This is a genomic window from Phenylobacterium sp., from assembly GCF_041913825.1.
Classification (GTDB): domain Bacteria; phylum Pseudomonadota; class Alphaproteobacteria; order Caulobacterales; family Caulobacteraceae; genus Phenylobacterium.
On sequence record NZ_JAYSEO010000016.1, the window covers coordinates 1 to 55680 of the forward strand.

Annotated in this window: 47 protein-coding genes and 1 tRNA gene (1 of these 48 only partly in view); 24 read left to right on the forward strand and 24 right to left on the reverse strand. The window is 71.3% G+C overall.

Annotated elements, in window-relative coordinates:
• The first annotated feature begins 160 nt into the window (after positions 1 to 160).
• Entirely contained in the window at positions 161 to 1105 is a 945-nt protein-coding gene (locus ACE3Q8_RS14405) for an NAD(P)H-dependent flavin oxidoreductase (RefSeq protein ID WP_374470977.1), read from the forward strand.
• A gap of 8 nt (positions 1106 to 1113) precedes the next feature.
• On the opposite strand, the gene ACE3Q8_RS14410 is transcribed toward ACE3Q8_RS14405, so the two are convergent.
• The 3 genes from ACE3Q8_RS14410 to ACE3Q8_RS14420 are packed head-to-tail and all read right to left on the reverse strand — an operon-like array spanning position 1114 to position 5083.
• Positions 1114 to 2367 carry a PQQ-dependent sugar dehydrogenase gene (locus tag ACE3Q8_RS14410; protein ID WP_374470978.1) on the reverse strand — a complete coding sequence of 418 codons (1254 nt, stop codon included), beginning with the start codon at positions 2365 to 2367 and terminating at the stop codon, positions 1114 to 1116.
• Positions 2367 to 4055, reverse strand: coding sequence for an asparagine synthase (glutamine-hydrolyzing) (gene asnB, locus ACE3Q8_RS14415; RefSeq protein WP_374470979.1), 1689 nt, complete (start codon positions 4053 to 4055; stop codon positions 2367 to 2369). The genes ACE3Q8_RS14410 and asnB overlap by 1 nt, the downstream gene beginning before the upstream one ends.
• On the reverse strand, positions 4055 to 5083 hold the full coding sequence (locus tag ACE3Q8_RS14420) for a glycosyltransferase (protein ID WP_374470980.1): 1029 nt from the start codon (positions 5081 to 5083) through the stop codon (positions 4055 to 4057). Before ACE3Q8_RS14420 ends, asnB begins: the two co-directional genes overlap by 1 nt.
• 94 nt (positions 5084 to 5177) lie before the next feature.
• On the opposite strand from ACE3Q8_RS14420, the gene ACE3Q8_RS14425 reads away from it, so the two are divergent.
• From ACE3Q8_RS14425 to ACE3Q8_RS14460, 8 genes are all read left to right on the forward strand, one after another.
• Positions 5178 to 5254 (forward strand) — tRNA-Met (locus ACE3Q8_RS14425).
• Between the two features lie 197 nt (positions 5255 to 5451).
• On the forward strand, positions 5452 to 7728 hold the full coding sequence (locus ACE3Q8_RS14430) for a TonB-dependent receptor (RefSeq protein ID WP_374470981.1): 2277 nt from the start codon (positions 5452 to 5454) through the stop codon (positions 7726 to 7728).
• Between the two features lie 3 nt (positions 7729 to 7731).
• The gene (locus ACE3Q8_RS14435) at positions 7732 to 9057 is read left to right on the forward strand and encodes a spinster family MFS transporter (protein ID WP_374470982.1); all 1326 of its coding nucleotides are present in this window, start codon (positions 7732 to 7734) and stop codon (positions 9055 to 9057) included.
• Positions 9054 to 10691 carry a carboxylesterase/lipase family protein gene (locus ACE3Q8_RS14440; protein WP_374470983.1) on the forward strand — a complete coding sequence of 546 codons (1638 nt, stop codon included), beginning with the start codon at positions 9054 to 9056 and terminating at the stop codon, positions 10689 to 10691. Before ACE3Q8_RS14435 ends, ACE3Q8_RS14440 begins: the two co-directional genes overlap by 4 nt.
• Positions 10688 to 12271: an AMP-binding protein gene (locus tag ACE3Q8_RS14445; protein WP_374470984.1), complete on the forward strand. Its 1584-nt coding sequence runs from the start codon at positions 10688 to 10690 to the stop codon at positions 12269 to 12271. The genes ACE3Q8_RS14440 and ACE3Q8_RS14445 overlap by 4 nt, the downstream gene beginning before the upstream one ends.
• A 92-nt stretch (positions 12272 to 12363) precedes the next feature.
• A complete protein-coding gene (locus ACE3Q8_RS14450; RefSeq protein ID WP_374470985.1) occupies positions 12364 to 12996 on the forward strand; it encodes a TetR/AcrR family transcriptional regulator in 633 nt (210 codons plus the stop codon).
• Positions 12997 to 13099: 103 nt separating this feature from the next.
• Positions 13100 to 13993 carry an SDR family NAD(P)-dependent oxidoreductase gene (locus tag ACE3Q8_RS14455; RefSeq protein ID WP_374470986.1) on the forward strand — a complete coding sequence of 298 codons (894 nt, stop codon included), beginning with the start codon at positions 13100 to 13102 and terminating at the stop codon, positions 13991 to 13993.
• 97 nt (positions 13994 to 14090) lie between these two features.
• Positions 14091 to 16889, forward strand: coding sequence for a PAS domain S-box protein (locus ACE3Q8_RS14460; protein ID WP_374470987.1), 2799 nt, complete (start codon positions 14091 to 14093; stop codon positions 16887 to 16889).
• 121 nt (positions 16890 to 17010) lie between these two features.
• Here ACE3Q8_RS14460 and ACE3Q8_RS14465 read toward each other — a convergent pair whose 3' ends face one another.
• Together ACE3Q8_RS14465 and ACE3Q8_RS14470 are read right to left on the reverse strand one after the other, a co-directional pair.
• Complete coding sequence (locus tag ACE3Q8_RS14465) at positions 17011 to 17634, reverse strand: class I SAM-dependent methyltransferase (RefSeq protein ID WP_374470988.1); 624 nt, start codon at positions 17632 to 17634, stop codon at positions 17011 to 17013.
• A 63-nt stretch (positions 17635 to 17697) separates the two neighbouring features.
• Positions 17698 to 18741: a DUF2125 domain-containing protein gene (locus ACE3Q8_RS14470; protein WP_374470989.1), complete on the reverse strand. Its 1044-nt coding sequence runs from the start codon at positions 18739 to 18741 to the stop codon at positions 17698 to 17700.
• 26 nt (positions 18742 to 18767) lie between these two features.
• On the opposite strand from ACE3Q8_RS14470, the gene ACE3Q8_RS14475 reads away from it, so the two are divergent.
• A complete protein-coding gene (locus tag ACE3Q8_RS14475; RefSeq protein WP_374470990.1) occupies positions 18768 to 19307 on the forward strand; it encodes a gamma-glutamylcyclotransferase in 540 nt (179 codons plus the stop codon).
• Here the strand turns inward: ACE3Q8_RS14475 and ACE3Q8_RS14480 are convergent.
• From ACE3Q8_RS14480 to ACE3Q8_RS14500, 5 genes are all read right to left on the reverse strand, one after another.
• Positions 19304 to 19531 (reverse strand): DUF3072 domain-containing protein, encoded by a 228-nt coding sequence (locus tag ACE3Q8_RS14480; protein ID WP_374470991.1) that lies wholly within the window; start codon positions 19529 to 19531, stop codon positions 19304 to 19306. The genes ACE3Q8_RS14475 and ACE3Q8_RS14480 overlap by 4 nt on opposite strands.
• A gap of 61 nt (positions 19532 to 19592) precedes the next feature.
• Positions 19593 to 20297: a lysophospholipid acyltransferase family protein gene (locus ACE3Q8_RS14485; RefSeq protein ID WP_374470992.1), complete on the reverse strand. Its 705-nt coding sequence runs from the start codon at positions 20295 to 20297 to the stop codon at positions 19593 to 19595.
• The gene (locus tag ACE3Q8_RS14490) at positions 20294 to 20923 is read right to left on the reverse strand and encodes a YdcF family protein (protein ID WP_374470993.1); all 630 of its coding nucleotides are present in this window, start codon (positions 20921 to 20923) and stop codon (positions 20294 to 20296) included. The genes ACE3Q8_RS14485 and ACE3Q8_RS14490 overlap by 4 nt, the downstream gene beginning before the upstream one ends.
• On the reverse strand, positions 20920 to 21816 hold the full coding sequence (locus ACE3Q8_RS14495; RefSeq protein WP_374470994.1) for a cell division protein FtsX: 897 nt from the start codon (positions 21814 to 21816) through the stop codon (positions 20920 to 20922). The genes ACE3Q8_RS14490 and ACE3Q8_RS14495 overlap by 4 nt, the downstream gene beginning before the upstream one ends.
• Complete coding sequence (locus ACE3Q8_RS14500) at positions 21813 to 22541, reverse strand: cell division ATP-binding protein FtsE (protein WP_374470995.1); 729 nt, start codon at positions 22539 to 22541, stop codon at positions 21813 to 21815. The genes ACE3Q8_RS14495 and ACE3Q8_RS14500 overlap by 4 nt, the downstream gene beginning before the upstream one ends.
• Before the next feature lie 57 nt (positions 22542 to 22598).
• On the opposite strand from ACE3Q8_RS14500, the gene ACE3Q8_RS14505 reads away from it, so the two are divergent.
• Positions 22599 to 23450 carry a DUF3426 domain-containing protein gene (locus ACE3Q8_RS14505; RefSeq protein ID WP_374470996.1) on the forward strand — a complete coding sequence of 284 codons (852 nt, stop codon included), beginning with the start codon at positions 22599 to 22601 and terminating at the stop codon, positions 23448 to 23450.
• Positions 23443 to 23970: a phosphoribosyltransferase gene (locus ACE3Q8_RS14510; RefSeq protein ID WP_374470997.1), complete on the forward strand. Its 528-nt coding sequence runs from the start codon at positions 23443 to 23445 to the stop codon at positions 23968 to 23970. Before ACE3Q8_RS14505 ends, ACE3Q8_RS14510 begins: the two co-directional genes overlap by 8 nt.
• A 1-nt stretch (position 23971) precedes the next feature.
• Here ACE3Q8_RS14510 and lysA read toward each other — a convergent pair whose 3' ends face one another.
• Genes lysA through argH form a run of 3 tightly spaced genes read right to left on the reverse strand, consistent with a single transcriptional unit; the run spans position 23972 to position 26972 of the window.
• On the reverse strand, positions 23972 to 25240 hold the full coding sequence (lysA, locus tag ACE3Q8_RS14515; protein WP_374470998.1) for a diaminopimelate decarboxylase: 1269 nt from the start codon (positions 25238 to 25240) through the stop codon (positions 23972 to 23974).
• A complete protein-coding gene (locus tag ACE3Q8_RS14520) occupies positions 25237 to 25545 on the reverse strand; it encodes a hypothetical protein (RefSeq protein ID WP_374470999.1) in 309 nt (102 codons plus the stop codon). The genes lysA and ACE3Q8_RS14520 overlap by 4 nt, the downstream gene beginning before the upstream one ends.
• Positions 25542 to 26972: an argininosuccinate lyase gene (gene argH / locus ACE3Q8_RS14525; protein ID WP_374471000.1), complete on the reverse strand. Its 1431-nt coding sequence runs from the start codon at positions 26970 to 26972 to the stop codon at positions 25542 to 25544. The genes ACE3Q8_RS14520 and argH overlap by 4 nt, the downstream gene beginning before the upstream one ends.
• Between argH and ACE3Q8_RS14530 the strand changes: the two genes are divergently transcribed.
• Positions 26973 to 27590 carry a TlpA family protein disulfide reductase gene (locus tag ACE3Q8_RS14530; protein ID WP_374471001.1) on the forward strand — a complete coding sequence of 206 codons (618 nt, stop codon included), beginning with the start codon at positions 26973 to 26975 and terminating at the stop codon, positions 27588 to 27590. It abuts the gene before it with no gap.
• Positions 27591 to 27596: 6 nt separating this feature from the next.
• Here the strand turns inward: ACE3Q8_RS14530 and ACE3Q8_RS14535 are convergent, their stop codons facing one another.
• A complete protein-coding gene (locus tag ACE3Q8_RS14535; protein ID WP_374471002.1) occupies positions 27597 to 27968 on the reverse strand; it encodes a helix-turn-helix domain-containing protein in 372 nt (123 codons plus the stop codon).
• 204 nt (positions 27969 to 28172) lie between these two features.
• On the opposite strand from ACE3Q8_RS14535, the gene ACE3Q8_RS14540 reads away from it, so the two are divergent.
• From ACE3Q8_RS14540 to ACE3Q8_RS14555, 4 genes are all read left to right on the forward strand, one after another.
• Complete coding sequence (locus ACE3Q8_RS14540; protein ID WP_374471003.1) at positions 28173 to 29180, forward strand: hypothetical protein; 1008 nt, start codon at positions 28173 to 28175, stop codon at positions 29178 to 29180.
• Between the two features lie 72 nt (positions 29181 to 29252).
• On the forward strand, positions 29253 to 29504 hold the full coding sequence (locus ACE3Q8_RS14545) for a hypothetical protein (protein WP_374471004.1): 252 nt from the start codon (positions 29253 to 29255) through the stop codon (positions 29502 to 29504).
• A gap of 43 nt (positions 29505 to 29547) precedes the next feature.
• Positions 29548 to 30090: a DOMON-like domain-containing protein gene (locus tag ACE3Q8_RS14550; RefSeq protein WP_374471005.1), complete on the forward strand. Its 543-nt coding sequence runs from the start codon at positions 29548 to 29550 to the stop codon at positions 30088 to 30090.
• A 117-nt stretch (positions 30091 to 30207) separates the two neighbouring features.
• Entirely contained in the window at positions 30208 to 31272 is a 1065-nt protein-coding gene (locus tag ACE3Q8_RS14555; protein ID WP_374471006.1) for an alkene reductase, read from the forward strand.
• Between the two features lie 34 nt (positions 31273 to 31306).
• Here ACE3Q8_RS14555 and ACE3Q8_RS14560 read toward each other — a convergent pair whose 3' ends face one another.
• Both ACE3Q8_RS14560 and ACE3Q8_RS14565 read right to left on the reverse strand, forming a co-directional pair.
• A complete protein-coding gene (locus ACE3Q8_RS14560) occupies positions 31307 to 32404 on the reverse strand; it encodes a branched-chain amino acid aminotransferase (protein WP_374471007.1) in 1098 nt (365 codons plus the stop codon).
• A 208-nt stretch (positions 32405 to 32612) separates the two neighbouring features.
• Positions 32613 to 34205 carry a glycosyltransferase gene (locus tag ACE3Q8_RS14565; protein WP_374471008.1) on the reverse strand — a complete coding sequence of 531 codons (1593 nt, stop codon included), beginning with the start codon at positions 34203 to 34205 and terminating at the stop codon, positions 32613 to 32615.
• 249 nt (positions 34206 to 34454) lie between these two features.
• On the opposite strand from ACE3Q8_RS14565, the gene ACE3Q8_RS14570 reads away from it, so the two are divergent.
• Positions 34455 to 34640, forward strand: a complete 186-nt coding sequence (locus tag ACE3Q8_RS14570; protein ID WP_374471071.1) for a hypothetical protein — start codon at positions 34455 to 34457, stop codon at positions 34638 to 34640.
• 201 nt (positions 34641 to 34841) lie between these two features.
• A complete protein-coding gene (locus tag ACE3Q8_RS14575) occupies positions 34842 to 37829 on the forward strand; it encodes a TonB-dependent receptor domain-containing protein (protein WP_374471009.1) in 2988 nt (995 codons plus the stop codon).
• Positions 37830 to 38002: 173 nt separating this feature from the next.
• Here the strand turns inward: ACE3Q8_RS14575 and ACE3Q8_RS14580 are convergent, their stop codons facing one another.
• From ACE3Q8_RS14580 to ACE3Q8_RS14595, 4 genes are all read right to left on the reverse strand, one after another.
• Entirely contained in the window at positions 38003 to 40768 is a 2766-nt protein-coding gene (locus ACE3Q8_RS14580; protein WP_374471010.1) for a M14 metallopeptidase family protein, read from the reverse strand.
• Between the two features lie 107 nt (positions 40769 to 40875).
• On the reverse strand, positions 40876 to 42366 hold the full coding sequence (locus tag ACE3Q8_RS14585; RefSeq protein WP_374471011.1) for an amidohydrolase: 1491 nt from the start codon (positions 42364 to 42366) through the stop codon (positions 40876 to 40878).
• Between the two features lie 69 nt (positions 42367 to 42435).
• Entirely contained in the window at positions 42436 to 43443 is a 1008-nt protein-coding gene (locus ACE3Q8_RS14590) for a FecR domain-containing protein (RefSeq protein ID WP_374471012.1), read from the reverse strand.
• On the reverse strand, positions 43436 to 43921 hold the full coding sequence (locus ACE3Q8_RS14595) for an RNA polymerase sigma factor (RefSeq protein WP_374471013.1): 486 nt from the start codon (positions 43919 to 43921) through the stop codon (positions 43436 to 43438). Before ACE3Q8_RS14595 ends, ACE3Q8_RS14590 begins: the two co-directional genes overlap by 8 nt.
• A gap of 288 nt (positions 43922 to 44209) precedes the next feature.
• Here ACE3Q8_RS14595 and ACE3Q8_RS14600 point away from each other — a divergent pair, with 288 nt between their 5' ends.
• Positions 44210 to 46669 (forward strand): TonB-dependent receptor domain-containing protein, encoded by a 2460-nt coding sequence (locus tag ACE3Q8_RS14600; RefSeq protein WP_374471014.1) that lies wholly within the window; start codon positions 44210 to 44212, stop codon positions 46667 to 46669.
• An 88-nt stretch (positions 46670 to 46757) separates the two neighbouring features.
• Here ACE3Q8_RS14600 and ACE3Q8_RS14605 read toward each other — a convergent pair whose 3' ends face one another.
• The 3 genes from ACE3Q8_RS14605 to ACE3Q8_RS14615 are packed head-to-tail and all read right to left on the reverse strand — an operon-like array spanning position 46758 to position 50564.
• Complete coding sequence (locus tag ACE3Q8_RS14605; protein WP_374471015.1) at positions 46758 to 49022, reverse strand: xanthine dehydrogenase family protein molybdopterin-binding subunit; 2265 nt, start codon at positions 49020 to 49022, stop codon at positions 46758 to 46760.
• Complete coding sequence (locus ACE3Q8_RS14610) at positions 49012 to 50070, reverse strand: xanthine dehydrogenase family protein subunit M (RefSeq protein WP_374471016.1); 1059 nt, start codon at positions 50068 to 50070, stop codon at positions 49012 to 49014. Before ACE3Q8_RS14610 ends, ACE3Q8_RS14605 begins: the two co-directional genes overlap by 11 nt.
• On the reverse strand, positions 50067 to 50564 hold the full coding sequence (locus ACE3Q8_RS14615; RefSeq protein WP_374471017.1) for a (2Fe-2S)-binding protein: 498 nt from the start codon (positions 50562 to 50564) through the stop codon (positions 50067 to 50069). Before ACE3Q8_RS14615 ends, ACE3Q8_RS14610 begins: the two co-directional genes overlap by 4 nt.
• A gap of 171 nt (positions 50565 to 50735) precedes the next feature.
• On the opposite strand from ACE3Q8_RS14615, the gene ACE3Q8_RS14620 reads away from it, so the two are divergent.
• On the forward strand, positions 50736 to 51311 hold the full coding sequence (locus ACE3Q8_RS14620) for a TetR/AcrR family transcriptional regulator (protein WP_374471018.1): 576 nt from the start codon (positions 50736 to 50738) through the stop codon (positions 51309 to 51311).
• A 90-nt stretch (positions 51312 to 51401) separates the two neighbouring features.
• On the opposite strand, the gene ACE3Q8_RS14625 is transcribed toward ACE3Q8_RS14620, so the two are convergent.
• Positions 51402 to 52496, reverse strand: coding sequence for an AraC family transcriptional regulator (locus tag ACE3Q8_RS14625; RefSeq protein WP_374471019.1), 1095 nt, complete (start codon positions 52494 to 52496; stop codon positions 51402 to 51404).
• Between the two features lie 125 nt (positions 52497 to 52621).
• On the opposite strand from ACE3Q8_RS14625, the gene ACE3Q8_RS14630 reads away from it, so the two are divergent.
• The 3 genes from ACE3Q8_RS14630 to ACE3Q8_RS14640 form a co-directional block, all read left to right on the forward strand.
• Complete coding sequence (locus ACE3Q8_RS14630) at positions 52622 to 53953, forward strand: MFS transporter (protein ID WP_374471020.1); 1332 nt, start codon at positions 52622 to 52624, stop codon at positions 53951 to 53953.
• Positions 53954 to 53981: 28 nt separating this feature from the next.
• Positions 53982 to 55073 carry an AraC family transcriptional regulator ligand-binding domain-containing protein gene (locus ACE3Q8_RS14635; RefSeq protein ID WP_374471021.1) on the forward strand — a complete coding sequence of 364 codons (1092 nt, stop codon included), beginning with the start codon at positions 53982 to 53984 and terminating at the stop codon, positions 55071 to 55073.
• A 135-nt stretch (positions 55074 to 55208) separates the two neighbouring features.
• Positions 55209 to 55680, forward strand: the start of a protein-coding gene (locus ACE3Q8_RS14640; protein ID WP_374471022.1) for a TonB-dependent receptor. 1778 nt of this gene lie beyond the right edge of the window; the window shows 472 of its 2250 coding nt (coding positions 1-472); the start codon lies at positions 55209 to 55211; its stop codon lies off the right edge, out of view.

Consider the following 55680-nt stretch of genomic DNA (forward strand, 5'->3'; position numbering starts at 1 on the left):
GGTTCAGCCCCCTCCGTCGGCTCCGCCGACAACTCCCCCGACCGGGGGAGCGACTGTGTGCGCGCCGAAACGCCTCTTGCGTGCTTCCCGCTTTCCCCGCCCCACGGCTTTCGTGACGCGGCGGAACCGGGCGATACTCGCCGCCCACCGGAGGACGCCCATGAAGAACCGCATCACCGAGCTGCTGGGGGTGAAGTATCCCATCGTCCAGGCGCCGATGGGCTGGATCGCGCGCTCGCAGCTCGCCAGCGCCGTCTCCAACGCCGGCGGCATGGGCATCATCGAGACCTCGTCGGGCGAGCTCGACAACGTGCGCGATGAGATCCGCAAGATGCGCACGCTCACCGACAAGCCGTTCGGGGTGAACATCGCCCAGGCCTTCGTCCGCGACCCGGACATCGTGAAGTTCGTCGTCGACCAGGGCGTGCAGTTCGTCACCACCTCGGCCGGCGATCCCAACAAGTACTGCGCCGAGCTGAAGGCGGCGGGGCTGACCGTCTTCCACGTGGTCCCCTCGCTCGCCGCGGCGATGAAGGCGATCGAGGCCGGCGTCGACGGCCTGGTGGTGGAAGGCGGGGAGGGCGGCGGCTTCAAGAACAGCCGCGAGGTGGCGCTGATGGTGCTGCTGCCGCTGGTCTGCTCGAAGGTGAAGGTGCCCGTGATCGCCGCCGGCGGGATCGTCGACGGCCGCACCATGGCCGCCGCCTTCTGTCTCGGCGCCGAGGGCGTCCAGATGGGCACCCGCATGGTCTCCGCCGCCGAGAGCCCGGTGCACCAGAACTGGAAGGACGCCATCGTCGCGGCCCGTGAGACGGACACCGTCTTCCTGAACCGCTTCGGGCCGGGTCCCGCGCTCCGCGCGCTCAGGACCGAGAAGACCGGCGCCTACGAGAAGACGGCGCCGGAGAACATCATGGGCGAGTTCCGCAACGTGCTCGACCTCTACTTCGGCGGTGACATGGAGGCGTCCATCGCCCTATCCGGCCAGGTCGCCGGCCGCATCGACAGCGTGAAGCCGGTGGCCGAGATCCTGCGCGAGACCGTCGCCGAGTTCGAGGCGGTCATGGCGGAGATGGCCGGCCGCTACGCGCCGCAGCCGGCCTGATCCCGGCGCTACCGCGGCGCGACGCGCAGCACCCGGCCGTTGTCGGCGTCGGTGGCGATGTAGAGCGCGCCGTCCGGCCCAACGATCACGTCGCGCAGGCGTTCGCCCACTTCGGCCAGCAGGCGCTCCTCGCCCACCACCCGGTCGCCGTCCAGCACCAGGCGGGTCAGCCGCTTGTCGGCCAGGCCGCCCACGAACAGGCTGCCCTTCCAGGCCGGGAACAGGTTGGCTTGGTAGAAGGCCATGCCCGAGGGGGCGATCACCGGGTCCCAGTAATAGACCGGCTGCTCCGTGCCCGGGGCCTGGGTCTGGCCGCCGGTGATCGGTCCGCCGCGGTACTCGATGCCGTAGGCGGCGGTGGGCCAGCCGTAGTCCTTGCCCTTGCGGATGATGTTCAGCTCGTCGCCGCCCTTGGTGCCGTGCTCGATCTCCCACAGCTCGCCGGTGCGGGGGTTCAGCGCCGCGGCCTGGCTGTTGCGGATGCCGCTGGCGAAGATCTCCGGCTGGGCGTCGCTGCGGCCGACGAACGGGTTGTCCTTCGGGATCGAGCCGTCGGCGTTGATCCGGATGATCTTGCCCAGGCCCATCTGCAGGTTGCGGGCCTGCATCCGGCCGCTCTCGACCGAGCGTTCGCCGGTCGTCACGTAGAGCGTCCCGTCGCGGGCGAACACCAGGCGCGAGCCGTAGTGCATGGTGCTCTCCCAGCTCGGCTTCTGCCGCCAGATCACCTGCACGTTCTCGAGCCGGGGCGGCTGGCCGGCGGCGGAGACGAGCCGGCCGCGGGCCACGGCGGTGTTGGTCTTCCCGTCGGGCTGGCCCTCGGCGTAGCTCCAGTAGACGAGGCCGTTGCGGGCGTAGTTCGGGTCGACGGCCAGGCCCAGCAGGCCGCCCTGGTTGCGGGTGTCCACCTGCGGCAGGCCGGCCACCGCCTCCGACAGCTTGCCGTTCTCGAACACGCGCAGCCGGCCGGGCTTCTCGCTGATCAGCAGGGCGCCGTTCGGCAGGAACGCGAGGCCCCAGGGTTTCACCAGCCCGGTGACGTGGTCGGTCACCTGGTAGGCGGCGTTGGACTTCACCTCCGGCGCGCGGGTCTGGCCGGCGAAGGCGGGGCTCTGGTTCGGGGCGTTGGCGGGCTTGGTGTCGACCGGCGCGCCGCCGGCGGGCGCCTTGGCGGCCGGCGCCTTGGTTTGGGCGTTTCCGTCCGTCCCACCGCAGGCGGCGAGCAGCACGGCGGCGGCGGCGGTCACGAAGAGCTTCTGCATCAGGGTCTCCCGGCTACGGCTTCCAGCGCCTCTTCACGTGAGGCGCCCTCGAGATGGATCAAGGCCCAGACGGCGAAGAACAGCAGCGGCCAGCGCCGCCCCGCCTCGCCCTGGGCGAACACGGCCTGCGCCTGCGGCTGGACGCGCCGCACGGCCTCCACGCGCGCGAGCCTCGGGCCGATGTCGGCGGCCCTGGGCGCGATCCACGCCTCCACCGGCACCGTGAAGCCCTGCTTGCGCGCCCACGGCTCGGCGGCGGGGCAGGCCCGCTCCAGCCACTTGCGCAGGATCCACTTGCCGTAACGCCCGCGCACCTTGAATCGGTCAGCCAGCGGATAGGCGAAGGCGGCGACCTGCGGGTCCAGGAAGGGCGTGCGTCCCTCCAGCCCGTGCGCCATCAGGCAGCGGTCGAGCTTCAGCAGCAGGTCGTTGGGCAGCCAGGTGGCCACGTCGCCCCACTGCGCCTGCTGCAGCGGCGTGAGCCCGGCGGGAGCCTTGGCCGCCGTCCGCCAGCGGTCCAGCACGGCGGGGTCCTCCGGCCGCGGCTCGGCCGCCCGTCCGCCCAGCCAGGCGGGCCGCAACGCCCGGCGATAGCGGCCGTAGCCGCCGAACAGCTCGTCGCCGCCCTCGCCGGTGAGCACGACGGTCAGCGTCCCCTTGGCGGCCTCGGCCAGCTTGTAGGTCGGCAGGGTGGCGTAGTCGGCCGTGGGATCGTCCAGCGCCCAGGCCACCTGCGGCAGCACGCGCCAGAAATCGGCCTCGCCGAAGCGGGTCTCGCGCCAGTCCAGGTCCAGGGCCCGGGCCACCCTCTCCGCTTGCGCCCGCTCGTCCGCCGCGCCCGGCGCGTCGAAGCCGCAGGTGAAGGCGGTGACCGGCCGTTCGTTCAGCCGCGCCATCAGGGTCGCGATCGCCGCCGAGTCGACGCCGCCCGACAGGAAGAGGCCGTAGGGCACGTCCGAGCGCTGGTGCACGGCCACGCTGTCCTCGAGCACGGCGTCCAGTTCGCGCAGCAGCGCCGCCTCGTCGTCGCTCCGGCCGCGGCCGGCGGGCAGGGCAGGGCGGCGGGCGGCTTCCACGACCCGGCCGTCCTTCACCTCGACCACCTCGCCGGGCGCGAGCCGCCGGACGCCCTTGAAGATCGTCGCCTCGCCCAGGGTGTAGTTGAACGCCAGCAGCTCCTGCGCCGCCGCGGGCTCCAGCTCCGGCGCGACCAGCCCGGCGGCGAAGAAGGCCCTGGGCTCCGACGCGAACGCCAGCCCGCCGTCGTGCTCCAGCAGGTAGAGCGGCTTGATCCCGAACGGGTCGCGCGCCAGCCAGGCGCGGCCGTCGGGCCCGATCAGGCAGAGCGCGTACATGCCCCGCAGCCGGTCGAAGGCGGCCGGACCCTCCTGGGCATAGACGTGCAGCAGCGGCTCGAAGTCCGAGCCGGTCGCGAGCTTGCCGCCGAGCTGATAGTCGCGGGCCAGCTCCAGGTAGTTGTAGATCTCGCCGTTGCCGATGACCGTGGAGCCGGCGGCCGTCAGCGGCTGCCAGCCGCCTTCCAGGTCGATGATCGACAGCCGTGCGTGGGCCAGGGTGGCGCCGGGCGCCTCGGTCACCCGCACCCCGTCGGGACCGCGGTGGGTCAGCGCGCCGATCATCGCCCGGGCCGAGGTTCCGGCGCCCAGCTCTCCCGCGATGCCGCACATCAGGCGGCCCCGTAGTCGGCGAGCAGCGTCTTCCAGGCGGCGACCACGGCGGCTTCCGAGAACTCGCCCTCGACACGGGCGAGGCCGTTCTGCGCGAGGCGGATCCGCAGCATCGGCTCGTTCAGCATCCGCCGCACGGCCGAGGCCAGGGCCGGGGCGTCGTCCACCGGGACCAGCAGGCCGTCCTCGCCGTCATCGATCAGCGCCTTCGGCCCCTGGCTTTCGGCGGCGACCACCGGCAGCCCGTGCGCCCAGGCCTGGATGACCACATTGCCCAGCGGCTCGTACCTGGAGGGGAAGACGCAGACGTCCGCCGCCCGGTAGAGCGCCGAGGCGTCGGTCCGCCAGCCGAGGAAGCGCACCCGGTGCTCGACGCCGAGCGCCGCGGCCATGGCCTTCAGCTTGTGCTCCAGCGGCCCGGCGCCGGCGATCCACAACCAGGCGTCCGGCAGCTCGGTCAGGGCCTGCAGCGTCACGTCGTGCGCCTTGGCCTCGTGCAGCCGGCCCATGGACAGCAGCAGCGGGACGTGCTGCGGCGTCGCCAGGGCCGAACGCTCGACGGCGGCCGCGTCTTCGGGCGCGGCGGCGAAGTTCGGGATGCAGCTCACCCGGCCGGCCGGCCATCCCTGGCCGACGATCCACTCGGCGATGTCCTCGGTGTTCGCCACCAGGTGATCGAAGCCGCGGTAGTACTTCAGCTTGTAGTAGCCGCCGAGCCGGCCGATCCGCGCCCACGGGCCCTGTGGCGTGTGGCGCGCGGCGCGGTTCATCCAGGCGAGCGCCACCCTGGTCCCGTGACGGTGGGCGAAGGCGGCGGCCTTGCGGCGGGTGAAGTGATCCAGCGGCCCCCCGAACGCCAGGGTCTGCACCGGCACGCCGGCCCGGGCCAGCCGCGCCTCGCGCCCGGCGTTCGGCCGGATGGCGCACGCCTGCGCCACGCCCGCGCGGCTCAGCGCCGTGACGAGGTCGGCGAAGTAGGTCTCGGCCCCGCCTTCGCCCGCCGTCCCCAGGAGATGAAGCACGCTCATCGGCCGCGGACCCTAGCGGGTCATCGCGACGTTCCCAAGCCGCTTGAAGCGAGGAAAATCAGCCCCTATAACCCGCGCCTCTCGCGAGGCCCGTGGCTGGGTAGCTCAGATGGTTAGAGCGGTGGATTCATAACCCACAGGTCGGCGGTTCGATCCCGCCCCCAGCTACCACTTCCCGCCGTCGACCGGCGGACTCTCGTCTCCAGGATCTCCTCGTCTCCGCCTCCGCGCAGGCCTGCGCCGCCCGCGCACCTGTACGGAGCCAAGATATTCACACGCGTGATAGTGAGTGTTGACTGCGGGCCCTGGGCATCGCATCGTGCGGCCACGCTCGGCGCAAACGATCGGGCGGTCGGGGAGAGACGATCATGAAGCGGCTTCTGTTGGGCTCGTCGTGCGCTATGGGCCTGCTCGCCGGCGCCTCGCCGGTTCTCGCGCAGACGGCGAGCGGCGGTTCGGACGCCCAGGCGGCGCAGGTGGGCGAGATCATCGTCACCGCCACCCGCCGCAGCGAGCGGCTGCAGGACGTGCCGCTGAGCATCACGGCCTATTCACAGGAGACGCTCACGGCCAAGGGGATCGTCGGCTACGAAGGCCTCGCGGTCGAGACGCCCGGCGTGGTGCTGAACCGCGCCAGCGCCAACTTCAACAACTTCACGGCCCGCGGCATCGCCACCAACGGCTACGGCGCGAACCTGCAGAGCACGGTCGCGGTGTACCTCGACGAGCTGCCGATCTCGACGATCGGCAACACCACCGTCCTCGACAGCAACCTCTACGACGTGGAGCGGGTGGAGTTCCTGCGCGGCCCGCAAGGGACGCTGTTCGGCTCGGGCTCGCTGTCGGGCGCGCTCCGCATTCTCACGAAGCGCCCAGACCCCAACGCCTTCGATGCCTCGGCCCTGGTGGACTATGGGATCACCGGCTCGGACTCGTTCCGCCAGCGCTACAACGGCATGGTCAACGTGCCCCTCGTGGAGGACCAGCTCGCGCTGCGCGTGGTCGGCTTCTACCGCGACGAGGAAGGCTACATCGACAACGTCGGCACGGGCATCAAGAACGCCAACACCCTGGTCGCCTGGGGCGGGCGGGCGGCGCTGCTTTGGGAGCCTACGGACCGCCTCTCGGTGAAGCTGATGGCCTCGTACGAGAACAGCAAGCCGAAAGACTCGTCGCTGGTGAGCCCGTCGCTCGGGCGCGACAAGCGGGTCTCCGACCGGCCGGATCTCTTCACGGGACAGCAGGCGATCTACAACGCCACCGTCGAGTACAAGCTGGACGGCGCGACCTTCACCTCCTCGTCCAGCCTGTCGGCCTTCGACCAGACCTTCTTCGTCGACCTCGCCGGAACCTTCGGTACGCCGGGCCCCAATTACCAAGGCATCGCCTTCGCGCTCGACGCCACCGCATACATGGACACCTTCGTGGAGGAGGCGCGGCTCGCCTCCGACCCCGGCGGCAGGTGGGACTGGGTGGTCGGCGGCTTCTTCCTCGATCGGCGCCTGGACGTGGACTACAACTACCGCTCCTCGCCGGCCTACCTGGCCGCCCGCGGCTTCACCGGCCTGCCGGACGAGTACTATCAGCGCCAGTACAACCACACGAAGTCGCAGGAGTTGGCCGGCTTCGGCGAGGTCACCTACCGCTTCACCGACGAGTTCTGGGTCACGGGCGGCCTCCGCTACGGCGGCTTCGAGGCGCAGTCCTTCGTCGAGGGCGGCTACACCTCGAACTACCTGGCCGCGGCGCTCACCCCCGCCTTCAGGGGCCCCTTGACCATCACCCAGGTGGCGCCCGTCACCGGCGTGAAGGCGAAGGAGACCGGCCCGTCCTACAAGTTGAGCGTCTCCTACAAGCCGACCCCGAACGTCACCGCCTACGCCACCTACTCGACCGGCTTCCGCACGCCGGTGGTGAACGGCTTCGCCGGCCGACCCAGCGTGGTGAACCCCAACGACATCGTCATCCCCGCGGGCGCCGATTCCGACGACCTGACCAACTACGAGATCGGGGTGAAGGGGCGCTGGCTGGACGGACGGCTGACCGCCAACCTCGCCGCCTACTGGATCGATTGGGAGAACATCCAGGTCCAGGCCAACCGGGTCTCCGACTCGGTGCAGTTCGCCACCAACATCGGCAAGGCCGTGTCGCGCGGCCTGGAGTTCGAGATCGCCGCCACGCCGATGGACGGCCTGACCATCGGAGCCAACGGGACCTTCATCGACGCGCAGGTGACCAAGCTGACGCCGACCGAAGCGGCCATCTCCGGCGCCGCCGAGGGCGTGCGCCTGGCGGCCCCGCGCTTCCAGGGCGCCGGCTACGTCAACTACGGCTTCGACCTGACGCCGGAGGCCCGCGCCAACCTCTCGGTCGTGGCTCAGCACGTGGGCAGCTATCCGGGCCTGTTCCCCTATATCCCCGGCCGGCCGGGCGTCCTGCAGCCGACCTACGGCTACACCCAGGCCTACTGGAACGTGAACGCGACCTTCGCGGTGGCCTTCGACCAGTGGACCGTCGGCGCCTACGTCGAGAACCTCTTCGACAGCCGCAAGATCAACTACGTCCACCCGGAGGCCTTCCTCGCCAGCCGCTTCGGCGTCCAGCGACCGCGGACCATCGGCGTGCGCATCGGCTACGACTTCTAGGCCATGGCGCAGCCTCCCCATGCGCCGGCCACGGCGGCTCCCGCGTCGGGAGCCGCCGCCGCGCTCCGGCCGGCAAAGGGCGCCTGGTCGACCCTGACCATCCTCTGCTTCGTCTACGTCCTGAACTTCCTGGACCGGCAGCTCCTGTCGATCCTGGCGAAGCCGATCCAGGACGACCTCGGCGTCACCGACGGCCAGCTCGGGCTGATCAGCGGGCTCTACTTCGCTCTGTTCTACTGCCTGATCTCGATCCCCGTGGGTTGGCTCGCCGACCGCACGAACCGTGTGCGCGTGCTGGCCTTCGCCTGCGGCCTGTGGAGCGCCGCCACCGTCGCGTGCGGGCTGTCGGCCAACTATCCGCAGCTCGTCCTCGCGCGGATGACCGTGGGCGTCGGCGAAGCCGGGGGCGTGCCGCCCTCCTACGCCATCATCACCGACTACTTCCCGCCGGGGCGGCGGGGCACCGCGCTCGGCCTGTTCAACCTCGGCCCGCCGATCGGCCAGGCGATGGGCGTGGCGTTCGGCGCGGCCATCGCGGCCGCCTATAGCTGGCGGGCGGCCTTCATGATCCTCGGCGCAGTGGGTGTGCTCACGGCGCTGGTCGTCCTGCTGGGCGTGCGCGAGCCGGAGCGGGGCGGGCTCGACCGCGCCGCCGGCGTCCCGCCGAAGCCGCAGACCGGTCCGTCCGGCTTCTGGCCCACCGTGCGCATGTTCTTCTCGACGCCCGCCCTATTGCTCGTCGCCCTGGCGAGCGCGGCGACCCAGATCATCACCTACGGCGCCGGGAACTTCACCACCCTCTTCCTCATGCGGGAGAAGGGCATGACCCTGCAGGACGTCTCGCTGTGGTACGCCCTGGTGGTGGCCGTCGGTATGGGCGGCGGGATCTTCGTCTCCGGCCGGGTGATCGATCGCTTCACTCATCGCTCGAAGGCGGCCTACGCCACGGTGCCCGCGGCGTCGCTGACGCTGGCGATCCTGCCGTTCCTCGGCTTCGTCTGGGCGCCGAGCTGGCCGCTCGCACTCGTGTTCCTCCTCGGGCCCACCTTCCTCAACTACTTCTATCTCTCCTCGGCCGTGGCCCTGGTGCAGGAGGAGGTGTCGCCCGAACAGCGGGTGCTCTGCGGGGCGCTGCTGCTGCTCGTCATGAACCTGATCGGGATGGGCGTCGGCCCGACCTTCGTGGGGGCGGTCAGCGACGCCGTGCGCGGCAGCCATCCCGAGCATTCGCTGCAGGTGGCCTTCTACGCCCTGACCCCGATGTACGCCGTGGCCATCGGCCTCTTCCTGGCCCTGGCCCGGGTGCTGAGGCGGGAGCAGGCGGCGTGAGGGGCTGGGCTGGCGGTCTGGCGGCGGCGCTGCTCGCCCTAACGGCCAGCGTGGCCGACGCCCGCCCGGCGCCGGTCGTCCGCGCGCCCGCCGGCGCGGTGGAGGGCGAGGCGCTGGGAGAGGTCCACGCCTTCCGCGGCATTCGATATGCGGCCCCGCCGCTGGGCCCCCTGCGTTGGCGTCCGCCGGCGCCGCTCGCGCCCTGGGCGGGCGTTCGGGACGCCAAGGCCTTCGGTCCTGCCTGCCTGCAGCCGCGCATGCCGGCGGGCTTCATCTACGCCAGCGAGCTGCCGCAGCTCAGCGAGGACTGCCTCACCCTGAACGTCTGGGCGCCTAAAAACGCCAAGGGCGCGCCGGTGATGGTGTGGATCCACGGCGGCTCGCTGGTGACGGGCTCCAGCCGCGAGTCGATGTACGACGGCGCCGAGCTCGCCCGGCAGGGCATCGTGGTCGTCTCGCTCAACTATCGCCTGGGCGTGCTGGGCTGGCTGGCGCACCCGGAGCTCAGCGCCGAGAGCCCCGATGGGGCGTCGGGCAACTACGGCCTGCTGGACCAGGTCGCGGCGCTCACCTGGGTGAAGCGCAACATTGCGGCGTTCGGCGGCGATCCGGCCAACGTGACCGTGGCCGGCGAGTCGGCCGGGGGCCTCAGCGTCATGTACCTCATGGCCTCGCCGCTCGCCCGCGGGCTCTTCCACAAGGCGATCGCCCAGAGCGCCTACATGATCTCCACGCCCGAGCTGAAGGCCGCCCGCTTCGGCGCCGAGGCGGCGGAGACCGCCGGCGCGCGGCTGGCGCAGCAACTGGGCGCGAACGGACTGGCCGGTCTCCGGTCGCTGGACGCCGCCGAGCTCGTGGACCGCGCGCCCAAGGCCGGGTTCGCCCCCTTCGGCGCTGTCGACGGCAAGGTGCTGCCGGCCCAGTTGGTCGAGGTGTTCGAGCGCGGCGAGCAGGCGCCGGCGCCGATTCTGGTCGGGTTCAACAGCGGCGAGATCCGCTCGCTTCGGCGGCTCGCCCCGCCGAGGCCGGCCAGCGCCGCGGCTTACGAGGCGGCGATCCGCGAACGCTACGGCGATCTCTCGGACGAGTTCCTCAGGCTCTATCCGTCGAGCGACCTCGGCGAGAGCGTGCTCGCCACGACCCGGGACGCGCTCTACGGCTGGACAGCCGAGCGGATGGCGCGCCACCAGGCCGCTCTTGGCCGCCCGGCGTTCCTGTACCTGTTCGACCACGGCTATCCCGCCGCCGAGGCGCTGGACCTGCACGCCTTCCACGCCAGTGAGATCCCCTATGTGTTCGGCACGCACGACCGGACGCCGGCCGGCTGGCCGAAGCCGCCGGCCTCGAGCGCCGAGATGCGTCTGAGCCGGGCGGTCCAGGACTACTGGGTGGCCTTCGTGAAGACCGGCGCGCCGGCCGCCCCCGGCCAGCCGGCCTGGCCCGCCTACGGCGCGGCCCGCGCCTACATGGTCTTCGGGGACGCGCCGCAGGCGAAGACCGAGCTGATGCCCGGGATGTACGAGCTGCACGAGGAGGCGGTGCGCCGACGCCGCGCCCAGGGAGAGACACCCTGGAACTGGAACGTCGGCGTCGTCTCGCCGGTGCTGCCGCCCAAGAGTCCGGAGTCCCGATGATCGACGGAGCCATGCAGCCGTTCGCGCTGACGCTCGACAAGTTCCTGGACCACGCCTCCCGGTGGCGTCCCACCTCGCAGGTGGTGACCGCGCGGGAAGACGGGCAGGTGGCGCGCATCGGCTATGCGGACCTCGCCGCGCGCAGCCGCCGCGTCTCTGCCGTCCTTGCCGGCCTCGGGGTGCAGGGCGGCGCGCGCGTGGCCACGCTGGCGTGGAACACCCAGGCCCACATGGAAGCCTGGTACGCCATCATGGGCATGGGCGCGGTGTGCCACACGCTGAACCCCCGGCTCACCGCGGATCACCTGTCGGGGATGGTGACCCGATCGGGCGCGCGGCTGCTGATCGTCGCCGGCGATCTCGTCGCCCTGGCCCGCCAGATCGCCGATCGCGTGCCGCAGGACCTCCAACTGATCGTTATCGATGGAGCGGCGGAGGCCGGGACGGCGGCGCTCGAGCCGATGATCGCCGACGCCGCCGACGGCTTCGCCTGGGGCGGCTTCGACGAGACGGCGCCCTGCGGCCTCTGCTTCACCTCAGGGACCACGGGCGCGCCCAAGGGCGTCACCTACACCCACCGCTCCAGCTACCTGCACACCCTGCGCGTGCTGCAGGCCGACGTAATGGCGATTTCGGGCGCCGACGTTGTGCTGGCGGTGGTGCCGATGTTCCACGCCAATGCCTGGGGCCTGCCCTTCGCGGCGCCGGCGGTGGGCGCGAAGCTGGTGCTGCCCGGCCGCAACGCGGACGGCGCGAGCCTCGCGCGGCTGATCCAGTCGGAGGGCGTCACCGTCGGCGTCGGCGTCCCCACCGTTTGGCTGGGCCTCCTGGAGCACCTGGAGGCCGAAGGCGGCGAGACTCCGAGCCTGAAGCGGATCATCGTGGGGGGCGCCCCGATGCCGCCAGCCCTGATGGCCCGCCTGGAGGCGCGACTGGGCGTCATCGTCCAGACGAGCTGGGGCATGACCGAGCTGTCGCCCTCCGGCACCGTCGCCGCGCCGCATGACCCGCGCTCGCCCGCGCAGTCCGGGCGTCCGGCGATCGGCGTCGACCTGATGGTCGCCGACGCCGAGGGCCGGCCGCTGCCGGAGCAGCGAAACACCGAGGGCCACCTGCACGTCCGCGGCGCGGCCGTGGTGGAGCGCTATTTCGGAGAGACCGCGCCCGCGACCAACCCCGACGGCTGGTTCGCCACCGGCGACCTCGCCCGGATCGACGAGGCCGGGAACCTGGTGATCACCGGCCGGGCCAAGGACCTGATCAAGTCCGGCGGCGAGTGGATCAATCCTGCCGAGATCGAGGCGGTGGTCGGGGCCCTCCCGGAGGTCTCGCTGGCGGCGGTGATCGGCCGGACCGACGCCAAGTGGGGGGAACGACCGATCCTGCTTGTTGAGCTGCGCGAGCCGGACTCGGTCAGCGACGACGCCCTGCTCGCGCCGCTCAAGGGCAAGGTCGCGAGCTGGTGGATCCCGGACGAAGTTGTCCGTCTCGAGGCCATGCCGCTCGCCGCGACGGGCAAGATCGACAAGCTTCGGCTCAGGGCGGAATACGGCGCTGCCGCCGGGGGAGGCGCGACTTGACGCCTCCGGCGACTGGGCTGAAAGAACGTCGCGTGTCGGATAGTGCGAAACCGCGGCGGGCGTCGAAGAAGGCGGAGCAACGCGCCGAGTCGATGGAGCAGATCCTCGATGCGGCCGAGGACCTGTTTTCCAAGCACGGGCTCTATGGCGTCACCCTGAAGGACGTCGCCGGCCGGGTGGGCGTGCACCACACGCTGCTGAACTACTATTTCGAAGACAAGAAGAAGCTGTTCGACGCGGTGTTCGCCAGGCGGGCGTCCGTGACCAGCGAGCGCCGCATGAGGGCGCTGGACGACTACGAGGCGAGCTGCGGCGGCAAGCCTACCGTGGAAGGCGCGCTTCACGCCTTCCTGGACACCGACCTCGACCTCTACATCCAGGGCGGCGAGGGCTGGAAGAACTACGGCGCCCTGGGCGCCCAGGTGGCCAACACCCCCCAGTGGGGCGCCGAGCTGATGGACCAGCACTTCGATCCCGTCGTGCTCCGCCTGATCGAAATCCTCAAGAAGGCGCTGCCGGACTGCTCGGAAGAGGACATCTTCTGGGGCTATCACTTCGTCACCGGGGCGCTGATGGTGACTCTCGCCCGCACGGGGCGGATCGATAAGCTCTCGGGCGGCCTCTGCAAGTCAGAGGATTTTGTCGCCATCAAGCAGCGCATGGCCCGCTTCATGGCCGCCGGTTTCCTGGAGATCTGCGGCGTTCGCGCGAAGCCGGCCCGCTGATGCTTAGAGCCCGGGCCTCAGGCGCGACCGGCTCATAGTCAAGTTATTCACTAGCATGTTAGTGAACGAGTCGAACGGCAGAGCTCGCATGGAGGGGAGAACGATGTCGGTGCAGGGTCGGGTGGCGATCATCACGGGGGCCGGCGGCGGCCTTGGCCGGGCGCACGCCCTCTATCTGGCGCGCAAAGGCGCGCGGGTCGTGGTGAACGACCTGTCGCAGGCGGCCGCCGAGGCGGTGGCCGCCGAGATCGTCGCCGCAGGCGGGGAGGCCGTGGCCGTGGCGGCGTCGGTCACCGACGAGGCCGCCGTGGCGGCTATGGTGGCCCAGGTGATGGACGCCTGGGGCCGGGTCGACATCCTGGTGAACAACGCCGGCATCCTGCGCGACAAGACCTTCGCCAAGATGAGCCTCGACGACTTCCGCCTCGTCGTGGACGTCCACCTGCTCGGCGCGGCGATCTGCACCAAGGCGGTGTGGGAGATCATGCGCGAGCAGCGCTACGGCCGGATCGTGATGACCACCTCGTCGTCGGGCCTCTACGGCAACTTCGGCCAGGCGAACTACGGCGCGGCGAAGATGGCCCTGGTGGGCTTCATGCAGACCCTGGCGATCGAAGGCGAGAAGTATGGCGTGCATGTGAACTGCCTCGCGCCGACCGCGGCCACCCAGATGACCAACGGGGTGCTCTCCGACGAGAGCCTGGACCTCCTGGACCCGGCGCTGGTCAGCCCGGGCCTGCTGGCGCTGACGGGCGAGGATGCGCCCACCCGCGCGGTGCTCTGCGCCGGGGCGGGCCACTTCGCGGTGGCCAACGTCACGCTATCCGCCGGCCGCTACATCGGCGGTGGGGACGACGCGGGCGAGGCGCTCGTCGCGCGCTGGGCTGAGGTGGCGGATCGCTCAGGCGCCGTCGTGCCCGCCTACGGCTTCACCCAGGCCGAGCGTGAGCTGGCCAGCGCCGGCCTCTCCAACGAGGTGGCGGTCGTGCGGCGGTGAGCCGCTGCGCGGCGGCCGCCAGGGAACCCTTGGCCCCGCTGTCCGCTTAGCGGACGGTGGGGTGCGCCGGCGGTCGCCGGTTACGGGGGGACTGTGTTTGGCCGGCTCGACGGACAGCCTCGATGTGGCGGCGGCGCCGGACAGTGGAGAACGCTTCCGCCTGATCATCGACTCCGCGCCCACGCCCATGTGGGTGACCCGGCTCGACCGCACTCGCGAGTTCGTCAACCAGGCCTACGTGGAGTTCGTGGGCGGGAGCTACGAGGAGGCGCTGGTCTTCGACTGGCGCCACGCCATCCACCCGGACGACGTAGAGCGCATCTTCGCCGAACAGCTCGAGAAGGAGGCCTCGCTCCGGCCGTTTTCGCTCGAGGCGCGGTATCGCAACGCGCGGGGCGAGTGGCGCTGGCTGCGATCGCAATCCCAGCCGCGGTTCGATGGGGCGGGCCGTCACCTGGGCTTTGTCGGCACCGCCTACGACGTCACGGCCGAGAAGCAGGAGGAGGCGCGCCGCGCCGCGCTCCTGGAACTCTCCGACCGGGTCCGCGACCTGGAGGATCCGGTGGAGATCTCCTTCGTCGCCGCCGAGATCCTCGGCCGGACGCTCGAGGTGAGCCGCGCCGGCTACGGCGTGGTAGACAAGGCGCGCGAGACCATCACCATCGAGCGGGACTGGAACGCGCCCGGCATCCGCAGCCTGGCCGGCGTGCTGCAGTTCCGCGACTACGGCACCTACATCGATGACCTGAAGCGCGGGGAAACGGTCGTCTTCGCCGACGCCGACAAGGATCCGCGGACCGCCGCGACGTCCGACGCTCTGAAGGCCATCAGCGCCCAGGCGGTGGTGAACATGCCGCTGGTGGAGCAGGGGGGGCTGGTGGCCCTCCTCTATCTGAACCACGCCACCGCCCGCGCCTGGCCCGACGAGGAGCTCGCCTTCGTGCGCGAGGTGGCGGAGCGGACGCGCTCCGCCGTGGAGCGGCGCCGGGCCGAGGCCGAGCTGCGGGACAGCCGCGCGCGCTTCGAGGCGATCGCCAACTCCATCGACCAGATGATCTGGTCGACGCGGCCCGACGGCTACCACGACTACTACAACCAGCGTTGGTACGAGTTCACCGGCGTGCCGGACGGCGTTACGGACGGGGACGCCTGGAACGACATCTTTCACCCGGACGACCAGGAGCGCGCCTGGACGCTCTGGCGTCAGTGTCTCGAGACCGGCGAGACCTATCATATCGAGTATCGCCTGCGGCACCGCTCAGGCCAGTATCGCTGGGTGCTTGGCCGCGCCCAGCCGGTGCGGGACGAGGCCGGGCGGATCACCCGCTGGTTCGGCACATGCACTGATATCCAGGAGATCGTCGAGGCCCGCGAGGTGCTGGCGCGCTCACGGCTGGAGCTTGAGCGGGAGGTCACGGAGCGGACGCGCGAGCGCGACCGGGTGTGGCGCAACTCCCGCGACCTGCTGGTGGTGGTCGGGTCCGACGGCGTGTTCCGCGCCGTGAACCCGGCCTGGACCGCCATCCTCGGCCATGACCCCTCGGAGGTGGTGGGCCGACACTTCGGGGAATTCGTCTGGCCGGAGGACGCCGAGCTGGCTTCCGGCGGCCACGACCTGGCGACCGCAGCCCGCGACCTCACCAGCTTCGAGCACCGGCACCGGGGCAAGGACGGTGCGGCGCGTTGGATCTCCTGGCACACCACCACGGAGGGCGACCTTGTCTACGGCTACGGGCGGGACGTCACCGAGGAGCGTCAGGCGGCCGAGGAGCTGCGGCGCACGGAGGAGGCGCTGCGGCAGTCGCAGAAGCTGGAGGCCATGGGCCAGCTCACCGGCGGCGTGGCGCACGACTTCAACAACCTGCTCACCCCGATCGTCGGTGGCCTCGACATCCTGCAGCGCCGCGGTCTGGGCGGCGAGCGCGAGCAGCGGCTGATCGAGGGCGCGCTGCAGTCCGCCGAGCGGGCCAAGACCCTCGTCCAGCGCCTGCTGGCGTTCGCTCGGCGCCAGCCGCTGCAGCCCAGCGCCGTCAACGTCTCAGGGCTGATCGTCGGCATGGCCGACCTCGTGGCCTCGACCTCGGGCCCGCAGGTCAAGGTGGTGGTCGACGTGCCAGGCGACCTGCCGCCGGCCAAGGCCGACCCCAACCAGCTCGAGATGGCCATCCTGAACCTCAGCGTGAACGCTCGCGACGCCATGCCGGAGGGCGGCGTGCTGCGCATCTCCGCCGGCGTGGAGACCGCCGCCCGGCGCAACGCCGCCGGCCTGCGTCCCGGCGGCTACGTGCGCATCTCCGTGGCCGACACCGGCGTGGGCATGGACGAGCAGACCGCCGCCCGCGCCATTGAGCCGTTCTTCTCCACCAAGGGCGTGGGAAAGGGCACCGGCCTCGGCCTGTCCATGGCCCACGGCCTGGCGTCCCAGCTTGGGGGGGCGCTCAGGATCACGAGCCGGCCGGGACTCGGCACCAACGTCGAGCTCTGGCTGCCGGTGAGCGACGAGGCCACGGCCTCGGACGCGGCCGGCGACGCCGCCTCGGCGACGGCTGGCGCCGGCGTCGCCCTGCTGGTGGACGACGAGGAGCTGGTCCGCGCGACCACGGCCGACATGCTGGCCGAGCTCGGCTACACCGTGGTCGAGAGCGGGTCGGGCGAGGGCGCGGTGCGGCTGCTCGACGAGGGGCTGAGGCCCGACCTCCTGGTCACCGACTACCTGATGCCAGGGATGACCGGCGTGGACCTGATCCGCGCCGTGCACGCCCGCCGCCCCGGCGTTCTAGCGCTGGTGGTGTCGGGCTACGCCGAGGCGGACGCACTCGACCCCGCCCTGCCGCGCCTCACCAAGCCATTCCGCGCCGCGGAGCTGGCGGCCAGCCTGGAGCGCCTGCGGGGCTAGCGCGGGATGCGTCCGAGGGGCGTGCCGACCATGGTCTTCCAGGACGAGCCGTTCTTCGGCCAGCATCGCATCGACGCTCTCGTCTGGCGCATGCGCCAGCACGGCCTCGCCCCGCGCTAAGTCAGGCCGGCGCCGCGACGCCCCACTCGTTCCAGCCGGCGAAGCGCGGTGTCTTCGGCACGTACATCCGATCGAGGTCGTCCAGCCGGAAGCCGGCGGCGGCGATGGCCCCCGAGACCGGACGGGTGAGATGACAGCCGCCGGCGATGCGTTTCCAGACGGGCTCGATCCGGTGCTGCCAGCGCGCCACCTCGGGATCCGGAGCGAGCCCGTGCTCGCAGAACAGCAGCCGTCCGCCGGGCTTCAGCACTCGTCGGGCCTCGGCGAGCGCCTGGGTGGGCGTATGCACCGAGCACAGCGTGAAGGTGCAGACGACGGTGTCGAAGCTGCCGTCGGCGAAGGGCAGGGCCTCGGCCGTGCCGTCCTCCACCTTCACCTTCAGGCGCGCGTCGCGCTCGGCGGCCTCGGCGCGGGCCCGCAGCTCGGGCGCCGGGTCGACGCCCAGCACCTCCGTCACCCGGCTGGGATCGTAGAACCGCAGGTTCAGACCCATGCCGATGCCGAGCTCCAGCACCCGGCCCTCGGCGCGCGGCACGATCTTGGCGCGCTGCTTCATCATCGGCGGGGCCGAGCAGGCGCAGGTCAGCAGCCTGGGCAGGATCCAGCGGTCGTAGAGCGAGGCCATGGTCGTCTCCCCGACCGGCAGCATCGCCCATCGCGGCCGGCTTGGCTATCGGGGTAACGGCGTTCAGCGGCGCTCATAAACCTTCGGAGCGGGGCCCAGCGCCACGGGTCCGAGCGTCGTCTGACCGGCCTGGAAGTTGATGGTCGCCCGGGCCGCCTCGCCCGCGCCCTGGCGGGCCTGGGCCACGGCGGCCGCCGCGTCGGCCGCCTCCGGTCGGATCACGCCGGTCTGCCCCATGGCGCCCAGCGCCATCGGGGCCTGCTTCAGGGTGACGTCCAGCGTCCCGCGAACGCGGCCGTCCATGCCGACGTTCAGCGTCCCGGCGTTGGAGCCGAGCAGGGCGTCGCCGGCGGTGACGCCGGCCTGGACGACCCGCATCTGGCCGCCGGCGTCGGACCAGGCGCGCACCGCGGAGGGCCAGTCGCTCCCGCGGAAGGCGCTCATCTTCGTCACCCGCGAGTTCCAGACGATGGACACCGGCTTCTCCCCGGCGATGCGGCCGAACAGGCCCGACAGCCGGGCGCGGCCGTTCTTCACTTCCGTGGCGACCAGTCCTTCGTCGTCAGGTCCGGGACGCAGGTGGAACTCCACGAGGTCGGCGGACTCCAAACCGAACGGCTGGGCGCCTGCGGTCGGCTGGAAGGTGAGCTTGGCGCCCTGCAGGGAGAAGCTCGGCGGCGTGCGGTCGAGATCCTTCAGGCTGGCGCGGATGGTCTCGCCGCGCACGGCCACGGGGCCGCCGATCGGGCGGACGAAGGTCAGACCCTCGGGAGCGGCCAGCATCCAGTGCCCCGGCGCATGCATGTAGGCGTCACCCTCGAGCAAGGGCGCCTGCAGACCCCAGCCGGACGGCTCCCGCACCCGCGCGCCGGTCAAGGTCACGCTGAGCCGCAGGGGATAGCCGCTGATGCTGCGGTCTTCCCAGCTCACCTCGTATCCCGCCTGCTTGAGGTCGGCGACGGCCGCGTCCATCCGGGTGCGGGCCTCGCCGCGGGCCCAGAGCCACAGGATCGTCCAGGCGACGACCACCAGGAGGGCGATGCCGAACGGGATGTAGAGCCCCAGCCGGCTGTGTTTGCGGGGCGGCGGCAGATCGTGCAGAGACATGGCCTTGAGGTTTAGCGCGGGGCGCGATGGCGGACGAGCATTGGGTCTTCGGCTACGGCTCGCTGATGTGGCGGCCGGGGTTCGAGTTCCTGGAACGCAGGCCCGCCACCCTACACGGCCGCCGCCGGGCCTTCTGCATCTATTCGGTCCACCATCGCGGCACCTACGAACGGCCGGGCCTGGTGCTGGGCCTCGCGCCCGGCGGGGCGACGCGCGGCATGGCCTACCGGATCGCCGAGCCTGCCTGGCCTGAGGTCTACGCCTACCTGGTCGAGCGCGAGCAGCCGACCGAGACCTATGTAGAGGCCCGGCGCCATGTGCGCCTGGCCGACGGGCGGCGTGTCGACGCCCTGGTTTTCCTGTCGGACGTGCGCCATCCGCAGTGGGCGGGCGCGCTCGGCCTGGAGCGTCAGGCCGAGCTGATCGCCGGAGCTACCGGCTTGTCCGGCCGGAACGTGGACTACCTGCGGGACCTCGTGGCGCACCTGCGCGAGGAGGGCGTCCGCGACCACGCCATGGAGACGCTGCTCGGGCTCGTCGAGCGCCGCGAACTGGCCGCCGGCTAGCGGCCGAGCTTCTCCTTCAGCGCGTCGATGCGCTTGGAGGCCTCGGCCTTTGACAGGTCCTCCGGCGGCGGCTCCTCGTGGGCCTCCTCCGACAAGGTGGTCAGATACGACGCCTGCGCGCCGGTCATCGGCTCGTCGCCCGAAACCCAGTCGTCGGGATCCTTCTGGGTGTTGGAGCCCGGGTTCGGGTCGAGCTTGGGGTTGTCGTGCTGGGCCTGGGCCATCTTCGCCGCCTCCGTCGTTCGCGTTCCGTTCTGAACGGGCGGGACGGGGGAGCGTTCCGTGCTAGAGCGCCAGCAGCTTCTCGGACGCCGTCTCGATGCGCTCCTCGAGAGTGCGCATGAACTCGGCCCGCTTCAGGCCGGGCGGGATCGGCTCCAGGTACTCGAAGACGATCACGCCGGGGCGGCGGATGAAGCCGTGCGCCGGCCAGTGGACGCCCGAGTTGGTGGCCACCGGGATCACCGGCACGTCGAGCTCGCGGTAGAGGGCGGCGATCCCGGGCTTATAGTCGCCCCGGACGCCCGGCTCGCCCCGAGTGCCCTCGGGGAAGATCACCACCTGGCGGTCCTTCTGGAACAGCACCTTGGCGCGGCGGACCATGTTCTTGAGCGCCGTGGCGTGGCCGGAGCGGTCGATGTCGATGGTGCCGACCTTGGCGGCGTACCAGCCGAACCAGGGGATCCAGTTCAGCTCCTTCTTCATCACGAACACCGAGGCGGGCAGCCAGGTGAACTGGGCGAAGACGTCCAGCATGCACTGGTGCTTGGGCGCGACGAGGGCGGGACCGGTAGGGATGTGCTGGCGCCCGCGCACCTCCACCCGGATGTCGCAGATCCGCAGCAGGCCGACCACGCCCCGGCCCCAGAAGTGGAACATGGCCAGCGTCCAGCGGGCGGGTCCCAGCAGCACCGGCGTGGCAAGGACTGCGACCATCGCGGTCCAGAGGTAGAACAGCGCCACGTAGAGGAAGGAGCGGACGGCGATCACGAGGCGGCCTTCTGTTGCGCCGGGACGGGCTCACGGGGGCCGAGCCCCAGCACCGCCTCCCGGCCGAGGATCGCCAGATACTTGGAGTACTCCACAACCATCAAGCGGGCCGCCCGCGGGCTGCGCCACCAGCCCCGCGCCTTCAGGGCCGGCGTCGGCACCGGATAGGCCTGCAGGGTCACCTCCGGCTCGCGCAGCACGGCGCGCAGCTCCAGCATGGCGCGGGGCATGTGGTAGTCCGCGGTGACGATGATCAGCGAGCCGTAGCGCATGGCGTCGGCCCACTCCGCGGTCTCGCGGGCGTTGCCCACCGTGTCAGCGGCGGTGAAGCCAAGATCGACGCAGCAGTCGTAGAGCCGCCGCACGGCGCGGCTGACCGTGCGGATGTCCTCCCGGCTCGCTTCCCGGTTCACGCCGGAGACCAGCACCCGTTGGCCGAGGTCCCGCTCAAGCAGGTTCACCGCCGTGGCGATTCGCAGATTCGAGTTGGCGCCGGTCAGCGCGACGATGCCGTCGGCCGGCATCGGCAGCGGCGCGGGGGTCGATTGCTGCACCCGCGCGGCGAAGGCGAACAGCCCCGCCGTCCAGATCAGGGCGAGGACCAGGAAGGCCGCGACCGACTTCATTCCATCTCCCGGATCAGCGCGGAGGCCGTGAGCCTCGCCGCCAGGGCGGCCACGAACGCGGCCAGGAGAGGGCAGGGTAGCACCGCGAGCAGGTCGATCCAGGCGATGGGCAGGACGGGGGTCAGGCCCGCGCCGCCGCCGGCCAGGCGCGCCAGGGCGCCCGCGGCCGCCGCCGCCACGGCGCCGAGCAGGCCGGCGACGCCGGCGATCTGAGCGAAGCGGAGCTGGAACAGGCGGGCGATGAAGGAGTCCTCCGCGCCCGAAAGGTGCAGCACCTCGACCACGTCCTTGCGGGCGGCGAGCCCGGCGCGGGTGGCGAAGGCCACCACGGCGGCGGCCGCGCCGGCGATCAGCAGGAAGACCGCCGCGCCCGCCCACCGGACCATGCCGGCCGCGCGGCGGATGTCCTCGATCCAGACGCTGTGGTCGTCCACCACAGCGTCGATCCCCTGCGCCCGCAGGGCCAGGTCCAGCGCCCGGGCGGTGGCGGGCTGGGCCTCGTCCAGGGTCACGGCCACGAGCCGGGGCACGGGCAGGTCCTCGAGGTCGGCCACGTCGCCGAGCCACGGCCGGATCAGGTCGTAGGCCTTCTCGCGCTCCAGGGCGCGGGCCTCGGTGACCCCGCCGACGCCGGCCAGGGTCTCCGCGGCGCGGGCCGCGGCGGCGTCCGGCGTCTCGCCGCCCTTCGCCCGCACGATGACGGTGGCCTCGCCGGCCAGTTGGCTGCTCCAGCCCCGCGCCGCACGGTCGGCGGCGAGCACGCCCAGCGCCGTCAGGCAGGCCAGGAAGCAGAGCACCGCAACGACAAAGATCAGGGCGCCATCGCGCGCGTCGCTCTCCGGCAGGAAGGGCGCGGGCTTCCAGCGGGCGGGGTCGAACAGCGGCTGGCTCATGCGACGGCCGGTCCCAGCGGCCCCTTCGGCGTCAGCCGGCCGCGCTCCAGGTGCAGGACCGGCCGGCCGGAGCGCGCGACGAGGTCCTGGTCGTGGGTTGCGATGACGATGGTGGTGCCCAGCCGGTTCAACTCCACGAACAGCCGGAAGATGCGCAGGGCCATCTCGTGGTCGACGTTGGCGGTGGGTTCGTCGGCCAGCAGGATCTCGGGCCGGTTCACCACGGCGCGGGCGATCGCGAGCCGCTGCTTTTCGCCGCCGGCCAGGGTGGCGGGCATGGCGTGCATCCGCTGGCCCAGGCCCACCCAGCTCAGCAGCTCGGCCACGTCGCCCCGGTAGTCGGCCGGACGGGCTCCGGCGATGCGCAGCGGGATGGCGGCGTTGTCGAAGGCCGACAGGTGCTCCAGCAGCAGCAGGTCCTGGAAGACCACACCGATCCGCCGGCGCAGGTGCGGGCGGGTCCGCGCGCTCTCCTGGGCCACGTCGTGGCCGAACAGGTGGATGAGACCCTTCGATGGGCGAGCAGCCAGGTAGATTAGCTTCAGGAGCGAGCTCTTGCCCGCCCCGGAGGGGCCGGTGATGAAGTGGAAGCTGCCGGGCGCCAGGGCGAAGTTGAGGTCGCTCAGCACTTCCGGCCCGCGGCCGTAGCGCATGGAAACGTCGTCGAAACGGACGACCTCGTCGGCGGCGTCTGTCGCCGCAGCGACGTTGGGGTTTCTGGACATGGAGCCGGAAATCGGCGACCTCGAAGGGGGTTGCTGGAGCGTCGCGATTCGGCCGTCATGATACTGACCTGTCCAGAGTGCGCCACCAGCTATTTCGTGGATGACTCGCGCATCCCCGAGGGTGGCCGGACGGTCAAGTGCACCAACTGCGGCGCCCGCTGGCACACGGCCCAGAACGACCGCGCCGCCGACCCAGATCCTGACCTGTTCGAAGAGGCGACGGCCGAGGCGCCGCCGCCCTCCGAACCCCCGGCCCCCGGCGCCGCGCCTGAAGACGACCTGGAGGTCAGCGGGCCTGACCCCACGCCTCGGCCCCGCCCGGCGCCCGCGCCGGTCGCGCCGCCGAAGAAGCCCGTGGGCGCGATCGTCGCCTGGGGGGGCATGGCCGCCGCCGTCGCGCTGGTCGTCGTCGGCGCGCTCGTGTTCCGCGACAGCATCGTCCGGCTCGCGCCGCAGACCTCCGGCGCCTACGCCGGCCTGGGCGTGCCGGTGAACACGCTGGGCCTGGTGATCGAGGAGGTGAAGGCGACGCCCGCCTTCCAGGCCGGACGGCCCGTGCTGGCGGTCACCGGCCGGATTCGCAACCTGCGCGAGGAGCCCGCCCAGGCCCCCGCCATCCGCATCGACATGCTGACCCGCACCGGCCGGCTGCTCGCCGCCAAGGTGGTGCGCCCGGTGGACCCGGGCATCCCGGCCGGGGCCACCCGCTATTTCGCCGTGGAGATCGAGGCCCCGCCGTCCAGCGTGCACGACCTGGCCCTGGCGTTCGAGACCCCGGAGGGGCAGGCGGCGCCCGCCGCCGTGCACGCCGAGGCCGAAGCGCCCACAACGGGCCACGCGCCGGCCGCCGAAGAGGCTCGGCCGCTTCCCGCGGACGCCCCGGACGCGCTATCCGATCATCATGGCTGACGACATCAAGGAAGTCCTGCTCACCGAGGCCGAGGTGGCCGAGCGGGTGGAAGCCCTGGCGCGCGAGATGGCGCCGCGGCTCGACGACGACACCGTGGCGGTCTGCCTGCTGACCGGGGGACTGTGGTTCTGCTCCGACCTGATGCGGGCGCTCGCCCGGCATGGACGGTTCGTGCGCTTCGACGCGCTGTGGCTCGCCTCCTACAAGGACCAGCGGGTCTCCACCGGACGCTGCGAGGTGCGCGCAGACCTGCAGCGGCCGCTGGTGGGGCAGAAGGCGCTGATCGTCGATGACGTTTTCGACACCGGGCTCTCGCTGTCGGAGGCCGCGCGCCTGGTCCGCGACGCGGGCGCGAGCGAGGTGATGACCGCCGTCTTCGCCTCGAAGCCCTGGCCCACGGAACGCGCCCTCAAGCCCGACTTCGTGGCGTGGGAAGCGCCGCCGCGTTTCCTCGTCGGCTATGGCATGGACGCCGCCGGCCGCTTCCGCGGCCTGCCCTACGTCGGCGCAATGGACTAGCTCAGAGCCAGGGCGCCGGGCGTTCGCGCTCGAGCATGTCCTCGTAGGTCGGGCGAGGGCGCACGACGGCGTACTCGCCGCCGCGGACCAGGACCTCCGGCGCTAGCAGGCGGGAGTTGTACTCGCTGGCCATGGCGGCGCCGTAGGCGCCGGCGCTCATGAAGGCGATCAGGTCGTCGGCCTGCAGGGGCGGCAGTTCGCGGTCACGGGTGAAGGTGTCGCCGGTCTCGCAGACCGGGCCCACCACATCGTAGGTCTCGGGCGCCCCGTCCCGCGGCTGCACGGGCCGGATGTCGTGGTACGCGTCGTACATCGCCGGCCGCAGCAGGTCGTTCATGGCGGCGTCGAGCACCAGGAAGTTCCGCCCCTCGGGTCGGCGGTTCACGTGCTGCACCCGGGCGACCAGCACGCCGGCGTTGGCCGCGATCATCCGGCCCGGCTCGAAGGCGAACTGGATGTCGAGGCCGGCCATGGCGCCGGCGATCATCCGAGCGTAGGCCTCGGGCGAGGGCGGCTCCGGCTGGTTGAAGTAGGGCACGCCCAGACCGCCGCCGAGGTCGAGGCGCTCCACCGCCAAGCCCTCGGCGCGCAGGCGTTCGACGAGGCCGCGCATCTTGCGGAAGGCCGCGTCCATGGGGGCGAGGTCGGTGATCTGGCTGCCGATGTGGCAGGCGACGCCCACCGGCCGCACGCCGGCCATGTTGGAGGCGTTGGCGTAGAGCCGTTCGGCCTCGGCGAAGGAGACGCCGAACTTGTTCTCGGCCTTGCCGGTGGAGATCTTGGCGTGGCCGCCGGCCTCCACGTCCGGGTTCACCCGGATCGCCACCTGGGCGCGCTGCCCCAGCCGCTGGGCCACCTGGTTCACCAGGTGCAGCTCGGGCTCGGACTCCACATTGATCTCGGCGACGCCGGCCTCGAGGGCGAAGGCGACCTCGCGCTCGGTCTTGCCGACGCCGGAGAACACGATCCGCTCACCGGGGATGCCGGCGGCGAGCGCCCGGCGGACCTCGCCCTCGGAGACCACGTCGGCGCCTGCGCCCAGCCGGCCCAGGGTGCGCAGCACGGCGACGTTGGAGTTGGCCTTCACCGCGAACGCGATCAGCGGGTCCTTCAGGCCGGCGGCGACCAGCGCGTCGCGCAGCACGAGGTAGTGCCGCTCCAGGGTGGCGGAGGAATAGACGTAGACCGGCGTCCCCACCTCGGCGGCGATGCGCGAAAGCGGCACGTCCTCGCAGTGGAGCTCGCCGCCGCGCAGCTCGAAATGGTTCATCGGCGGGGGTTGGCGTAGGGGTCGGGCAGGGCGCCCTGCGGCGCGGGTCGGGTCGGGTCGGGGCTCTGGCCCGGGATCGGGATGGTGCGCGCCGGCGCGGGATCGGTGGACCGGTCGCGCGGGTCGACGGTGTTCACCGGCCGGGTTGGGTCCTGCGCCTGGCGCTCGGCCTCGTCGGCCTGGCGGGTCGTCGACGTGCCGCCGAACAGCGGGCCGGGCCGCTCCAGCGGGCCCATCTTGCCGCACGCGGTCAGCGCGCCAGCGGCGGCGAGGAGCACGATCAGGGCGGGGATGCGGGTCGTCATGCCAGGAGTTCCTTCCAACGCTGGATCTGGGCCCGCACCTGGTCCGGGGCGGTTCCGCCGTAGCTCTTGCGGCTGGCCGCGGAAGCCTGCGGCGTCAGCACCTCATAAACACCCGCGGTGATCCTGGGGTCCAGCGCCTCCAACTCCGAAAGCGGCAACCCGGGCAGGTCGCAGCCGAGCTGCTCGGCGCGCTTCACCGCTGCGCCGGTCACGTGGTGGGCGTCGCGGAACGGGAGGTTGAGCTCGCGCACCAGCCAGTCGGCCAGGTCGGTGGCCGTGGAGAAGCCCGCGCCGGCCGCGGCGGCCATGCGATCCGTGGCAGGCTCCAGGTCGGCGACCATGCCGGCCATGGCGCGTAGGGAGAGCTCGAGCGCGTCGAAGGCCTCGAACGTGGGCAGCTTGTCCTCCTGCATGTCCTTCGAATAGGTCAGCGGCAGGCCCTTCATGACCACCGCGAGCTGGGTGAACGAGCCCAGCAGCCGGCCGACCTTGGCCCGCACCAGCTCGGCCGCGTCGGGGTTCTTCTTCTGCGGCATGATCGACGAGCCGGTGGTGAAGGCGTCGGAGAGCCGGACGAAGCCGAACTGCGGCGTCATCCAGATCACGATCTCTTCCGCCAACCGCGACAGGTGGGTGGCGCAGATGGTGGCGGCGGCCAGCGCCTCCAGGGCGAAGTCCCGGTCGGCGACACTGTCCAGCGAGTTGGCCGTGGGCCGCGCGAAGCCGAGCGCCTGGGCGGTCATGTGGCGATCGATGGGGAAGGGGGAGCCGGCCAGGGCGGCGGCGCCCAGCGGGCTCTCGTTCATGCGCGCCCGCGCGTCGGCGAAGCGCGAGGCGTCGCGGCCGAACATCTCCACATAGGCCATCAGGTGGTGGCCGAAGGTCACCGGCTGGGCGGGCTGCAGGTGGGTGAAACCCGGCATGATGGCCCCCGCGTGCGGTTCGGCCTTGGCCACCAGCGCCTGCTGCAGGGCCCGGATCTGGGCTCCGGCGCGGTCGCAGGCGTCGCGGACCCACATGCGGAAATCGAGGGCCACCTGGTCGTTGCGTGAGCGGGCGGTATGGAGCCGGCCGGCCGCAGGGCCGATCAGCTCGCGCAGCCGGGCCTCCACGTTCATGTGGATGTCCTCGAACTCCTCCCGGAAGGGGAAGGTCCCCGCCTCGATCTCGGCGGCGATGGTTTCGAGGCCGCCCTGGATCGCCGCCTCGTCCTCGCTTGAAATGACGCCGGCCTTGCGCAACATCGCGGCGTGCGCGCGGGACCCGGCCAGGTCCTGGGCCGCCAGACGGCGATCGAAGCCGATGGAGACGTTGATCGCCTGCATCAGCTCGGCCGGCTTGTCGGAGAAGCGGCCGCCCCACATGGCCTGCCCAGCCTGGGCGGCGCCGGAGGCGGTCTTCGGGGCGTCGGAGGAAGAGTCAGTCATATGAGCGAACAATCCGCGGCGAAGCCCAGGGGCGGGATCCTGACATGGGCCCTCTGGGGCGCCGCTCTCATCGGCGTCGCGGCGGTTCTCTACATCATCGCCCAGGCCTCGTTCAAACCTCAGCCGAAGGGCGGGCTCGCGGAGGTCGCCAAGGGCGAGATGGCCAAGCTCGTCGTGCCCGAGGAGCCGACGGCGCCGCCGACCAACACCTTCTACGACGCCGAGGGCTCCGAGGTGCGGCTCGCGGACTTCAAGGGCAAGGTGGTGGTGATGAACGTGTGGGCGACCTGGTGCGGCCCCTGCGTGATCGAGATGCCGACCCTGGCCAAGCTGCAGGCCGCCTACGCCGGGAAGCCGGTGGAGGTGGTGGCGATCAGCATCGACGGCGAGGACGCGGCCGAGAAGGCGCGGCTGTTCATCGGCAAGCACCCGCCGCTGAAGTTCTACCACGACCGCTCGATGAAGCTGCCGTTCGCGCTGAAGCCGGCGGCGGCGGGAATGCCGACGACGGTGATCTATGGCCCCGACGGGCTGGAGAAGGGCCGCGTCGCCGGAGAGGCGGACTGGTCGGGCCCGGAGGCCCGGGCTGTGATCGACCGCGTGCTCGCCGGCGACTGACCGGCGTCAGGCGACTTCGGTCGCCGGCGCGGGCGTGATGCTCTTCAGGAAGTTGACCAGGCTGGAGCGGGCGTCCGGCGGGAGCCGCTCGTAGGCGGCGAGCAGCTCAAGCGCGCCGGGCGTGCGCACCCGGCCGAGAACCGCCATCTCGCCCGAAGGCTCGCGATCGGGCGAGTCCAGGACGTCCATGAGATCGACCACCCGGCACTGCAGCGCCCGGGCGATCTGGACGAGCCGCGAGAAGGAGATGCGGTTCGCGCCGTTCTCGTACTTCTGGATCTGCTGGAAACTCACGCCGCACTGCTCGGCCAGCGCCTCCTGCGACAGGCCGATGGTTCGCCGTCGGACGCGGACGGCGGCGCCGAGCGCGATGTCCATCGGATCAGGCGCCTTCGTGGACGTTTCTGCCAATATCTGCCTCCCAAGCTCCGGGATCATTCTTCCGTAGCCGTATTTTTGAATCAACGGTCTGTCGTCCCGGCTCTATTGGGAGTTAAGGCCGATATGACGGTTTTGCAAAGCGCTGTTCTCGTAAGGGAAGGCGCGCAACCCGAGCTGCGCCTTGGGAGTTTCCTTCAGGCTATGCCCGAGCCTGAATCGCCGCTGCTGGAGCGCCTGGAGGAGCCGCCCCGCCGCCCCCTGGTGGGATTGATCGCGGCCGGCGTCCTGGTGGTCGCCGCGTCGGGCGGGCTCGCCTGGTGGTTCTCGAGCGAGGACGACTCGCGCCCCCGGAACGTCAGCACGGAGCAACTCGCCAAGGCCGGCCAGCGCCCGGCGGCGCTGACGCCGACCGCCGCGCCCGAGGCCGATGTCGCCCAGGTCCGCCGCGCCTACGAGCAGTTCCAGGTGGTCTACGCGGACATGGGCCGCGATGGCCTCGAGGCCTTTTCCAGGGACTGCGCCGGCGCGGTCGGCGGCGACCCGCGCATTCTCGACTACTGCCTGGCCTTCGACGCCTTCGCCGCCACCGTCTCGGGCGACACGCCTTGGTTCGGCGAGGCCGACGCCCGTCACGTCGAACTGGCCCGATCCGCGCTGCCGCCCGGCGTCGAGCCGGCCCAGCGGATCGCCGACGTCCGCCGCCTCACCCGAAGCCCGTCCGGCGCGCCGGAGCCCTTGCAGGTCGCCGAGGCGCAGCCACAGGCGGTCCCGTCCCCGCCCGCCTCTGCAGCCCCCCCGCTCGCCTCCGCAGCCCCCCCGCCGCCGCTCCCCAGCACCGTTCCCCCGCCGGCGGCTCAGCGTGCGGCGGCGCCCGCGCCGACGGCCCGACCGAAGCTGGAGCGCGCCTCGGTGCGGCCGGCCGCGAAAGCCGCGGCGCCTGCCCGCAAGTCTGCGAACCGCTGCCGGTACGAGTCGACGCCTGCGGCCCGCATGCTCTGCGAGGACGCCGGCCTGCGGGCCGCCGACCGCCGGCTGAAGCGCGCCTACGAGCGGGCCCTGGCCGCCGGCGTCGACCGCGAGACGCTAGACCGTCAGCAAGCGGAGTGGCGCACCGCCCAGAACGCCAACGCCGCCAGCAAGGACGCCATCGCCCGGTCGTACGAGATCCGGATCGGGCAGCTCGAGGCCAGCGCCCAAGCCGCACAATGATAGCCGGTTAAGGTCTTGGTCACCGAAGCAGGGCGGAACTGACCTTTCCAAGTTCGACCACCGTCAGGACCCATGCGAGTCGTTCAACTGCATCCCCCGTTCGACCATGGCGCCGCGCTGCGCGTTCCGCCGCCGCATGACGCCAAGAGCTGGCGCACGCTGTGGACCTGGTTGGGCGACGAGGCCCAGGCCGTAGCCGAAGGCGCCGCCGTGCAGGTGCGTACGCCCGAAGGCCCGGTCATCGCCCATAGCGGCGACTGGATCGTGCTCAGCCATTCCGGCTCGTTCCACGTGGCGCACACCGTGCGCATGCACGACGCCTGACGCTGACGCTGACGCGCCGCGTCGCGCCCGCTAGCCTGCCGGCATGCAGACGAGGCTCACGCCCCACCCCGCGACACCCCGCTCGCCGCTGACGAGCCTCCTGGCCGACGCGGCCAGGCCTGCGCCCGGCCTGCTGCGCCTGACCTACCGCGCGGAAGGGGCCCTGGCGCAGGTGGTGCTGCCGCCGGCCGGGCCGCCGGAGCGCGCCGACGAGCTGTGGCGCTCCACCTGTTTCGAGGCCTTCCTGCGCCGGCCGAGCGGCGAGAGTTATGTGGAACTCAACCTCGCGCCTTCGGGCCGCTGGGCCGCCTACCTGTTCGACGCCTACCGGGAAGGCATGCGGCCGGCGGCGGCTCCCACGCCGGCGATCGAGACGCACCGCACGGGCGAGGCGCTCGCGCTCACCGCCACCTTCGACCTTTCCGGCCTGCAGGCCTTCGCCGACGAGGATTGGCGGCTTGCGCTCACCGCCGTGGTGGAGGCGTCCGACGGCGCGATCTCCTACTGGTCGCTGAGCCATGCGCCGGGCCCGCCGGACTTCCACCATCCCGCCGGCTTCGTGCTCGACCTTCCGCGGGCGCGCTAGGGGGCGCTGCCTGCAATTCCCGCAGTCGGGAAATTCTGCGGCTCGCCGCAGGATTTCTCGGCGTGCGCGGACGATCCGCCCGCCTACCTAAGCTCCAGTCCCTCCCAGGAGCTTGGAATGCCCACGCTGTTCGATCCCATCCAGGTCGGCGACCTGACCCTGAAGAACCGCATCGTCATGGCGCCACTGACCCGCGCGCGCTCGGGCGTCGAGCGGATCCCGGGGCCGCTGGTGGCCGAGTACTACGCACAGCGCGCCTCGGCCGGCCTGATCCTCAGCGAGGCGACCGCGGTGACGCCCATGGGCGTCGGCTACGCCGACACCCCCGGCATCTGGTCGGAGGCGCAGGTGGAAGGCTGGAAGCAGGTCACCCAAGCCGTGCACAAGGCCGGCGGCGTGATCTTCATGCAGCTCTGGCACGTGGGCCGCATTTCGGACCCCAGTTTCCTGGACGGCCAGCCCCCGGTCTCGGCGAGCGCCATCGCCGCCAAGGGCGAGGTCAGCCTGCTGCGGCCCAAGCGGCCCTATCCGACCCCGCGAGAACTCTCGCTTGAGGACATCGCCGAGGTGGTGGAGGCCTATCGAAAGGGCGCCGAGAACGCCAAGCGTGCGGGTTTCGACGGGGTCGAACTGCACGGCGCCAATGGCTACCTGCTGGACCAGTTCCTGCAGGACAGCACCAATCGGCGAACCGACGCCTACGGCGGGTCCATCGAGAACCGCGCCCGGCTGATGCTGGAGGCGGTGGACGCGGCGATCTCGGTGTTCGGGCCCGACCGCGTGGGCCTGCACATCGCGCCGCGCGGCGACTCCCACGACATGGGCGACAGCGACCCGCTGGCCACCTTCGGCTACGTCGCCCGGGCCATGCGCGAGCGCGGCATCGCCTTCATCTTCGCCCGCGAACACACCGGCGAAGGCCGGATCGGGCCGCAGCTCAAGGCCGAGTTCGGCGGCGTCTACATCGCCAACGAGAAGCTCGACGCCGAGAGCGCCCAGGCGCTGCTCGACAGGGGCGAGGCCGATGCGGTGAGCTTCGGCAAGCTGTTCATCTCGAACCCCGACCTGCCCGAACGGCTGCGTGTCGGCGCGCCGTTGAACCCGTGGCAGATGGAGACCTTCTACGCCCCGGGACCGGCCGGCTACGTGGACTATCCGGCGCTGGAGACGACGGCGGCCTGAGGCCGCCGCCGGGGCCGGGGTCCGCGGGCGGGCCTCAGCCCTCCATGTCGATCTTGTGCGACCAGCCATGCGGGTCCGGCGCGGTGGCGCGCTGGATGCCGGTGAGCTGGTCGCGCAGGCGCGTGGTCACAGGGCCTTCGCCGCCGCCGTTGATCTTGAACGCCCCGCCCGCGTGGCGGATCTCGCCGATGGCGGCCAGCACCGCGGCGGTGCCGCAGGCGAAGGCCTCACGCAGCCGCCCCGTCGCGGCGTCGGCCTGCCACTCGTCGAACCCGTAGAGCCGCTCCTGCACTTCGAGCCCCTCGGCCCGGGCGAGCGTCAGGATCGAGTCCCGGGTGATGCCCGGCAGGATCGTGCCGTTCAGCGGCGGGGTGACCATCGTCCCGTCGTCGAAGACGAAGAAGACGTTCATGCCGCCCAGCTCCTCCACGTAGCGGTGCTCGGCCGCGTCGAGGAACACCACCTGGTCGCAGCCGTTGCGGATCGCTTCGGCCTGGGCCACCAGGCTGGCGGCGTAGTTGCCGCCGCACTTGGCGGCGCCGGTGCCGCCGGGCGCGGCCCGGGTGTAGTGGTCCGAGACCCACACGGTCACCGGCTTCGCGCCGCCCTTGAAGTAGGCGCCCACCGGGCAGGCGATGACGCAGAAGGTGTACTCGGCGGCCGGTCGCACGCCCAGAAAGGCCTCCGTCGCGATCATGAACGGCCGCAGGTAGAGGCTGCCCTCGCCGGTGGGGATCCAATCGGCGTCGGCGCGGACGAGGGCCTCGATGGCGCCGACGAACAGCGCCTCCGGGAGCTGCGGCATCGCCATGCGGTCTGCCGAGGCGTTGAAGCGCCGGGCGTTCTCGTGCGGTCGGAACAGCACCACGTCGTTGCCGCGGGTGCGGTAGGCCTTCAGCCCCTCGAAGATCTCCTGGGCGTAGTGCAGCACCGCCGAAGCCGGATCGAGCTGGAACGGCTCGCGCGCCCGCACCTGAGCGTCATGCCAGCCTTGGCCTTCTACCCAGCGGATCGTCACCATGTGATCCGTGAAGACCTTGCCGAAGCCGGGGTCTTCCAGGAGCGCCGCGCGCGCGTGCGGCGCGGTCGGGGCGGGATGGGGACGGCGGGTGAGAAGGACGGTGTCAGACATCTCGCATTCCATAATCCACGCGCCGCGCCGGAGCCAACCTCTCGGCGGTCGCGAGAGCAGGCCGCGACATCGCGGTGGGATGAGCTTGCGGGGCAAGTCTAGGGCGGAGAAATCCGCCAGGGATTTCTTTCTTGCGCCTCCGTGGGCCTTCCGCCGAGCTTTCCTTCCAAGATCCGCCCGGAAATTGGAATGAAGGCGCCAGGCCCGCTCAGCCGCGGGCTACAGCGGCAGGGGGCGCCGTGACGGCCGGGGCCGCCGCCTGAGCGGCGCGGGCCGGGCGCGGCGGCTTGTGGGCGACCAGCTCGATGAGGACGTCGGCGCAGACGTTGAAGTTCTGCTTCATCAGCTCGTCCACCTGCTGGCGGGAGAGCTGGCCGTTCTGCAGGCGGCTGAGATAGGGCTCGGCTACCACCGCCTGACGGTTCACGATCTCGAAGTCCACCTTGCTCGGCTTCGGCTTGGCGGCGTGGGTCACCGGCTCCGCGGTGGCCACGGCGTCGAACCGACGCAGAACGCCGGCGGTCACTGGGCGCACGCAGGCGGGATTGTCCATGAAGCTGTCGTGCCGCGGGTGGGCGGCGCGGATGTGCACCCGCCCGCCGGGCTGGCAGATCCGGTAGAGCTCGCCCATGATCCGGTCGAACTGGGCGAGGTCGGCGCCCAGGTGCTCCAGCGCATGGATCAGCCTGACCTCCTGAGCGTAGCCGTCCGGCCAGGGCCAGGGCGTGCGCTCCAGGTCCACGACCATGTCCGGGTCGACCTCCGGCCGGATGTCGATGTTCACGCAGTCACGCCATTTCCGGCGCCCGCAGCCCAGGTTGAGCTTCACCGGGGCGCCGCGCGCCCGGCGGCCGGGAATCCACTTGGCGGCCAGCACATCGGCCCAGCGGCAGGCCCGCTCGATGCGTCGGTAACGTCGGCGGAGCGCCTCGTAGCGGCGGCGCTTCTCGGACGTCAGCCCGTCCTCCTCGCGCCCGCTCACCAGCAGGGTGTCGCAGTAGCGGTAGATGGTCTGGGCGAACTGCGGGAGGTAGCGAAAGCCGAGCCAGCGGTTGAAGGCCAGGAAGCCTTCGATGTTCCACATCCAGCCCTTGGTCTGGCTCATGGACGAGAACAGCCCGCCCCCGTGTACCTGGTACAGCGACCAGAGGTCGGGCGTGTAGCGGATCTTCCCGAACTGCGCGTGGGCGATGTTCATGAAGATGTCGCAGGACAGCGGGCTTCGGAAATAGCGCGGCGCGCGTCCCCGGAAGACGTTGCGGAACGTCAGGCTGGAGGCGTGGAAGAACGAGCTCAGGCCGATGAGGTCCTCGATGTCGTGGACCTCCTTCACGGGGCCCTTGAGGTAGAGCTCGGGCGGCTTGGCGTCGCCCTCGTAGACCTTCAGCACGTTGTGGGCGCAGGCGACGAAATCCGGGTTCGCGTCGAGAAACTCCACGTGCGCCCGCAGGCGGTCCGGAGAGGTCCAGCAGTCGTCGCCCTCGAGCACCGCCATGTACTCGCCGTCCAGCGTGCGCAGGCCGCGGTAGAAGTTCTTCTGGGTGACCTTCCGGCCGATGTTCTTCTTGTTGATGAACGGCTTGACCACGCCGGGGTGGCGGGCGGCGTAGTCGCGGATGATGTCCTGGGCGCCGTCGGTCGAGCAGTCGTCGATGACGTGGATGGCGAACGGAAAGTCGACCTTCTGCTCGAGGATGCTGTCGAGCGCGCGGGCGATGTAGCGGGCGTGGTTGTAGGTGATGAGCATCACCGTGACCTTCGGCCGTCCGTTCCGGCTGCCCTGCGCGGCTGGCGTCTGCAAACCCTGCTCCCGACCCGTTCACCCCACGCGTCGGCGCGCGGCGGGGCCGGCCGATGCGGCAGCTCCGCGGCTTGGTCGTCCTGATGGTGGATCGCCCCCGACGCGCCGGGACGATATCGCCATAGCTTCGCCGCCAGCAAGCGCAGCGTCGTCGCGCCCTCCGGGGCCCGAGCCGGCCTACGATTTGATCGGCCGCAAGGCGGCGATGGCGGCGTACGGTCTGAGGCGCGGGGCCCGGGCGTGCTGGAAATGCTCCGCCAGGCGGTGACCGGCGCGCACCGCAATGGTCGGCACGTGGGCATCTGCGGCGAGGCGCCCGCGACCTATCCGGAGATCGCGGCCTTCCTGACGAGCTCGGCGTCGACACGATCAGCATCAATCCGCAGAGCCTGCCCCGCACCATGGCGGTGGTCCGCGAGGCCGAGGAGCGCCTGAAGCTCCCCGCTCGCACCGCCGCCCCCCGCGAGCCTGCCGAGGCGTAGCCGGCGCGGCCGACGACGACCGGCGGGCCCACTGCGACCATTTCGCCCGCGGCGGCGGCGCGTGCCCCCCGTGCTGTGGATTCACTCCCGGCCTGCGTCTTGGGTTCGGGCGCGCGAGGGGTGCGCCCGCAAGAACAGCGGGGAATGATCGGATATGAGAGCGAAGTCCTTCAGGTTGCTGATGGCGGGCGGCTGCGCCTACGGCGCCCTTCTCGCGGGCGCCGCGCAGGCCCAGACCGCCGAACCGGAGTCGGCGGTCGAGGAGGTGGTGGTCACCGGCTCGCGCATCAGCCGCCCCGACTACGTCGCCAACAGCCCGATCGTTTCGGTGGGCCAGGCGGCCATCGAGAACACCGGCCAGGTGACGGTGGAGAAGTCGCTCTCGCAGATGCCGCAGTTCACCGGCTCGTTCGGCCAGGGCAACACCGGCAGCACCAGCACGGGCCTGAACGGCGGCCAGTCCTACGCCAGCCTCCGCGGTCTCGGCGCCAAGCGGACCCTGATCCTGCTCGACGGCCGTCGGCTGCAGCCCTCCAACCCGGACGGCTCGGTCGACCTGAACATCATCCCCGAGGCCCTGATCGAGAACGTCGAGGTCATCACCGGCGGCGCCTCGACGGTGTACGGCTCGGACGCCACGGCGGGGGTCGTCAACTTCCGCCTCCGGCGCAACCTCGAAGGCGTTGTCCTCGACACCCAGTACGGGATCTCCGAGCGCGGCGACGGCGAGTCGTTCCGGGTGTCGGTGATGGGCGGTTCCAGCTTCGCCGACGATCGCGGCCGTGCGCTGCTGTCGGTGGACTACACCAACCGCGACCGCGCGCTGCAGGGCTCGCGCGACTACTACATCTTCCGCCAGTCCACGCCCGGCCTGTCGACCATTCCGCAGGGCACGGTCCTGTTCGGCGCGAACCTGCCGACGCTGGCGGCGGTGAACAGCGTGTTCGTGGGCGAGTACGGCACCCGGCCGCTCACCGGCAACGCCGCGGGCCGCTACACCGGCCAGATCGGCTTTAACACCGACCAGACGCTGTTCTCCACCGCGGGCGTGCCCGTCCTCAACTTCCGGGACCCCGAGACCGACGAAGCCTATATCGTCAACACCAACGCCGCGGGCACCGCCCAGCAGGTGAACTTCGGCTATTCGGGCGGCTCGCTGCAGTCGGACCTCGACCGCTACTCGGTGTTCGGCAAGCTCGACTACGACTTCACCGACGACATCCGGGGCTTCGCGCAGTTCAGCTTCACCGACTACGAGTCCGTGGGGATCACCAACCCGACGCTGGCTTCCAATGTCTACGGCCTCACCGTCCCCAGCACCAACCCGTTCATCCCGGACGACCTGCGGACCATCCTGGCCTCGCGGCCGCAGCCGAACGCCAACTTCACCTTCTACAAGGCCTTCAACATCCTCGGGCCGCGGATCCAGAGCTACAAGTACAACGTCTACCAGCTCGTGGGCGGCCTCTCGGGCAAGGTCGGCATCGCCGACTGGACCTGGGACGCCTACGCCGCCTACAGCCGCGCCAAGTTCGACAATGAGCAACTGGGCGGGGCCAGCGCCAGCGCCGTCGCCCGCCTGCTGAACAGCCCGACGGGCGGCACGGAGTTCTGCGCCGGCGGGTTCAATCCGTTCGGCAACCTCACGCCCTCGGCCGGGTGCATCGAGTACATCACCCGCCGCACGCTGAACCAGAACGAGCTGGAACAGCGGATGGCCGAGATCAACCTGCAGGGCGGCGCGTTCGACCTGCCGGCCGGCGAAGTCCGCTTCGCCATCGGCGCGGGGTATCGCGCCAACGAGTACACCTTCACGGCCGACAGCCAGCTCAACCAGCCCGACGGGACCAGCGACGTGCTGGGCTACAGCGTGCTGCGGGACGCCGAAGGCTCGGTGGACACCTACGAGCTCTACGGCGAACTTCTGGTGCCGGTGCTGGCGGACCTGCCGTTCGTCAAGGAACTCAACCTCGACCTCGGCTACCGCTTCTCGGACTACAGCTCGGTCGGCGCCATCCAGACCTATAAGGCCGACTTCGACTGGCAGGTGGTGGAGGGGCTGCGGCTGCGCGGCGGCTACAACCGCGCGGTCCGCGCCCCGAGCGTCGGGGAACTCTACGCCCCGATCTCGACCGGCAGCGTGGCCATCGGCAACCCCTCGGCCACCACGACCAACGGCGATCCCTGCGACGTCCGGTCGTCGTACCGCCTGGGTTCCAACGGCGCCCAGGTCCGGCAGCTCTGCCTGGCCCAGGGCGTGCCGACGGCGATCATCGACAGCTACCAGCTCGGCACCGCCCAGGTGTTCGCCCTGACCGGCGGCAACCCCGACCTCGAGGAAGAGACAGCCGACACCTACTCGATCGGCGCTGTCGTGCAGTCGCCGTTCGACCACCCGCTGCTCAGCCGCATGTCGGCCTCGGTGGACTGGTACAGCATCAAGGTGAAGGACGCGGTCGGCAGCCTGTCGATCGCCAACGCCATCCAGTTCTGCTTCAACTCCGGCGGCAACAATCCGAACTACGACCCGAACAACTACTACTGCCGGCTGATGACCCGGAACCCGACCAACGGCGTTCCGACCAATCCGGTGCAGCCGCTGCTGAACCTCGGCCAGTTCGAGGTCTCGGGCGTCGACTTCCAGTTCGACTGGACGCTGAACGCCGAGGACCTGGGCCTCGGCGACTACGGCACGCTCGCGGTCAATGTCGCCGTCGGCTACCTGGACCAGTTCAAGGTGCAGTCCCTGCCCGGGGCGCCGACCTACGACTACGCCGGCACGATCGGCACGGGCGTCGAATCCAACGCGGGCACCGCGCACCCGGAATGGAAGGTCGCCACCTCGGCCACCTACACCTACGGACCGGCGAGCCTGGGCCTGCGCTGGCGGCACCTCAGCGCCATGAGCGCCTCGGCCCGGGTGGTGACCCCCACCAGCACCGCGCGGGGCGTGAAGTCGTACGACGTCTTCGACCTGAACGGCCGGGTGAAGCTGCCGTGGGAGGCCGACCTGCGCTTCGGCGTGACGAACCTGCTCGACAAGGCTCCGCCGCAGGTGGGCGACACCGAGGGCACCTATGACGCCCAGAACTACGACATGATCGGCCGCTCCTATTACGTGGGCGTCCGCAAGCGGTTCTAGACGTCCGCAACACGGCTAGGACTCGCCGGCGCCGGCTCCGCCCCCACGGAGCCGGCGCTTTTTTGGCAGGGCCGCCGTGCGCAGCAAAAAGGCGCCGGCCGAACGACCGACGCCCTGGGACGAAAGGAAGGGGGCGCGGCAGGGGATGGCCGCGCCCCCGGTCTCTACGAAGCCTACCGGGTCGCGGCGACCGCGGGGCCGTAGAGCAGCCCGTTGAACAGGAACTTGAAGGTCCCGTAGGACTGGGCGCGGTGGTTCACCTCGGGCCCCATCACGAACAGCTTCCCCTTGCCCACGTCGACGTCGACGATGGCGGTGGAGCCGTCCAGCCGCTCCTGACCCAGGGCCCAGCCACTGCGCAGCAGCTTCTTGCCGTCGAACCAGGAGACCTTCGACGCGCCAGCCGTGGTGGTGACGCGGTAGGTGGGCGCCTCATCGAAGAACATGTCGACCTCGGCCGGCATTCCGTAGGCCAGCGGCTGGCGCGGATCGACCTTGGCGCGGAGGACCGAGCCCGGGATGTAGAACTCCCGGCCGGACAGCGCCTTGACCTTGCCGTCCTCGGTCTTGGTCACCGCCACCTCAAGGGGCGCCCCGAGGTCCAGGGCGAGGCTGCCGGACGAGCCCACCGTCACCACCGAGCCGCCCTGCTCCAGGAAGGCCTTGAGCTGCGGCACGGTCTTGGCCTTGCTGATCGATCCCAGCCAGCCGTGGTACTCGGCCGGGATATCCTCGGCCTTGGGCTGGCGGAACTCGCTGCGGCCGTGGAAGGCGCCCCCTTCGGCGACCGGGGTGACGCCTTCGGGGAAGACCAGGACGTCGAAGTCCTTGGCCAGGTCGCCCGCGTCCAGGCGCTGCGGATAGACCACCTGGAACGGGGCCTCGTAGCGCTCGAGGAGCCAGCGGGTCCAACCCGAGGGCATCGAGCCGCCATAGATGTCCACCAGGCCCACGCGGATCGGCTTGAGGGCCAGGGCCTGGGCGGGCGGCTTGGCGCTCACGGCCCAGGCGTCGACGCCCAGCTCCTTCACGCCCTGGTCCAGCACGGCCTTGGCGGCCGGCGAGGCCGGCACCCAGATGGCGCCCGGGCCGAAGGTCTTACCGCCCGCCTTGGCGTCGGACTTCAGCCAGAACACCGGCTGGCCGGCCTTGAGCAGCCGGTTGGTGAGCGTGAAGCTGCGGTTCGGCGCATGGCTGATCAGCCAGCCGGCGCGGCCCGATCCCTGGATGCGGCCCGGAGGCGGCGCGATCAGGTCGGGCACGGCCTCGAACGGGCCGTCGAAGCCTTCCAGGACGCGGTCGAACTGGACGCCCATCTGGTAGGCCAGGGTGTAGCCGGTGATGTCGTAGGGCGGGACAGGCGGTCCGCCCGGATACTGCAGGTCGTGCGGGTGGTCCTGCGGCTCGAACATGTCGAGGATGTGCGGCCGGTAGGCCTGGGCGGTCTTCACCACGTAAGAGCCGGCCGGATACGACTTGCCGCCCACCTTGAACGGCTTCGTCGCGCGCTGGACGTCGACGCCGGCCTTCACCAGCGCGTTCACGAAATCCACGGCTGTCGGCAGGTCGGCCTGGTCGGCGGGGATGATGTAGCCGCGGGGATCGCGGTCCTCAGGCTTCTGCAGGACCGCCTTGTAGAGGCCGCTGTCCACGGTGCCCCGCTCCCAGCGATCGGTCGACTTGGCTTCCTTGCCCTCGGCCTTGGCCACCGCCTTCAGCTCGTCGATCTTGGCCGGGGTGACGGTCCACGAGTCCTTCGAGCCCCGGGCGATGCTGTCGGCGCCCATCTTGTAGATGTTGAACAGCAGCCGCTCGCGGTTGCGCGAGGCGTAGTCCATCACCGCCCGGTTCAGGCTCCACTGGTATTCGATCGTCTGCCGCAGGTGCCAGGCCTGCGGGGCGATCGGGTCGGGACGGTCGTTGCTGGGGAGCTGCACGTCGGGCAGCAGCTTCACCTCGCTCGGCGTCGGGCCGCCGATGATCTCGGTCAGCAGCCCGACCGAGTTGTGGAAGTAGGCGATCGAGCGCTCCATCCCGTTGTGCCAGGTGGAGTACGGCGCGGCGCTGCGGGCGCCCGAGCCCGGCTTGTCCTCGGCGACCAGCCGGCTGTGCATGGCCATGCCCACCTCCTGGAGCGTGGTCATGACCAGCGGGTCGTAGTTGTAGTTGAACGGGTCGCGGAACGGCGGGACGAAGACGATCATCCCCGTCGGGCCGGTCTGGTGTTGGTTGAAGATGATCTGCGGGTACCACTCCCGGAACAGCATCCGGTTGACGTTGGTGGTCTCCGCCATCTGCGACATGTAGCTGTCGCGGTTGTTATCGTGGCCGATGTACTTCTGGTACAGCCGCGGGATCGAGTTGAACTCGCGCGCCTTGGGATCCGACTTGCGCATGTACCAGTCGGAGACCAGCTCCATGCCGTCCGGGTTGTCGTGGGCGAAGAGGATGATCACGTCGTCCAGGATGCGGAGCGTCTCCGGATCGTCCTGGGTCAGCATGCGGTAGAGCGCCTGGATCTGGCCCTGCGAGGTCACCGTCTCCGTGGCGTGCAGGCCGGCGTCGATCCAGACCACGGCCTTGCCCTCGGCTGCCAGCTTCCTGGCGTCCTCCGGCGTCAGGCCTTCCGCCTTGGCAAGGCGGCGGGCGATGGTCCGGTAGCGGTCGAGGTTGGCGAGGTTCTTGGGCGAGCTGACGATGGCGGCCCACTGCGTGCGCCCCTCTTCGGACTTGCCGAAGTCCACCAGCTTCATGCGGTCGGACTGTCCGGCCAGCGTCTTCAGATAGGCCTCGTAGGCCGTGTAGTCCGCCAGGAAGTAGTCGGTCCCGGGCTCCTGCGCGAACGCCTCCTTGGGCGAGGTGATCGTCGCGGCCTGCGCCGCGCCGCCGAACATCAGGACCAGCGCCATCGCCGCGCTGCTCATTGCATAGGACCGCATCCCCATTCCCTCAATATGAACCCCGCGGCCTGAGCGGCCGCACGAACCAAGACGCACGCGCTGCGACTTCCCACAGCAGCGACCGCGCGGCCGGAGCCGCGCCGCCGTCATTCGGCGCCCGCCGCCTTGCGGTAGTCGAGCGGCGGCTTCCTGTCCCCGACCAAGGCCTTGTAGGTGAAATCCGACCCGCGCCGCTCGGCCAGTTCGGCCTTGGCGGCGGCGACCAGCTCCGGATCGGTCAGGACCCGCGCGCCGGTGAGCGCCAGCGTCTTGGCCGCGGTCTGGGCCCCCTTGAGGCCGATGGTCATGCCGCCCGCGGCGACGTTCTGCCAGCTATGGCCGGCCGAGCCGGGCACGAAGGTGGCGGTGGAGAGGCCGACCGTCGGCGTCACCCAGCTCACGTCCGCGACGTCCGTGGACCCGCCGGCGAGGTCGCCGTCGAGGCTGGCGGGCTGATATGGAACCACACGGGAGACCGAGCTCAGGTCGCCGCCGCCGTTGGGCAAGCTCTTCGCGAGTTCGCGCGCGAAGGCGGTCTCCTCGGCCGTCCAGGAGATTCCGCCCACGGTTTCGAGCGACTCCTGCATGACCTTCCCCAGCGCGTCGTTCGGCAGGAGGTTGTAGACGCCTCCGGTCTGCTCGAACTCGACGGTGGTGCCGGTGATCATCGCCGCGCCGTCGGCGGCGCGCTTCACCTTGTCCATGACGTCGACGACGATCTTCGGATTTGCGTTGCGGACGTAGTAGTAGACCTCGGCGAAGTCCGGCACGACGTTGGGCGCCTTGCCGCCGTTCGTCACGACGTAGTGGATCCGCGTCCGGTCGGGAATGTGCTCGCGCAGGTAGTTGGTCGAGACGTTCATGATCTCGACGGCGTCCAGCGCGGAGCGGGCCGCCCAGGGCGCGCCCGCCGCGTGGGCCGACTGCCCCCGGAAGCGGAACTTGCCGCTGATGTTGGCCATCGAGGTCCCCTGGCGCGCCGAGTTGGCGTTCCCGGGGTGCCAGTGCAGCGTCACGTCCACGTCTTTGAACAGGCCGTCGCGGACCATGTAGACCTTGCCAGAGCCGCCTTCTTCGGCCGGGGTGCCGTAGACGCGCACCTCGCCGCCGATCTTGTTGGCCACCATCCACTGCTTCAGCGCGATCGCGCTGGCCACCGAGGCGGCGCCGAACAGGTTGTGGCCGCAGCCATGGCCATTGTCGTTGCCGGCGATCGGCTGCTTGGTCGGCGCGGCGGCCTGGGACAGTCCGGGCAGCGCATCGAACTCCGCCAGGATGGCGACCACCGGCCCCGGGCCGTTCCGGAAGCTGGCGACGAAGCCGGTGGGCTCGTCGGCGACGCCGGCGCGGACCGTGAAGCCGGCGGATTTCAGTTGCGACTGCAACAGGCCCGAGCTCTTGGTCTCCAGGTAGCCCAGCTCGGCGTAGCTCCAGATCTTCAGGGCCGCGTCGTTCATCTTGGGCGTGGCGGCGTCCACCGCCGCGATGACGGCGCGCTGGTCGGCCGGCGACAGCGGCGCAGCCGCCGCCGCGGCGGCGGCCGTCCACGCAGCGAGGCAGAGCGCGCCTGCGCCCACCGCGTTCGAGATCGACTTCATGGGGTCCTCCGCAACCGCCGGCGAGCCGCGCCGGCTGACCTGCTCAAGACGCAGGCGGTGGCGAAATCCTCAGCCCGCGGGCGCGTGAAGTTCGATGGCGGTGGCGGAGCGCCGCTCGGCCCGGGCGAGACCGTAGGCCTCGAGGCTTTCGACGAAGCCTTCCACGTCGCCCGTGCGGAAGCGGCCGCTGAGCGGCGCCGCGGCAAGGCGGGGATCTGCGATGGTCAGCTTGATGCGCGAGTAGCGGTTCATCTCACCGACGATCTCGGCCAGCGGCCGGTCGTGGAAGACCAGCCGGCCATCGCGCCAGGGCGCCATTTCGGAGACGTCCGTGCGCACGATCCGCCATGGGTTGCGGCCCTCCTGAAGGAGCTGGTCCCCGGGGGCCAGTTCGACCGCCGCGCCGTCCCCGCGGACGCGCACCCGCCCTTCCACCAGGCTGACGGACCACCGCTGCGGCTCCGACCGAACGCTGAACGCCGTCCCCAGCGCCGTGACTGTTCCGCCCGGAGCGGTGACGATGAACGGCCGCCCGGGATCCTTGGCCACCTGGAAGTAGGTCTCGCCGCGAACCAACTCGACGGCGCGCTGCGTCCCGAATGGGGCCACCCGCACTTGGCTGTCGGTGTTGAGCACCAGCACCGAGCCGTCGGCCAGGGTCACCGTCTGCCGTCCGCCGACGGCGGTGCGGTAGACGACGCCGCCGACCTCGGCCGGGGAGGAGGCGTCCCGGTGCGCCGGAGCCCAGGCGCCGTAGCCCAGAACGCCCGCGATGCTCAGAACCACGGCCGCCGCGGCCGCCGACGCCCAGCGGGGGAGCGCCCCCCGGCGCGCAGCCGAAAGCTCGGCGCGCAGTCCGGCCCGCGCCGCGGCGATCTCCGGCGCGTCCTTCATCCCGCCCAGGCGCGCCCAGGCGCCATTGACCTTCGCCCAGGCCGCCGCGCGCTCGGGAGCTCCGCTCAGCCAGGCCTCGAAGGCGGCATGCGTCTCTGCGTCGGGCCGGCTCTGCAGGCGGACGAGCCACGACGCGGCCTCCGCTTCGGCAGCGGCAGCGTCCTGCCCCCGATCATCATTCATCGACGTCTTGCAGACGGCTGGAGATCACTTGCAGCGCCTTGACCACGTGCTTCTCGACGGCGCTGACCGAAATGCCGAGCGCCGAAGCCGCGGCCTTGTAGCTCAAGCCCTCGAAGCGGACCAGCATCAGGGCGGCCCGGGTGCGGGGCTGCAGTTCGTTCAGGGCGGCGAGGGCGACGGAGACGTCCTGCTTGGCCTGGTAGACCCGGTCGGGGGAGAGCTCGTCCGGCGGATGGAACGCGTCGTCCAGCGGACCGTGGGCCCGCGTGCGGCGGGCGGCGTCGCGGCGCCGCCGATCCTGCAGCACGTTGGCCGCGGTCTGGAAGATGAAGCTGCTGGGATTGCGCACCGCTTCCGTGGCGCGGCGGTTGTGGATCCGAAACAGCACGTCCTGCACCAGATCGTCGATCTCGTGCCCGTCCACACGCCGGCGGAAATAAGCCTTCAGCGCCTCCCGGTAGCCGATGGCGGCGGCCATGAGCCCGCCTTCACGGAAATCCTCCGTCGTGTCACGCCACGCCAATACCGTCCCCCCACGGCTACAACAGCCGCAGTCAATCGGTGTCCGGACCGATCGGTCAACTGCGGTTTCACGCCCCGCCCCCCCGCGCGCCCCGCTGCTCTCGAAAATGGCGCCCCCGGCATTCCCTTGGGGGCGACCCATGCCCCTATGGCCAGCACGCCCGAGCCCGACTATCCAAGCTCGGTGAACCAAGGGGAGGACACCACGAGGGGCGGACGCGCGCGGCGCCGACGCGCTGCCGTCGTGGCGGCGGCCGTCGCCGCCCTTGCGGGCCAGGCCGCCCGCGCCGCGGACCGGACGCCTTACTTCAACATCGCCGCGGGCGCGCCCCTCGAAGAGGCGCTGACTGCGTTTTCGGAGCAGGCCGACCAGGACATCCTCTTCCAGCCCGGTCTGGTGGCCGGCGCGCGCACGGGCGGCGTCCGGGGCGCGCGGTCGCCCGCCGCGGCGCTCGCCGAACTTCTGAGCGGCACCGGGCTCACCTGGCGCGAGGCTCACGGGCGGCTGCTGATCGAGCGCAAGGCGGCGGAGGCGCCCGGCACCGCCGCGCCGTCGTCCACCCTCGATGTGCTGGTCGTGACCGCGACCCGCCGGCCGACGCTGGAGCAGCTCACGCCGATGTCCGTCCGCGCCCTGCCGGGCGAGGAGCTCACCCAGGCTGGCGTCACGACCTTCGGCGAGGCGAGCGCTCTCGTGCCGGGATTCAACTACGTCGCGGTAGGCGCAGGCCGCCACCGGATCAGCCTGCGCGGCGTGCATGCCTCGGGCGAGGCCACCACGGCGCTCTACTACGACGAAGTCCCCGTGACCGGCCCCAGCGGCACCACCGCGGATCCGGGCGCCGGGGCCCCCGAGCTGCTGCTCGTCGACCTGGACCGGATTGAGGTCCTCCGGGGACCGCAAGGGACCCTCTACGGCGCAGGCGCCATGGGCGGGGCGCTGAGGGTCATGTTCCGGCGGCCGAACCTCGTCGAGGCCGGAGCCGAGGTCACGGGCGAGGTGGAGCAGGCGGACGGTGGGGTGGGTCACACCGCCGTCGGCGTCCTGAACGCGCCGCTGCCGAAGGGGCGCGCCGCCGCGCGCCTCACCGTCTATCGGCGCGAGGAGCCCGGCTACATCGACAACCGGCGGCTGGCGCTGTCCGACGTCAACGGGAGCCAGATCCGTGGCGTCCGGCTGGGCGTGGCCGCAGAACCCGCCTCGTCCTTGCGGCTCAGCCTGACCTCCGCGGTCCAGGTGTCGGACTTCGAGGACACGGCGGCCGGCGCCCGGGAAGGCGCGCCATTGGTGTCGCTGAATCCGGTGCGGACCGAGTTCCGCAGCCGGCTCGCCCTCCACCAGGCGCAACTGCGCCTGCTGTCCCGGCGGATCGAGGTCACCGCCAACGCCGCGGTCTACGACTGGCGGACCACGCGGCAGAGCGACTACACGGGCGTGCTCCTCGCCGAACGGACGAGCGGGACGGCTTGTGCGCGCTACTTCGCCGGCGCGGCCTGCGGCGCGGACATGCTCGCCGCCTATTCCGCCTACGTCGACGATCGCGCGCCGGGCATGCTCAACCAGCCGGACAGCATGCAGGCGCAGGTCCAGGAGCTGCGCCTGCAGTCGGCGGGGTCTGGCTTCACCGCCTGGACCGTTGGCGTCTTCCGCGAGGCGCGCGAGGACACCATCGACAGCCAGGTGCTGGTGGCGGACGCCGCCACCGGCCGGCCCCGGCCGGACCTCGGCTACACCGGCCGTCGGCTGGTGGCCAACGCGTTGCGCCAGCGGGCGATCTACGGCGAGGCGACGATCGGGGCCGACCGCGCCACCAGCCTCACCATCGGCGCCCGCCGGTTCGACTACGAGCGGCGGACGGTCGGACAGGTCCTCGTCGCGAACGTGATCTCGAACACGACCAACGCCAATTTCGAGACCGAAGCGGACGAGGATGGCTGGAGCCTCAAGGTGCTGGCGAGCCGCCGGATCGGGCCTTCGCTCCTCGCCTACGCGCAGGCCTCGCAGGGTTTCCGCCCCGGCGGGATCAACACCGTGCCGGAGCTTCCGCCGGCGCTCGCGGCCTACGAGGCCGACAGCGTGTGGAACTACGAGGCCGGGGTGAAGATGGCCTCGCCCGACAACCGCGCCAGCCTGAACGCCGCCGCCTACCGCGTGGACTGGCGGAACATGCAGTTCAGCGCCACGAGCGCCAACGGGGCCTTCGGGTTCATCACCAACGTCGGGCGGGCGCAAATCGACGGGTTCGAACTCGACGCGGCCGTCGCCTTCGAGGCCGGCCGGGCGGGCGTGAACCTCAACCTCAGCCGCGCCGAGCTCGTGGACGACCAGGCGGCCGCGGAGGCGATCGGCCTTGGCTCGGCGGGAGACCGGCTGCCCTTCGTTCCGCGCCTCGCCTTCAACCTATGGGGGGAGTATCGGCCGCCGCCCTTCGGCGCCCTGGACCTGCTGCTTCGCGCCGATGTCGCCTACGTCGGGCGCTCGCACAGCACGTTCCGCCCCGGCGCAGCCAACGACACGTCGCTGGGGGACCTGTGGCTGGTGAACCTCCGCGCCACCGCGGGGCGCGACGCCTGGCGGCTCGGCGCCTACGTGGAGAACCTGCTGGACAGCCACAAGCCGACCGCCGCCACCACCGGCGCCACGCCCCAGCCCTACCCCACCGCCCCGCGCCACCTGGGCGTCACGGCCACCTACCGCTTCTGAGGCGCCGGGCTAGGCCCCTGCGCCGCTTCGCCCGGCGAGTAACACCGGGCCGACCCGGCTTGGCCTCAGGCGGAGGCTCGGGGAACTCTCAAGGCAGGCCGGTGAGCAGATCCTCGATCCGGATGGGGAAGCGGCGGATGCGGACGCCGGTGGCGTGCCAGACCGCATTGGCGATCGCGCCCACGGTGCCGGTGACGCCGATCTCGCCCACCCCCTTGACGCCCAGCGGATTGACGTAGGCGTCCTCCTCGGGGACCAGGATCGCGTCGACCGAAGGGACGTCGGCGTTGACGGGCACATGGTACTCCGCCAGGTCGGCGTTCATGATCCGCCCGGTCCGGCGATCGGTCCGCGCCTCTTCCAGGAGGGCGAAGGACAGGCCCCAGATCATCCCGCCATAGTACTGGCTGCGCACCAGTCGCGGATTGATGATCCGGCCGGCGGCGAAGGCGCCGACGAGGCGCGTGCAGCGCACCTGGCCCAGGTCGGGGTCGACCTTTACCTCCGCGAAGACGGCGCCGTGCGAGTACATCGCCCAGGTCTGCGCCGCCTCCTCGTCGCGCGCCATGCGCCCGGAGCCCACGACCACGTCGCGCCCGGCCCGCGCCAGGATCTCGACGTAGCTCTCGCTGCGGGATTCGTCGTCGCGGCGATGCAGGCGTCCGGCGCGGGCCACCACGCCGATGTTGCCGGCGCCGTAAAGCGGCGAGGCCGGGTCGCCGCTCGCCAGGTCCGCCAGACGGGCGATGGCGTCCAGGCCGGCGTTGTGCAGCGCCAGCCCGGCGCTGGCGGTGTGCCCGGAGCCGCCCGCCATGCCGCCGTCCGGAAGGCTGGACACGCCGGAGTGGAGTTCCACCCGGTCCAGGTCCAGGCCGAGCGCCTCGGCCGCGATCTGCGCGAGCGCCGTCCAGGCGCCCTGACCCATGTCGGCGCCGGCCGTCTCGACCAGCGCCGTGCCGTCGGCCCGCAAGGTGGCGCGCGCCTCCGCAGGGAAGTGGGGGCAGGGGAAGAGCGCGGTGCCCATGCCCCAGCCGACCAGCAGGCCGTTCTCGTCCCGCATGGTGCGTGGCTGCAGGGGCCGGTCCGCCCAACCGAAGGCCTTCGCACCTTCGGCGTAGCACTCGCGCAGCGCCTTCGACGAATAGGGCCGGCCGGCGCCCGGCTCGGTGTCGGCATAGTTGCGGAGCCTGAACTCGAGCGGGTCCATGCCGCAGGCCTCGGCCGCCGCGTCGATGGCGATCTCCAGCGCCGCGGAGCCGGACGCCTCCCCAGGCGCCCGCATGGGGCCGGGCGTGCCGATGTCGAGCCGCAGGCCCGTGGTCTCGGCCTGGATTGCGGGGCTGGCGTAGAGGTGCAGCGACGCGTTCGCGGCCGGCTCGAGGAAATCCTCGAAACTGGAGGTCACCGACAGCGACCGGTGGCCGAGCGCGGTAAGCCGCCCCTCGGCGTCCAGCCCCAGGCGAAGGCTCTGCCAGGTGCGGCCTCGGTGGCCGACCGGGCCATACATCTGGGCCCGCGTGAGCGCGAGCTTCACCGGGCGTCGCAGGTCGCGGGCGGCCAGTATGGCCAGCAACTGGGGTCCCGTGAGAAAGCCCTTCGATCCGAAGCCGCCGCCCAGGAAGGGCGATCGGATCAACACGTTCTCGGCCGGGACGCCCAGGTAGGCGGCGTAGAGCTGACGGCCCATCACCAGCGCCTGGCTCGGCATGTCGAGGGTCAGGTGATCACCGTCCCAGGCCGCGACGACCGCATGGGGCTCCATGGCGTTGTGGAACTGGGTGGGGGTGTCGACCTCCACCGACACGACCTGATCGGACGCGCCGAGCGCCGCCTCGAGGTCGCCGTAGGCGGTCCTCGCCGGCATTCCGAAGCCGGAGCTCTCGGGTTCGTAGAGTTGGCCGTCGTCGGCGCCGGTCCGGGCCGGCATCGCCTCGTACCGCGGTGCGAGCAGGGCCGCCCCTTCCGTCGCGGCTTCCAGGGTCTCGGCCACCACCAGCGCGATGGGCTGGTTGACGTAGCGCACCGTGTCGTCCTGCAGCGCCTCGATCCGGAAGTCGAACGGGCTAAGCTTGCCGTCCGGGTCCTGCGCCAGCGGCGGCCGGTTGGCTGGCGTGTACACCTCCACGACGCCAGGATGGGCCTTGGCGGCGGCGACATCCAGGAAGGCCACCCGGCCGCGGGCGATCCGGCTCACCGCGGTGACCGCATGGAGCAGTCCCTCCGGGCGGTTGTCCGCCGCGTAGGTCGCCCGGCCGGTCACCTTGAGCTCGCCGTCGCGGCGGGTGATCGGCTGCCCGGCGTTGGAGCCGTGGCGGCGATAGGGCGCGAGCGCCGAGGGGGTTTCAGGCGGCATGGGTGGCTCCCGAGCTGGGGGCGAACGGCGAGGCGGGCAGGGCCGGCATGACAGACGGCGTTCCCGCCAGCGCCTGCTCGAGGACGCGCACGACGGTCCGGCGGGCGAGTTCGATCTTGAAGGCGTTGTCGCCGGACGGCCGCGCGTCCATGAGGGCGGCCTCGGCGGCGCGGGCGAAGACCTCCGCCGAGGGCTCGGCCCCTGCGAGGATCGCTTCCGCGGCCCTGGCGCGCCAGGGCTTCGCGGCCACGCCCCCCAGCGCCACCCTGGCGGTCCGGACGACGCCGGCCTCCAGCTCGAGTCCGGCGGCCGCCGAGACGACGGCGAAGGCGTAGGAGGTGCGCTCGCGCACCTTGAGATAGCGCGCGTGAGGCGCCACCGCCGCGGCCTCGGCCGGCAGGCGCACCGCGACGATGAGTTCTCCGGGCCGGAGCGCGGTTTCCACGTGAGGCGTGTCGCCCGGCAGGAGGTGCAGCGCTTCAAAGGCGATCTCGCGCGGCCCGCCCGGACCCTGGACCTCGACCACGGCGTCGGATGCGGCCAGCGGGACGCAGACGTCGGACGCGTGGGTGGCGATGCAGTGCTCGCTCCAGCCCAGCACCGCATGCAGGCGGTTTTCGCCGCCGCGCGCGTCGCAGCCGGAACCGGCAGCGCGCCGATTGCACGCGCTGGCCGTATCCTGGAAGTAGGGGCAGCGCGTCCGCTGCAGCAGGTTGCCGGCCATGGTCGCGACGTTGCGCAGTTGCGGCGAGGCGCCGGAGAGCAGGGCCTCCGCGATGGCCGGGAACGCAGCCTGGAAGCGGGCGTCGTAGGCCAGGTCCGCATTGCGCACGAGGGCGCCGACGCGAACCCCGCCATCCTGGCTCCAGGTGATCGCGTTCATCCCGGGAAGTCGTGTGATGTCGATCAGTCGCTCCGGGCGGGCGACGCCCACCTTCATGAGGTCCAGGAGGTTGGTGCCGGCCGCCAGGTAGGCGGAGCCAGGCTGCTCCGCTGCGGCGACGGCCGCGGCGATGGTGGTGGGGCGGACGTATTCGAAGCGGTTCACGCGGCGGTCTCCTGCGCCTGCCCGGCGAGGACGCCCTGGGCCTCCAGCACGGCTTCGGTGATGCCCCGGTAGGCGGCGCACCGGCAGAGATTGCCGCTCATCAGCTCCCGGACGCGCTCGGGGTCGTCTCCGGCGTGCCCCTCGGCGATCAGGCCGACGGCGCTCATGATCTGGCCGGGCGTGCAGAAGCCGCACTGGAAGCCGTCGTGGGCGATGAAGGCGGCCTGCACCGGGTGCAGGCGACCGCCCTCGGCGAGGCCTTCGATGGTGGTGACCTCGGCCCCGTCCAGGCTGGCGGCGAGCGCCAGGCAAGCGTTTATGCGCCGCCCGTCGACGAGGACGGTGCAGGCCCCGCACTGGCCCCGGTCACAGCCCTTCTTCGCCCCCGTCAGGCCGAGCCGTTCACGAAGGAGGTCGAGAAGGGTGGTGCGCGGATCGTCGAGCTCGACGCGGCGGAGTCCGCCGTTGATCGTCAGGTGGACAGTGAGCGACATGGGACTCCGCTCCGGCGTTGGATTGTGAAGATGCGCTGGCCGCTGGCGTGCTGGACGCGCCGGCGGGGCTAACCGTAGATGGGTTTTGCAAACCGACCCGGGCGAGGCTCGCGGCCGGCGAATGAGGTTATACGGAGGATGCCTCCGTTTAGCAAGGGGTGGACGGATCGAATGGAGCGCGACAAGGCGAAGGTCAGTCGCGGACCCCGTTCCGACGCCGCCCGCAACCGCGAGCGACTGATCGAAGCGGCGACGCGGGTGTTCGGGACCGGACGGCCTCAGGCCAGTCTCGAGGCTATCGCGCGCGAGGCGGGACTCGGGATCGGGACCCTCTACCGCCACTTCCCGACCCGCGAGGCGCTGTTCGAGGCGGTGTACCGGCGCGAGGTGGACCATCTCGGCGACTTGGCCGAACAGCTTGCGCAGCAGGCGGCCCCCGTCGAGGCCTTGCGCCAGTGGCTGCACGCCCATGTCCGCCTGGCCGCGACCAAGCGCGGCATGATCGAGGCCCTTCAGCTCGCGGCCTTCAGGTCGGACCTCAAGGCCTATTCCTTCGAGCGGCTCAGCGCCGCCCTCGCGCAACTGCTCGACCGGGGCGTGATGTCAGGGGACCTGCGCCCCGATATCTCGGCCGACGACCTGCTCCGGACGCTTGTCGGCGTCTTCTATACGGACGGGGCAGGCGACTGGCAGGCTGCCGCGCTGCGCATTGTCGACGTCTTCGTGGACGGCCTACGGCAGCGCTGAAGCGATCCGTTCCGCCGGGAGATGGCGGTGGGCGTGGGTCCGGCGGCGCTTTGCCCTCCTGCTCGGCTCTCCGCCTTGCGGGCGCGAGGCCTAGCCGCGGCGGACTTCGGCGAAGGTCCTGCCGGTCCAGCGCTTGACGGCGCGCCTCAGATTGGAGCTGTCGCTGAACCCGACCTTCCACGCGATGTCGTCGGCGCTGATACGCGTGGTGGTGAGATACTCCAGCGTCAGCGACCGGCGCACGTCGTCGACGATGTCCGCATAGGCGTGGCCGGCTTCGTGGAGGCGCCGACGCAGCGTCCGCTCGGTCATCCCCAGGCGTTGGGCGACCGCCGGCATCGTCGGGAAGCGGTTCGGCGCGAGCATCAGCAGCTGGTAGACGTCGCCGGCGATGCCCGAAGTCATCTTGGCCTGGCCCACCAGCCGGTCGCAGGTGTCCTCCAACATGGCCCGGGTCAGGCGGTTGGCGAGCTCCGGGGCGCGGTCGAGGACACTCGCCGGATAGTGTAGTTCGTGAGCGGGCTGGCCGAACGCGCACGGGCAGCCGAGCGCCGCCTCGTCCGACGCCGACCCGCGGACGTCCGCCAGACCGAAGGCGGCCCGGATCGGGCGGGTGTCGGGGCCCAGGACGTCGCGCATGTGCGTCGTGGTCATCATCATCTGCTGGCGAAGCAGGAAGTCGCGCAGATCGCGGCTCATCAGATCGCCGTAGATCTCGGTGAAGGTCCAGATCGCCGTGCCGTCGGCCTGCCGCCACCCCAACTGCTGGACGGGGGTCGCCAGCGGGTGGTAGCGGACGGCGAAGTCGAAGAAGTCCCGCATGGTCGGCGAGCACATCAGGGCGTAGCCGTACATGCCGTAGGCGGAGAGGTGCAGCCGGGCTCCGACCTCGTAGGCCACCCCCAGGCCCACTCCGGATCGCACGACGTTCTCCCCGGCGGCGAGGTACTGCCGGATGGAGGTGAGCGTGTTGGGGTCCCGGACCTCCGCGAGACTGAGGTCGACACCCGCGAGAACCGCCTCCGGCGTCAGGCCGTGCGCCGTCACCGCGTCGATGAGCGTGGCGATCTTGTAGGGCGCGAAGATCTTCTGGTTGGTGAGGGGGCGCCGGAGCGGCCGGCCGGCAGGCGGGAGTTCCCCCGCCGAGCCGTCCGATCCCAGATCCCCGCTCGTGCCGCTCGCCACGCCGTGCTCCTGTTTGTCCGGAAAAGACATATATGTGTCCGGCAGAGACCTCAAATTGCAGCGCGGCTTCTTCCTATCCTCCCGCGTCAGCCGGCGCAGATCGGCCCAAGGGCAGGGAAGAAGACATGAGCCGTTCCACCGCCACGCCGCCGCGCGGCTCGACCGTCAATCTGGCGATGACCTCCTCCGTCGCGGCCGGCGTGGAGTGGTACGACTTCTTCGTCTACGGGACGGCGGCCGCCCTGGTGTTCCCGCGCATCTTCTTCTCGCCTGACCTCACGCCCCTCGTGGCGCAGCTCGCGGCCTTCAGCACCTTCGCCGTCGGCTTCATCGCCCGGCCTCTGGGCGGGGTGGTGTTCGGGCACTTCGGCGATCTGCACGGGCGCAAGGCGACCCTGGTGGTGGCGCTGCTGATCATGGGGGTGTCGACCCTGCTGGTCGGCCTGCTGCCGACCTACGCCACCGCAGGCGTGTGGGCGCCGCTGATGCTGATCCTGCTTCGCTTCGCGCAGGGGTTCGCCGTCGGCGGCCAGTGGGGCGCGGCCGCGCTGATCGCGATCGAAAACGCGCCGGAGGGCAAGCGCGGCCTGTTCGGCAGCTTCGTGCAGATCGGCGTGCCGGCGGGCGTGATCCTGGCCAATGTCGCCTTCATCCTCTCGGACGGCCTGATGGACCGGGCCGCCTTCGAGGCCTGGGGCTGGCGGATCCCGTTCCTGCTCAGCGTCGTGGTGGTCGGGCTGGCGCTCTTCGTCCACACGCGCATCCAGGAGTCGCGCGAGTTCATCGCGGCGGCGGCGCAGCGTGCGCCCGCCGCCCCCGGCCTGGCTGCGCGACGCTCGCCGATCCTGCAGGTGATCGTGTCCAGTTGGCGCCGGATCCTGCTGGCAGGCGGGGCCTTCATCGCCAGCAACGCCTGCTTCTACGTGATCATCACCTGGGTGATCTCCTACGGGACGGCGGAACTCGGCCTGTCGCGCGAGCTGATGCTGGGCGGGGTGATGTTCGGCAGCCTGTGCATGATCCCGGCGCTGATCCTGGTGGCCGCCGCGTCGGACCGGTTCGGCCGGTATGGCCTGTTCCGGCTTGGCTGCCTGACGACCGGCCTGTGGGCCTTCGCCTTCTTCCCGCTGCTGGAGGCCGGCACGCCGATGGGCGTCGGCGCCGCGATCGCGGTCGGCCTGTGCTGCGTCGCCATGATGTACGGGCCGCAGGCGGCGCTGTTCGCGGAGCTGTTCTCCACGGAAGTCCGGTATTCGGGGGCATCCCTGGGCTACCAGGTGGGGGTCCTTCTGGGCGGCGGCTTCGCCCCGATGATCGCCACCGCCCTGTTCGCGGCGTCCGGTGAGAGCCTGACGGTGGCGGCCTACATGGCGGCCACGTGCCTCGTGTCGCTCATCTGCGTGTCGTGGCTGCATGCCCATCGCCGGGCGGACGCGCTCGCTGCCGCCACGCCGTAGCAGGACGGGGCGGATGAGGGCTGCGCGCATGCCGGGCGTGACACCATCGGGCTGCGGACTCGACGGGCAGGCGGTCCGCGCTCTGCTGGAGGGGGCGGTCCTGCGCGGAAAGGACCCCGCGGACATCCTGCGGCGTGCGGCCATCGACCCCGCAGTTTACGGCGTCCGCACGAGGGAGATTGATGGGCGGGCCCTGGTCCGCCTGGTGCGCCAGGTCCAGTTTTCGCTCGACGACGTTTATCTCGGCTTCTTCGCCCATGGGTGCCGACTGGCGCTCGAGGCCGAGCGGATCATCTCGCTGATGAGCTGCCCCACCTTCGGCGAGGCGCTCAGGGTGAGCATCCGGTTCACCAACGCCATGTCGGCCGAGGCCGGCCCGGCGGTGACCGAAGTCCACGGGACCGGCCTGCAGCACACCTGTGAATACCACACGGTGCAGGGGGTCGACCGGCAGGTCCTGGTCTGGATTCGCTTCCTCTGGATCTACCACTTCTTCAGTTGGCTCATCGGCCGCCCGCTGGCGCTGCGTGGCCTGTCCATCCAGGGGCCGCGGCCCGTCCAGGAGAACGGCTTCGACCCGTTCGCGGTGTTCCGCTGCCCGGTGAGGTTCGACGCCGCCGTCGACATGCTGTCCTACGACTGGAGAGACCTGTCGGCGCCATTGGCGCACCGCGCACTCAAGGATTACGAGGCCTACTACGCCGGCGAGCCTGACTGGTTCGACACACCGGGGGGGAGGCCGGGCTGGCGGGAGCGAACCCAGCAGGCGCTGCTGGAGCTCCACAGGATGGGCGAGTGGTCTCCGAGCCTGGAGGATGTCGCCGCCCGGCTCGGCACCGGCGTCCGCCGCCTTCGCCGCGACCTCTTCCAGGAGGGCGAGTGCTTCCAGGATATCCGGACCCGTCTGCGTGGCGAGTTGGCGGGCGCCTACCTGCTGGCCAGCGACATCCCCATCACCGAGATCGGCCTGACCCTCGGCTTCAGCGACCCAGGCAGCTTCACCCGGCAGTTCTCCGCCTGGGCCGGGATGACTCCCTCGACCTACCGGGCCCGCTACGTGGCCGACGCCGCCCGGCTGGCCAGCGCCACGGCCGTGTTGAGCGAGCGGCGCGTCTCCTAGGCGCGCGGATGGTCACTTACGCCAAATCACGCTGTCAGGCCGGCGATTGAGTCACCGCCCGATCCGCCGCCAAGTCCAGGCGCCGGAGCTTCAGATTCCGGGCTGAAACGATCTTGCGATCGAAGGGAGGGTGCAATGAACCGCTATGTGATCCGCCGTGCTCGTGGGCTGCCGCTCGGGGTCGCCGCCCTGCTGACCAGCGTGGCCCTGCCGGCCGCGGCGCTTGCCCAGGCGCGGGCCAACGAGGCCGCCCTGGAGGAGGTGGTCGTCACCGCCGAGAAGCGCGCCGAGGGCCTGCAGAACATCCCCATCGCCATCACGGCGATCTCCGACGCCACGCTGCAGAGGGCCGGCGCGAAGGAGGTGGGCGACCTCGTCCAGCTCACGCCCAGCCTCCAGTTCGGCACCCGCTCCACCAACGTCTTCATCGCCATGCGCGGCATCGGCCAGGCCGGCCAGGACATCGGCAGCCAGTCGGGCGTGACCGTGTCGCTGGACGGCGTGCCGCTGCTCAACCACTTCATGATGAACCCGGCCTTCCTGGACATCGAGCGGGTGGAGGTGCTGCGCGGGCCGCAGGGCACCATCGCCGGCCGCAACGCCACGG

What these genes read in the sequence shown, in the direction of transcription:
- ACE3Q8_RS14405 (WP_374470977.1), top strand. Translation starts at nt 161, where the DNA reads ATGAAGAACCGCATCACCGAGCTGCTGGGGGTGAAGTATCCCATCGTC.
- ACE3Q8_RS14410 (WP_374470978.1), bottom strand. Translation starts at nt 2,367, where the DNA reads ATGCAGAAGCTCTTCGTGACCGCCGCCGCCGCCGTGCTGCTCGCCGCC.
- asnB (WP_374470979.1), bottom strand. Translation starts at nt 4,055, where the DNA reads ATGTGCGGCATCGCGGGAGAGCTGGGCGCCGGAACCTCGGCCCGGGCG.
- ACE3Q8_RS14420 (WP_374470980.1), bottom strand. Translation starts at nt 5,083, where the DNA reads ATGAGCGTGCTTCATCTCCTGGGGACGGCGGGCGAAGGCGGGGCCGAG.
- ACE3Q8_RS14430 (WP_374470981.1), top strand. Translation starts at nt 5,452, where the DNA reads ATGAAGCGGCTTCTGTTGGGCTCGTCGTGCGCTATGGGCCTGCTCGCC.
- ACE3Q8_RS14435 (WP_374470982.1), top strand. Translation starts at nt 7,732, where the DNA reads ATGGCGCAGCCTCCCCATGCGCCGGCCACGGCGGCTCCCGCGTCGGGA.
- ACE3Q8_RS14445 (WP_374470984.1), top strand. Translation starts at nt 10,688, where the DNA reads ATGATCGACGGAGCCATGCAGCCGTTCGCGCTGACGCTCGACAAGTTC.
- ACE3Q8_RS14450 (WP_374470985.1), top strand. Translation starts at nt 12,364, where the DNA reads ATGGAGCAGATCCTCGATGCGGCCGAGGACCTGTTTTCCAAGCACGGG.
- ACE3Q8_RS14455 (WP_374470986.1), top strand. Translation starts at nt 13,100, where the DNA reads ATGTCGGTGCAGGGTCGGGTGGCGATCATCACGGGGGCCGGCGGCGGC.
- ACE3Q8_RS14465 (WP_374470988.1), bottom strand. Translation starts at nt 17,634, where the DNA reads ATGGCCTCGCTCTACGACCGCTGGATCCTGCCCAGGCTGCTGACCTGC.
- ACE3Q8_RS14470 (WP_374470989.1), bottom strand. Translation starts at nt 18,741, where the DNA reads ATGTCTCTGCACGATCTGCCGCCGCCCCGCAAACACAGCCGGCTGGGG.
- ACE3Q8_RS14475 (WP_374470990.1), top strand. Translation starts at nt 18,768, where the DNA reads ATGGCGGACGAGCATTGGGTCTTCGGCTACGGCTCGCTGATGTGGCGG.
- ACE3Q8_RS14480 (WP_374470991.1), bottom strand. Translation starts at nt 19,531, where the DNA reads ATGGCCCAGGCCCAGCACGACAACCCCAAGCTCGACCCGAACCCGGGC.
- ACE3Q8_RS14490 (WP_374470993.1), bottom strand. Translation starts at nt 20,923, where the DNA reads ATGAAGTCGGTCGCGGCCTTCCTGGTCCTCGCCCTGATCTGGACGGCG.
- ACE3Q8_RS14495 (WP_374470994.1), bottom strand. Translation starts at nt 21,816, where the DNA reads ATGAGCCAGCCGCTGTTCGACCCCGCCCGCTGGAAGCCCGCGCCCTTC.
- ACE3Q8_RS14500 (WP_374470995.1), bottom strand. Translation starts at nt 22,541, where the DNA reads ATGTCCAGAAACCCCAACGTCGCTGCGGCGACAGACGCCGCCGACGAG.
- ACE3Q8_RS14505 (WP_374470996.1), top strand. Translation starts at nt 22,599, where the DNA reads ATGATACTGACCTGTCCAGAGTGCGCCACCAGCTATTTCGTGGATGAC.
- ACE3Q8_RS14510 (WP_374470997.1), top strand. Translation starts at nt 23,443, where the DNA reads ATGGCTGACGACATCAAGGAAGTCCTGCTCACCGAGGCCGAGGTGGCC.
- lysA (WP_374470998.1), bottom strand. Translation starts at nt 25,240, where the DNA reads ATGAACCATTTCGAGCTGCGCGGCGGCGAGCTCCACTGCGAGGACGTG.
- ACE3Q8_RS14520 (WP_374470999.1), bottom strand. Translation starts at nt 25,545, where the DNA reads ATGACGACCCGCATCCCCGCCCTGATCGTGCTCCTCGCCGCCGCTGGC.
- argH (WP_374471000.1), bottom strand. Translation starts at nt 26,972, where the DNA reads ATGACTGACTCTTCCTCCGACGCCCCGAAGACCGCCTCCGGCGCCGCC.
- ACE3Q8_RS14530 (WP_374471001.1), top strand. Translation starts at nt 26,973, where the DNA reads ATGAGCGAACAATCCGCGGCGAAGCCCAGGGGCGGGATCCTGACATGG.
- ACE3Q8_RS14535 (WP_374471002.1), bottom strand. Translation starts at nt 27,968, where the DNA reads ATGGACATCGCGCTCGGCGCCGCCGTCCGCGTCCGACGGCGAACCATC.
- ACE3Q8_RS14540 (WP_374471003.1), top strand. Translation starts at nt 28,173, where the DNA reads ATGCCCGAGCCTGAATCGCCGCTGCTGGAGCGCCTGGAGGAGCCGCCC.
- ACE3Q8_RS14545 (WP_374471004.1), top strand. Translation starts at nt 29,253, where the DNA reads ATGCGAGTCGTTCAACTGCATCCCCCGTTCGACCATGGCGCCGCGCTG.
- ACE3Q8_RS14550 (WP_374471005.1), top strand. Translation starts at nt 29,548, where the DNA reads ATGCAGACGAGGCTCACGCCCCACCCCGCGACACCCCGCTCGCCGCTG.
- ACE3Q8_RS14555 (WP_374471006.1), top strand. Translation starts at nt 30,208, where the DNA reads ATGCCCACGCTGTTCGATCCCATCCAGGTCGGCGACCTGACCCTGAAG.
- ACE3Q8_RS14560 (WP_374471007.1), bottom strand. Translation starts at nt 32,404, where the DNA reads ATGTCTGACACCGTCCTTCTCACCCGCCGTCCCCATCCCGCCCCGACC.
- ACE3Q8_RS14570 (WP_374471071.1), top strand. Translation starts at nt 34,455, where the DNA reads ATGCTCCGCCAGGCGGTGACCGGCGCGCACCGCAATGGTCGGCACGTG.
- ACE3Q8_RS14575 (WP_374471009.1), top strand. Translation starts at nt 34,842, where the DNA reads ATGAGAGCGAAGTCCTTCAGGTTGCTGATGGCGGGCGGCTGCGCCTAC.
- ACE3Q8_RS14580 (WP_374471010.1), bottom strand. Translation starts at nt 40,768, where the DNA reads ATGCGGTCCTATGCAATGAGCAGCGCGGCGATGGCGCTGGTCCTGATG.
- ACE3Q8_RS14585 (WP_374471011.1), bottom strand. Translation starts at nt 42,366, where the DNA reads ATGAAGTCGATCTCGAACGCGGTGGGCGCAGGCGCGCTCTGCCTCGCT.
- ACE3Q8_RS14590 (WP_374471012.1), bottom strand. Translation starts at nt 43,443, where the DNA reads ATGAATGATGATCGGGGGCAGGACGCTGCCGCTGCCGAAGCGGAGGCC.
- ACE3Q8_RS14595 (WP_374471013.1), bottom strand. Translation starts at nt 43,921, where the DNA reads ATGGCCGCCGCCATCGGCTACCGGGAGGCGCTGAAGGCTTATTTCCGC.
- ACE3Q8_RS14605 (WP_374471015.1), bottom strand. Translation starts at nt 49,022, where the DNA reads ATGCCGCCTGAAACCCCCTCGGCGCTCGCGCCCTATCGCCGCCACGGC.
- ACE3Q8_RS14615 (WP_374471017.1), bottom strand. Translation starts at nt 50,564, where the DNA reads ATGTCGCTCACTGTCCACCTGACGATCAACGGCGGACTCCGCCGCGTC.
- ACE3Q8_RS14620 (WP_374471018.1), top strand. Translation starts at nt 50,736, where the DNA reads ATGGAGCGCGACAAGGCGAAGGTCAGTCGCGGACCCCGTTCCGACGCC.
- ACE3Q8_RS14630 (WP_374471020.1), top strand. Translation starts at nt 52,622, where the DNA reads ATGAGCCGTTCCACCGCCACGCCGCCGCGCGGCTCGACCGTCAATCTG.
- ACE3Q8_RS14635 (WP_374471021.1), top strand. Translation starts at nt 53,982, where the DNA reads ATGCCGGGCGTGACACCATCGGGCTGCGGACTCGACGGGCAGGCGGTC.